This is a genomic window from Streptomyces sp. NPDC003034, from assembly GCF_053591375.1.
In genome coordinates this window covers 1-56,440 of the sequence record NZ_JBSFTS010000008.1, presented here as the reverse complement: position 1 = coordinate 56,440, position 56,440 = coordinate 1, and the positions used below count along the sequence as shown (strand labels likewise).

At 73.8% G+C, this 56,440-nt stretch carries 47 protein-coding genes and 1 pseudogene (1 of these 48 cut by a window edge); 19 read left to right on the top strand and 29 right to left on the bottom strand.

The features are described from left to right. Nucleotides 1-402, bottom strand: partial view of an ATP-binding protein gene (locus ACWDX7_RS11585; RefSeq protein ID WP_451491297.1) — the 5' portion only. 213 nt of this gene lie to the left of the window's left edge; 402 of the gene's 615 nt are visible here — the first part of the coding sequence; its start codon is at nt 400-402; the stop codon falls past the left edge of the window. A gap of 173 nt (nt 403-575) precedes the next feature. On the opposite strand from ACWDX7_RS11585, the gene ACWDX7_RS11580 reads away from it, so the two are divergent. Both ACWDX7_RS11580 and ACWDX7_RS11575 read left to right on the top strand, forming a co-directional pair. Continuing rightward, complete coding sequence (locus ACWDX7_RS11580; protein WP_451491298.1) at nt 576-1,448, top strand: helix-turn-helix domain-containing protein; 873 nt, start codon at nt 576-578, stop codon at nt 1,446-1,448. After that, nucleotides 1,445-1,648: a DUF397 domain-containing protein gene (locus ACWDX7_RS11575; RefSeq protein WP_451491299.1), complete on the top strand. Its 204-nt coding sequence runs from the start codon at nt 1,445-1,447 to the stop codon at nt 1,646-1,648. Before ACWDX7_RS11580 ends, ACWDX7_RS11575 begins: the two co-directional genes overlap by 4 nt. A 4-nt stretch (nt 1,649-1,652) precedes the next feature. Here ACWDX7_RS11575 and ACWDX7_RS11570 read toward each other — a convergent pair whose 3' ends face one another. After that, on the bottom strand, nt 1,653-4,112 hold the full coding sequence (locus ACWDX7_RS11570) for a helicase-associated domain-containing protein (RefSeq protein ID WP_451491300.1): 2,460 nt from the start codon (nt 4,110-4,112) through the stop codon (nt 1,653-1,655). Between the two features lie 232 nt (nt 4,113-4,344). Between ACWDX7_RS11570 and ACWDX7_RS11565 the strand changes: the two genes are divergently transcribed. Then, nucleotides 4,345-5,346 (top strand): XdhC family protein, encoded by a 1,002-nt coding sequence (locus tag ACWDX7_RS11565; RefSeq protein ID WP_451491301.1) that lies wholly within the window; start codon nt 4,345-4,347, stop codon nt 5,344-5,346. A 332-nt stretch (nt 5,347-5,678) separates the two neighbouring features. Continuing rightward, a complete protein-coding gene (locus tag ACWDX7_RS11560) occupies nt 5,679-6,056 on the top strand; it encodes a DUF6479 family protein (protein WP_451491302.1) in 378 nt (125 codons plus the stop codon). Nucleotides 6,057-6,197: 141 nt separating this feature from the next. Here the strand turns inward: ACWDX7_RS11560 and ACWDX7_RS11555 are convergent, their stop codons facing one another. The 4 genes from ACWDX7_RS11555 to ACWDX7_RS11540 form a co-directional block, all read right to left on the bottom strand. Then, nucleotides 6,198-7,118 carry an ATP-dependent DNA ligase gene (locus tag ACWDX7_RS11555; protein ID WP_451491328.1) on the bottom strand — a complete coding sequence of 307 codons (921 nt, stop codon included), beginning with the start codon at nt 7,116-7,118 and terminating at the stop codon, nt 6,198-6,200. Continuing rightward, the gene (ligD, locus tag ACWDX7_RS11550) at nt 7,118-8,023 is read right to left on the bottom strand and encodes a non-homologous end-joining DNA ligase (RefSeq protein ID WP_451491303.1); all 906 of its coding nucleotides are present in this window, start codon (nt 8,021-8,023) and stop codon (nt 7,118-7,120) included. Before ligD ends, ACWDX7_RS11555 begins: the two co-directional genes overlap by 1 nt. A gap of 204 nt (nt 8,024-8,227) precedes the next feature. Further along, nucleotides 8,228-9,334 carry a non-homologous end joining protein Ku gene (gene ku, locus ACWDX7_RS11545; RefSeq protein WP_451491304.1) on the bottom strand — a complete coding sequence of 369 codons (1,107 nt, stop codon included), beginning with the start codon at nt 9,332-9,334 and terminating at the stop codon, nt 8,228-8,230. A gap of 365 nt (nt 9,335-9,699) precedes the next feature. Continuing rightward, a complete protein-coding gene (locus ACWDX7_RS11540) occupies nt 9,700-10,494 on the bottom strand; it encodes a nuclease-related domain-containing protein (protein WP_451491305.1) in 795 nt (264 codons plus the stop codon). 194 nt (nt 10,495-10,688) lie between these two features. Here ACWDX7_RS11540 and ACWDX7_RS11535 point away from each other — a divergent pair, with 194 nt between their 5' ends. After that, nucleotides 10,689-11,357 carry a hypothetical protein gene (locus ACWDX7_RS11535; RefSeq protein WP_451491306.1) on the top strand — a complete coding sequence of 223 codons (669 nt, stop codon included), beginning with the start codon at nt 10,689-10,691 and terminating at the stop codon, nt 11,355-11,357. 94 nt (nt 11,358-11,451) lie between these two features. Here the strand turns inward: ACWDX7_RS11535 and ACWDX7_RS11530 are convergent, their stop codons facing one another. The 3 genes from ACWDX7_RS11530 to ACWDX7_RS11520 form a co-directional block, all read right to left on the bottom strand. Further along, a complete protein-coding gene (locus ACWDX7_RS11530) occupies nt 11,452-11,721 on the bottom strand; it encodes a hypothetical protein (protein WP_451491307.1) in 270 nt (89 codons plus the stop codon). An 18-nt stretch (nt 11,722-11,739) separates the two neighbouring features. Then, entirely contained in the window at nt 11,740-12,453 is a 714-nt protein-coding gene (locus ACWDX7_RS11525) for a TetR/AcrR family transcriptional regulator (RefSeq protein ID WP_451491308.1), read from the bottom strand. A 105-nt stretch (nt 12,454-12,558) separates the two neighbouring features. Beyond that, complete coding sequence (locus ACWDX7_RS11520; RefSeq protein WP_451750271.1) at nt 12,559-13,509, bottom strand: AurF N-oxygenase family protein; 951 nt, start codon at nt 13,507-13,509, stop codon at nt 12,559-12,561. Nucleotides 13,510-13,657: 148 nt separating this feature from the next. Here ACWDX7_RS11520 and ACWDX7_RS11515 point away from each other — a divergent pair, with 148 nt between their 5' ends. Then, nucleotides 13,658-14,785 carry a ferritin-like domain-containing protein gene (locus ACWDX7_RS11515; protein ID WP_451491309.1) on the top strand — a complete coding sequence of 376 codons (1,128 nt, stop codon included), beginning with the start codon at nt 13,658-13,660 and terminating at the stop codon, nt 14,783-14,785. A 309-nt stretch (nt 14,786-15,094) separates the two neighbouring features. On the opposite strand, the gene ACWDX7_RS11510 is transcribed toward ACWDX7_RS11515, so the two are convergent. Both ACWDX7_RS11510 and ACWDX7_RS11505 read right to left on the bottom strand, forming a co-directional pair. Continuing rightward, nucleotides 15,095-16,552 (bottom strand): penicillin-binding transpeptidase domain-containing protein, encoded by a 1,458-nt coding sequence (locus ACWDX7_RS11510; protein WP_451491311.1) that lies wholly within the window; start codon nt 16,550-16,552, stop codon nt 15,095-15,097. After that, on the bottom strand, nt 16,549-17,913 hold the full coding sequence (locus ACWDX7_RS11505; protein ID WP_451491312.1) for an FtsW/RodA/SpoVE family cell cycle protein: 1,365 nt from the start codon (nt 17,911-17,913) through the stop codon (nt 16,549-16,551). The genes ACWDX7_RS11510 and ACWDX7_RS11505 overlap by 4 nt, the downstream gene beginning before the upstream one ends. A gap of 129 nt (nt 17,914-18,042) precedes the next feature. Here ACWDX7_RS11505 and ACWDX7_RS11500 point away from each other — a divergent pair, with 129 nt between their 5' ends. The 3 genes from ACWDX7_RS11500 (at nt 18,043) to ACWDX7_RS11490 (ending at nt 20,184) form a co-directional block, all read left to right on the top strand. Then, nucleotides 18,043-18,447, top strand: coding sequence for a DUF6325 family protein (locus ACWDX7_RS11500; protein ID WP_451491313.1), 405 nt, complete (start codon nt 18,043-18,045; stop codon nt 18,445-18,447). Beyond that, the gene (locus ACWDX7_RS11495; protein ID WP_451491314.1) at nt 18,447-18,824 is read left to right on the top strand and encodes an SHOCT domain-containing protein; all 378 of its coding nucleotides are present in this window, start codon (nt 18,447-18,449) and stop codon (nt 18,822-18,824) included. The genes ACWDX7_RS11500 and ACWDX7_RS11495 overlap by 1 nt, the downstream gene beginning before the upstream one ends. Nucleotides 18,825-18,996: 172 nt before the next feature. Then, nucleotides 18,997-20,184, top strand: a complete 1,188-nt coding sequence (locus ACWDX7_RS11490; protein WP_451491315.1) for an NlpC/P60 family protein — start codon at nt 18,997-18,999, stop codon at nt 20,182-20,184. On the opposite strand, the gene ACWDX7_RS11485 is transcribed toward ACWDX7_RS11490, so the two are convergent. The 5 genes from ACWDX7_RS11485 to ACWDX7_RS11465 form a co-directional block, all read right to left on the bottom strand. Next, a complete protein-coding gene (locus ACWDX7_RS11485) occupies nt 20,181-21,440 on the bottom strand; it encodes a styrene monooxygenase/indole monooxygenase family protein (RefSeq protein WP_451491316.1) in 1,260 nt (419 codons plus the stop codon). The two genes, ACWDX7_RS11490 and ACWDX7_RS11485, sit on opposite strands and share 4 nt — an antisense overlap. 75 nt (nt 21,441-21,515) lie before the next feature. Beyond that, complete coding sequence (locus tag ACWDX7_RS11480) at nt 21,516-22,106, bottom strand: GTP-binding protein (protein WP_451491330.1); 591 nt, start codon at nt 22,104-22,106, stop codon at nt 21,516-21,518. Nucleotides 22,107-22,182: 76 nt separating this feature from the next. Continuing rightward, nucleotides 22,183-22,575, bottom strand: a complete 393-nt coding sequence (locus ACWDX7_RS11475; protein ID WP_451491317.1) for a DUF742 domain-containing protein — start codon at nt 22,573-22,575, stop codon at nt 22,183-22,185. Continuing rightward, complete coding sequence (locus ACWDX7_RS11470; protein ID WP_451491318.1) at nt 22,572-23,057, bottom strand: roadblock/LC7 domain-containing protein; 486 nt, start codon at nt 23,055-23,057, stop codon at nt 22,572-22,574. Before ACWDX7_RS11470 ends, ACWDX7_RS11475 begins: the two co-directional genes overlap by 4 nt. After that, complete coding sequence (locus ACWDX7_RS11465; RefSeq protein WP_451491319.1) at nt 23,054-25,969, bottom strand: sensor histidine kinase; 2,916 nt, start codon at nt 25,967-25,969, stop codon at nt 23,054-23,056. Before ACWDX7_RS11465 ends, ACWDX7_RS11470 begins: the two co-directional genes overlap by 4 nt. 459 nt (nt 25,970-26,428) lie before the next feature. Between ACWDX7_RS11465 and ACWDX7_RS11460 the strand changes: the two genes are divergently transcribed. Further along, a complete protein-coding gene (locus ACWDX7_RS11460; protein ID WP_451491320.1) occupies nt 26,429-27,202 on the top strand; it encodes a hypothetical protein in 774 nt (257 codons plus the stop codon). Between the two features lie 163 nt (nt 27,203-27,365). Here ACWDX7_RS11460 and ACWDX7_RS11455 read toward each other — a convergent pair whose 3' ends face one another. The 4 genes and pseudogenes from ACWDX7_RS11455 to ACWDX7_RS11440 all read right to left on the bottom strand — a co-directional run bounded on the left by ACWDX7_RS11455 (nt 27,366) and on the right by ACWDX7_RS11440 (nt 32,453). Further along, nucleotides 27,366-27,806, bottom strand: coding sequence for a MarR family winged helix-turn-helix transcriptional regulator (locus ACWDX7_RS11455; protein ID WP_451491321.1), 441 nt, complete (start codon nt 27,804-27,806; stop codon nt 27,366-27,368). Between the two features lie 159 nt (nt 27,807-27,965). Then, entirely contained in the window at nt 27,966-30,362 is a 2,397-nt protein-coding gene (gene lon, locus ACWDX7_RS11450; protein WP_451493219.1) for an endopeptidase La, read from the bottom strand. Nucleotides 30,363-30,505: 143 nt separating this feature from the next. Then, nucleotides 30,506-30,826 (bottom strand): annotated as a pseudogene (locus tag ACWDX7_RS11445) (rhodanese-like domain-containing protein); the annotation flags it as partial. A 223-nt stretch (nt 30,827-31,049) separates the two neighbouring features. After that, on the bottom strand, nt 31,050-32,453 hold the full coding sequence (locus ACWDX7_RS11440) for a glycosyltransferase family 39 protein (RefSeq protein WP_451493220.1): 1,404 nt from the start codon (nt 32,451-32,453) through the stop codon (nt 31,050-31,052). A gap of 36 nt (nt 32,454-32,489) precedes the next feature. On the opposite strand from ACWDX7_RS11440, the gene ACWDX7_RS11435 reads away from it, so the two are divergent. The 4 genes from ACWDX7_RS11435 to ACWDX7_RS11420 all read left to right on the top strand — a co-directional run bounded on the left by ACWDX7_RS11435 (nt 32,490) and on the right by ACWDX7_RS11420 (nt 39,371). Continuing rightward, complete coding sequence (locus ACWDX7_RS11435) at nt 32,490-33,092, top strand: hypothetical protein (RefSeq protein WP_451493221.1); 603 nt, start codon at nt 32,490-32,492, stop codon at nt 33,090-33,092. A 192-nt stretch (nt 33,093-33,284) separates the two neighbouring features. Continuing rightward, a complete protein-coding gene (locus tag ACWDX7_RS11430; protein WP_451493222.1) occupies nt 33,285-34,025 on the top strand; it encodes a response regulator transcription factor in 741 nt (246 codons plus the stop codon). Then, nucleotides 34,022-35,185: a HAMP domain-containing sensor histidine kinase gene (locus ACWDX7_RS11425; RefSeq protein ID WP_451493223.1), complete on the top strand. Its 1,164-nt coding sequence runs from the start codon at nt 34,022-34,024 to the stop codon at nt 35,183-35,185. Before ACWDX7_RS11430 ends, ACWDX7_RS11425 begins: the two co-directional genes overlap by 4 nt. Before the next feature lie 271 nt (nt 35,186-35,456). Next, nucleotides 35,457-39,371 carry a multifunctional oxoglutarate decarboxylase/oxoglutarate dehydrogenase thiamine pyrophosphate-binding subunit/dihydrolipoyllysine-residue succinyltransferase subunit gene (locus ACWDX7_RS11420; protein ID WP_451493224.1) on the top strand — a complete coding sequence of 1,305 codons (3,915 nt, stop codon included), beginning with the start codon at nt 35,457-35,459 and terminating at the stop codon, nt 39,369-39,371. A 210-nt stretch (nt 39,372-39,581) separates the two neighbouring features. On the opposite strand, the gene fxsT is transcribed toward ACWDX7_RS11420, so the two are convergent. The 7 genes from fxsT to ACWDX7_RS11385 all read right to left on the bottom strand — a co-directional run bounded on the left by fxsT (nt 39,582) and on the right by ACWDX7_RS11385 (nt 52,789). Further along, nucleotides 39,582-42,581, bottom strand: coding sequence for an FxSxx-COOH system tetratricopeptide repeat protein (fxsT, locus tag ACWDX7_RS11415; RefSeq protein ID WP_451493225.1), 3,000 nt, complete (start codon nt 42,579-42,581; stop codon nt 39,582-39,584). Nucleotides 42,582-42,654: 73 nt separating this feature from the next. Next, nucleotides 42,655-43,911 carry an HEXXH motif domain-containing protein gene (locus ACWDX7_RS11410; RefSeq protein ID WP_451493226.1) on the bottom strand — a complete coding sequence of 419 codons (1,257 nt, stop codon included), beginning with the start codon at nt 43,909-43,911 and terminating at the stop codon, nt 42,655-42,657. Continuing rightward, nucleotides 43,908-45,101, bottom strand: coding sequence for an FxsB family cyclophane-forming radical SAM/SPASM peptide maturase (locus ACWDX7_RS11405; protein WP_451493234.1), 1,194 nt, complete (start codon nt 45,099-45,101; stop codon nt 43,908-43,910). Before ACWDX7_RS11405 ends, ACWDX7_RS11410 begins: the two co-directional genes overlap by 4 nt. 628 nt (nt 45,102-45,729) lie before the next feature. After that, entirely contained in the window at nt 45,730-45,927 is a 198-nt protein-coding gene (gene fxsA / locus ACWDX7_RS11400) for an FxSxx-COOH cyclophane-containing RiPP peptide (RefSeq protein ID WP_451493227.1), read from the bottom strand. A 90-nt stretch (nt 45,928-46,017) separates the two neighbouring features. Beyond that, on the bottom strand, nt 46,018-49,443 hold the full coding sequence (locus ACWDX7_RS11395; RefSeq protein ID WP_451493228.1) for an SAV_2336 N-terminal domain-related protein: 3,426 nt from the start codon (nt 49,441-49,443) through the stop codon (nt 46,018-46,020). Nucleotides 49,444-49,449: 6 nt separating this feature from the next. Continuing rightward, nucleotides 49,450-50,508 carry an AAA family ATPase gene (locus tag ACWDX7_RS11390; protein ID WP_451493229.1) on the bottom strand — a complete coding sequence of 353 codons (1,059 nt, stop codon included), beginning with the start codon at nt 50,506-50,508 and terminating at the stop codon, nt 49,450-49,452. Nucleotides 50,509-50,683: 175 nt separating this feature from the next. Further along, nucleotides 50,684-52,789, bottom strand: a complete 2,106-nt coding sequence (locus ACWDX7_RS11385) for a VMAP-C domain-containing protein (protein ID WP_451493230.1) — start codon at nt 52,787-52,789, stop codon at nt 50,684-50,686. 125 nt (nt 52,790-52,914) lie between these two features. Between ACWDX7_RS11385 and ACWDX7_RS11380 the strand changes: the two genes are divergently transcribed. From ACWDX7_RS11380 to ACWDX7_RS11370, 3 genes are all read left to right on the top strand, one after another. Beyond that, entirely contained in the window at nt 52,915-53,100 is a 186-nt protein-coding gene (locus ACWDX7_RS11380) for a DUF6104 family protein (protein WP_355412347.1), read from the top strand. Between the two features lie 225 nt (nt 53,101-53,325). Continuing rightward, nucleotides 53,326-53,589 carry an SDR family NAD(P)-dependent oxidoreductase gene (locus ACWDX7_RS11375; protein ID WP_451493231.1) on the top strand — a complete coding sequence of 88 codons (264 nt, stop codon included), beginning with the start codon at nt 53,326-53,328 and terminating at the stop codon, nt 53,587-53,589. Then, a complete protein-coding gene (locus ACWDX7_RS11370; RefSeq protein ID WP_451493236.1) occupies nt 53,487-53,810 on the top strand; it encodes a hypothetical protein in 324 nt (107 codons plus the stop codon). Before ACWDX7_RS11375 ends, ACWDX7_RS11370 begins: the two co-directional genes overlap by 103 nt. An 88-nt stretch (nt 53,811-53,898) precedes the next feature. On the opposite strand, the gene sodN is transcribed toward ACWDX7_RS11370, so the two are convergent. Beyond that, nucleotides 53,899-54,294: a superoxide dismutase, Ni gene (gene sodN, locus ACWDX7_RS11365; RefSeq protein ID WP_030036761.1), complete on the bottom strand. Its 396-nt coding sequence runs from the start codon at nt 54,292-54,294 to the stop codon at nt 53,899-53,901. Nucleotides 54,295-54,370: 76 nt separating this feature from the next. Here sodN and sodX point away from each other — a divergent pair, with 76 nt between their 5' ends. Then, complete coding sequence (sodX, locus tag ACWDX7_RS11360; protein WP_451493235.1) at nt 54,371-54,886, top strand: nickel-type superoxide dismutase maturation protease; 516 nt, start codon at nt 54,371-54,373, stop codon at nt 54,884-54,886. Here the strand turns inward: sodX and ACWDX7_RS11355 are convergent. Beyond that, nucleotides 54,790-55,419, bottom strand: coding sequence for a CGNR zinc finger domain-containing protein (locus tag ACWDX7_RS11355; RefSeq protein ID WP_451493232.1), 630 nt, complete (start codon nt 55,417-55,419; stop codon nt 54,790-54,792). The two genes, sodX and ACWDX7_RS11355, sit on opposite strands and share 97 nt — an antisense overlap. Nucleotides 55,420-55,501: 82 nt before the next feature. On the opposite strand from ACWDX7_RS11355, the gene ACWDX7_RS11350 reads away from it, so the two are divergent. Then, entirely contained in the window at nt 55,502-56,311 is an 810-nt protein-coding gene (locus tag ACWDX7_RS11350; RefSeq protein WP_451493233.1) for a methyltransferase domain-containing protein, read from the top strand. Nucleotides 56,312-56,440: the final 129 nt, after the last annotated feature.

The window sequence follows — 56,440 nt, the reverse complement described above, 5'->3', positions numbered from 1 at the left end:
CGGGGCCTTCAGCTCCGACCAGACGGTCTTGCCGATGCCGCCCGCGCGGGGGCTGACGCCCCAGCGGTGGCTGAGGGCGTCCACGAGCTGTAGCCCCCGGCCGTGCTCGGCGTCCGGTTCGGGATGCCTTAGCTCCGGCCGGCCGGCACCCGCGTCGCTCACCTCCAGGCGGAGCAGTCCGTCGGCCGAGGAGTGCGCGATGCGGATACCGACCTGGCGGTCGCTGGGCGCCGGTGCGTGCAGGGCGTTCGTCACGAGCTCGGAGAGGACGAGTTCGGCGGTGTGCAGGAGGTCGTCCCCCGCAGCCCAGTCCCCAAGCACGGCGTGTAGTGCGGCACGAGCTCTGGGCGCACTACGGGGTCGGCGTGGCAGCCGGAAAGAGACGTCGATCAGTGCGGCCATGACAGCTCCCAGGAGGTCGGAACCCCCACACGGGCGGAGGCTCAGGTACCGACACCAAGTAGCGTGCCCGCAGAACGGATAGTGGCGCAACGTTGAATGAGTAGCCCGGTCTTAATTCACCCATACGAGCATTCGGGAGCCATCAAGCCACCCGCTCTGGTAGGGAGTTACCTATGCCAAACGTGATGCCCTCCACCGTCCTTGGTCGCCAACTCGGCGACGAGCTACGTCGGTTCCGAGAGGCCGCAGGTCTCACCACTGCGACCGCCGCCGAGGTGCTGGACTGCACAAAGGGGAAGATCAGCCGCATTGAGAACGGCCACGTCCCAGTCCGCACCCCTGATCTCGTCGCGCTCATGGAGGCGTACGGGGTGACGGATGCGGAGCCGCGGGAGCGCCTGACCTCCCTTGCCCTGAGGGCGAACAGGCGACGGCGTGAAGGGTGGTGGCACGAGTACGCCTCCGTTCTCAGTGACGCTTATCGCGACCAGATCGAGATGGAGTCGATCTGCGACAGCATCCGCACCTACCAGGTGCAGATGATGCCTGGGCTTCTCCAGACTCCGGAGTACGGGCGGGCAGTCACAGTGGCATCGCGCGCCTGGCGGACGGCCGAGGAGATCGACCGGTTCGTCCAAGTGCGGCTTGCCAGGCAGGAGCGGCTGTCCGGTGCGGACCCCATCGAGTTCTGGGCGGTTCTTGCTGAGGGAGTACTGCGCCAGCAAGTCGGCGGGCCGGACATTATGCACGCACAGTTGGAGCACTTGCTGGCCATGGCGGAGCGCCCCAACATCACGGTCCAGGTGCTGCCGTTCGTACGCGGCGCCCACTCGGGCATGTTTGGCCCCTACGTGCTGCTCAGCTTCCCGCAATTGGCGTCGCTCGACCTCGTACTCACCGAGGCCCCCACTGGCAACATCTGGATGGAGCGAGAGCAGGAAGTCGCTTGCTACCGAGGGCTCTTCGATGACGCGCGCATGGCAGCATTGCCGCCAACGGAGTCACTCGCACTGATCCAGCGTGTTGCCAAGGAGCACAGACCATGAAGCAGCCCCACTCCCCCACGCCCGACCTCACCGCAGCGTCATGGCGCGTCAGCAGCTACAGCGGCGGCCAAGGCGACTGCGTCGAGGTTGCCGACGGCGTTCCCGGCATCGTGCCCGTTCGGGACAGCAAGCGTCCGGCCGGGCCCGTGGTCGGGTTCGGGCCCGGCGCATGGCAGGCGTTCGTCACGCACGTGCGCTGACCAGTCAGCGCCCGCCCAGGAGTTGGGCCGCCAGGGCGCGGGAGCTGGAGGGGGATCCCGATCCGGGCTGGCGGTGGGCCTGGTCCAGGGTGGGGAGGAGGCTGCGGGCGCGTTCCGTGGGGGCGCGGTCGAGGACCGTGGTGCCAGTGGCGGCCTCCTGCGTGGGGGCGTAGCCGGCGGTACGGAGAGCGGACAGGGTCTCCTCCGGCGGGGCCGTGGAGATCAGGACCGTGGGGGCGATGCGGCGTAGGCCCAGCTTCGCCAGGCCGCGGGCCTGGGCGACCTCGGCGATCAGGCCTGTGTCGTCCGAGCGGATGCAGCAGGCCGAGCGGACCACGCGCAGTTGCCCGTGCGTACGGGCCGTGTCCTTGATCGTGTAGGCGAGGGGCTGCGGGAGCTCTCCTTCATTGGCTGCTGTCAGGCGGTCCAAGAGCTCGTCCGCGCTCCAGCCCGCGTCCAGGGCGCGACGCAGGGAGGTGGCACTGATCCGCCAGACCACGGCGTGGCCTTCGGATTCGATGTCGCCGACCGCCGAGAGGAGTTCGGCCAGCGCCGGGGCGGGGGCTCCGGTGACCGTCGCCGTCAGGTCCGCCTGGAAACGGGCCGTCGTGCTGGGCGCGGGGAGCATGGCATGCAGGGTGGTGCGGAGCCCCGCAATCGCCCCCGCCAGCGCCGGGCGGGCGGTCAGGTCCTCGCCCAGGGAGTCGGCGCCGAGGGCCGTGGGGTCGGCGCCCGCGCCGGGTACGGCGGGGTAGTGGTGGGCCGCGCCCGCCTCCAGCAGGGCGCTGACCGCGTGTCCGGCCGTGGTGAGGGCGCCGTGGGCCACCAGGCCGAGCAGTTGGGCCTCTTCCAGGGTGGTTCGGAGGCGGCCCGTGAGCTCGTCGTCGCCCAGGAGGAGTCCCGTACCGTCGCTCGCGAGGAGGGCGCGCAGTAGCGGCTGGTACCAGGCCGCCCGCTCCAGCAGTTCGGTGTACGAGTCCGTGGTGCCCGCCAGGCCGTGGCCCGGTGGCAGGGCGGCGAGCGCGCGCAGTACTCCGCGGCGCAGCGGTACGGCGTACTCGTCCTGCGGGCTGATCAGCGCCACCGGGGTCTCCGCCTCGTCCGGCCAGTGGGTGAGGACCTCCGGTACGACCGCCCAGGCCGCCAGCAGGGGCAGGAGCTTGCCTGCGGCCGGCGCCACGGACCACCGGTCGTAGCGGTCGCTCGGGAGCAGCCGGGCCGAGGGCTTGGGTGTGGTCGGGCGTCCACGGCGGCCGCGCGGGTCGGGCTCGTCGGCCTGCGGGGCGGCCAGGCCCGCGTTGACGGCGAGGTCCAGCCACAGGCGGGTGTCCGCCTCGCTCGCGCCGGCCGCCTTGGCCAGGCGCCGGGTCTCGCGTACGGCGATGCCGCCCGCCTTGCGTACCGCGACCGGCTGCGTCGCGAGTGCTCTCAGGATCAGCTCCGCACGCCAGGCCGCCGCTCCGGCGGCGGCGCTCCCCTGACTCTCCCAGCCGCGCGGCAGGGGAACGGTGTGGGTAAGGGGGTCTGGCTCCAGGCGGGGGCAGGGCAAGCCGCGGCCGTCGCGCAGAGCGCGGGCCACCCCGTACGGCATCTCGGCAAGGTCCGGCCCGGCGGGCAGGAGCAGGGCGCGCGCGGCGAGCCAGTCGGTGCCCTCGTCGCCGCTGCCGCCGTCCCGGAACGTGTACTTGGCGTCGGGGCCGGCGTACTCGCCGTACCGGGTGACGAAGCAGTGGGTGCGGATGAGCGGCGGGCCGGAAACGAGGTGGTCCAGCAGTTCGGCCGCCCGGGGCGGGGCCTGGTCCACCAGGGCTCGGACCTGAGCTGGGTCTGTAAGGAGGGCCACGATGCGGGCCTGGGCCTCGGGGCGGGTGGTGCGCGCCGCGCTCTCGCCGAAGAGAACGGTGGCGATCCGCTTGACCTCGGGGGCGTTGTACGCGGTGGACAGCAGCCGGTCCGCCGGGCGGCCGTAGCCGTCGAGACCCGCCGCCTGGACGTGCAGGAGCGGCGGCAGCGCCAACTGGCCCCGGGGGGCGGGCAGGAGCAGTGCGCGTGCGCGCAGCCGGTCGAGTACGGCGGCTGCCTGATCGCGCGGGCCGCCGGCGGCGAACCAGGCCAGTACGTCCTTCTCGGTCACCAGCCGCTCCGACGGCTCTACGGGCGCGGTCGGCGGCGGCGCGGGGCGCCAGGCGTACGAGGGGCGGGGCGCGGCCTCGGCGGCGACGGGGCCGTGCCGTTCGAGGGCGAGTGCCGCGACCGAGGCCAGTAGCTCCATCTCCCCGGCGGTCCCGGCGGTCAGTCCGCGTGCCACCGATTCGTCCGTGAGCAGATGCTCGGCCAGCTGACGGGATGTGGTGATGCGGGTGTAGCCGGCCGCGAGGGGGAGGTCACGTTCCTCCAAGAGGGCCGCCAGCTGGTGTTCGGGCAGTTGGCTGAGCCACTTCTCCAGGGCGTTGCGCGAGTTCACCCGCCCAGCGTAGTGGCGCTTGCTCGACTGCCGGGGAGGAACGGGACGTACAGGACCCGGGAGGGGCGGCGTCAAGGGTGGGGAGGGGGGAACGCGGTTCCGGTGGGTCCGTACGAGGGGGGTGGGGGTGGGTCTGTGGGTTTTGGGGGGTGGGGAGGGCGGTGGGGCGTGCGTAGGGTGGTTCTGAGGCCGCATCGCGCCTGTGACCTGGTGCTTTGCGGGGAGAACTCGTATGGGGATGGGCGGCGCGATGCGTGAGCTGGTGGAGACGGCGCAGCAGTGGGTGGCCGAGGGGCGGGCTGCGTATCTGGCGCGGCCCGTGACCGAGCAGGGGTTCGGGCCGCGGGATCCGGCCGGGGCCGTGCTCGTGGACGCGCGGGGCGAGTGTGTCGGGTCCCTGTACCGAGGGGTCTTCGACGCCGAGCTGGTCGCCGAGGCCGGGGCCATGGCCTCCGGGGATACGGCGCGGGTGTGCGAGGTGTCGGTGCGCGGAGCCGAGGCCGTGGCTGCGAAGCTGACGTGCGGTGGGCAGGCGGAGGTGCTGATCCAGCCGCTGGCGTCGGTGCCGGGTTCGTGGTGGGAGCTGCTCGGCCAGGGCGCCGGGGTGGCGCTGGTGACCCGGCTGAACGAGGCCGCCGACCGGGCGGTGAGTGAGGTCGTACGGGCGGCCGACGCCCCGCGCGACGACGCCGAGCGACGGACCGGCGAGCTGCTGGCTACCCGGCGGCCCGGGCGCGACGCGCTGTACGGGGAATCCGGGCTGGTGCTCGTCGAGGCGTATCCGTCCGCCCCCTTTCTCGTCATCGGCGGCCACGGCGAGCTGGCGGAGATCATCGAGCGGCAGGCCGGCCTCCTGGGGTGGCAGGCCGTCGCCCTGGAGAGCGGCGAGGACGCCGAGAAGCTGATCCGGAGCCGGCGGGACGCGGCGTGCCTCGTCATGCTGAGTCATGAACCCGCGTTCGACGTGCCCGCGCTGCGGGTCGCTCTGGCCGAGGGGATCCCGTACGTCGGTGCGCTGGGCTCGCGGAAGACGACCGCCCGGCGGCGCGACGGCCTGATCGCCGCCGGGGTGAGCGAGGCGGAACTGGCGCGGGTGCACGGCCCGATCGGCCTGGACATCGGCGCGCGGACCCCGGCGGAGACGGCGCTGGCGATCTGCGCGGAGATCATCGCGGTGCTGGGCGGGCGTGAGGCGGGGACGCTGCGCGACTCCGACGGGCCGTTGAGGGGATAGGTCCCGCGTCGGGGATGCGGGGTCCGGCCTCCGGGCCGCGGGCCGCGGCGCTGACCGGGCTCCGGGTCCGACCCCGGGCTCCGGCACTGTGCCCGCTCGGCGGTGGGTCCGGGGCGGGGCGCGGCGGCCGGATGGTGCGGGCGGCCGGGTGGCGCCGGGTGTCCGGGTAGTGACGGGTGGCGCCGGGTGACCGGGCGCGTGGGGCGCGCCCGGCTGGGCACGCTCTACGAGGCAGGCCCGGCGGCGATCGAAGCGGCCCGCTTCCCCCGCTCGGCCGTACCCGCCGGGCCAGGGGCGCGCATACCGCATGAAAGTGCGGGAAAGTGGTCTGTATGGACACGTCCTGGCACATGGGATTCGCGCTCGTCGGGCTGGCTGTGGTCGGCTTCCTGCTCGGTATGTTCTGGTTGGGCAAGCGGATCCGGGCGAAGGAACCCGCACCGCCCGCTCCGGAGACGCAGCCGCACCTGCCGGACGGCGGCCCGGTCTACGAGGTCCGTGAGGAACGGGACTCGGTGGAGATCCCCAAGGGCGGCCTGCGCCCGCACGAGATGCAGGGCTTCGGGAACTTCGGCTCCACCACCTCCAGCCATCCGGACGACGTCCGGAAGGAGCGCGAGTCCGGGTACGAGCACCCCGGTCCGGACGCGACCTATCCGCGGGCGCAGCCCGGCGGTCCCCCGGAAGCGGGACGCGGCGCGCACAGCTGACGCTGCCGCCCCGCCACACTCGGAGACCCCGGCCCCCGCCCTCACGACCACTCCTCTGACCCGCGCCTCCCGCACGGGTCAGAGGTCTGTCGGAGGTCTGTCGGAGGTCGGAGGTCCGCCACCGGTAAGCCGGAGGCCGGGTCACAGGTCAGTGCGCAGCCTGAGCACCTCCGGCGGCGGGTGGCGCGCCGAGGTGTGCCGGACCTCCGCCGTGAGCGGCGGGTCGAGCGGCCGGTACGGCACCTCACCCAGCCCGATCGCATTGATGGTGCCGGTCCCGGCGCCGGTCGCCGTCCCGGTGCCGGTTGCGGTGGCCGGAGCCGCCGCCGTGCGGGCGGCCACCGCCTGCGCCACCTCCGTACGCAGGGCCGACGTCAGCGGGCTCGACAGCAGCGGCGTCTCGTCCCCGACCGGCAGCACCAGCACCAGCGCCGCAGGGCGCCGCGGGGTCCCGGTGTAGCCGACCACCGCCGCGTCCCGTACGTCCGTGTGCCGCAGCTTCTGCCAGCCGCGCCGCCCCGCCGGATAGGCCTGGTCCAGCCGTTTGACGACCAGGCCCTCGATGCCGCTGGCCGGCAGGGTCTCGTACCAGGTCGCGGCCAGTTCCGGGTCGGTGGTCATCGGGACCGGCTGGAGCGGGGGGCCGAGCGGAAGCAGCAGCTCCACAAGGAGCGCCCGCCGCCGTTCGTACGGGCGGCCCCGCACGTCCAGGCCGCCGAGCTCCAGCACGTCGAACGCCGCGTACGAGGCCGGCAGGCTGCGCGCCAGTACGGCGGCCCGTGCCACCGTGGCCGCCGCCCGCCGCTGCACCAGCGCGAATTCCGTACGGCCCTCGTGCCAGACCACGACCTCGCCGTCCAGCACCGTCCCGGCGGGCAACCGCTGCGCGGCGGCGGTGAGGTCGGGGAAGGCGCTCGTCACGATCCGGCCGGAGCGTGCCTGGAGCTCCACGTCGGCCTCCGTACGCACCACCACGACCCGGTGGCCGTCGAACTTCGGCTCGTACGCGAGCCCCGCGCCGCGCGGCAGGGTGCTTACGGAGGCGGCCAGCGCGACGCGGATCACGGTCGGGCTCCTCGCCCCTCGGGGAGTTTCCCGGCGCGGTCCGGGTCGACCAGCGGGGCGAAGAGATCGCCGTCGCGGTCCAGCCGCGGCGCGATGTCGTCGGCGAGGAAGACCAGGTCACCGGGGGCACGGCAGGCCTCGACCTCCTCCCAGGAGACGGGCGCGGACACGGTCGGCCGGGCGCGGGCGCGCAGGGTGTAGGGGGCGGCTGTGGTCTTGGCGGCGGAGTTCTGGCTGTGGTCGACGAAGACCTTGCCGGGCCGCAGTGCCTTAGCCATGCGGTGGACGACGAGGCCGGAGAGCTCGCGCTCGGCCTCCTGCGCGAGGACCTTCGCGTACGCCGACACCCGCTCGGACGGGGTCGGCTCCAGCGGCACCGACAGGTGCATGCCCTTGGAGCCGGAGGTCTTGGCGTACGCGTCGAGGCCGTCGGCGGCGAGGCGCTCGCGCAGCCAGAGCGCGGCCGCGCAGCACTCGACGATGGTGGCGGGCGGGCCGGGGTCGAGGTCGAGGATCAGCCGGTCGGCGACGGCGGGTGCGTCGCACGGCCACTGGGGGGTGTGGAACTCCACGACGAGGTTGGCGGACCACATCAGCGTGGCCAGGTCCGCGACGACCACCTGGCGGGCGGAGGGGTCCTCGGAGTGGGGCACCGGGGCGGTCTTCACCCAGTCGGGGGTGCCGGGCGGCGGATTCTTGGTGAAGAAGAGCTGGCCGTCCGGACCGTCGGGATAGCGCAGGAAGGACACCGGGCGGTCGTGGATGTGGGCGAGGAGGGAACCCGCGACGGTGGCGTAGTAGTGCAGCACCTCGCCCTTGGTGAAGCCGGTCTCCGGGTACAGCACCTTGTCGAGGTTGCTGAGCGCGATGCGACGGCCCTCCACCACTGTGATCGGCGTCATACGATGAGGTTGCCACGAAACGGGAGGAGCCGTGCGGTCCGTCTGGAATCGGGCGATCTCCTTCCGCCAGATCCACCTCACGGACGTCTGCTCTCTGGGGGCAGAGGTTCTCGCGCACTGATCTGCTGGGAGTCGGCGCGGCTCAGAGCCGATCGGGTGAGCGTGCGGTGCGTCGCGGCGGATGTGGCGGCAGTGGGGCCGGATTCAGGCGGAGGCCCGCTTGCTGGTCTTCTTCGCAGCGCTCTTCTTCGCGGCGGCCTTCTTCGTGCTGGTCTCGCCCGTGCTCTTCTTGGCGGCCTTGGCCGTGCTCTTCGTAGGGGCGCCGGCCGTGCTCTTCGTGGCGGAGGTGCTCTTCTTCCCGCCCGCTTCCTTCGGTGTCGCGGCGGACTTCTTCGCCCCGGAGCCCGTTGCCTTCCTGGCGGGTGCCGCCTTTTTCGCCGGGGCCTTCTTCGCGGTCCTGCGGGCAGGCAGCGTCCGGACCTCGGCCTCCGTTTCCTCGGCCTCCGCCTCCCCGGCCGCACCGCGCTCCCCGCGCGACTCCTTGGCCGCGCGGACGCTGTTCTCCAGGGCAGCCATGAGGTCGATGACCTTGCCGCCCTGCGGGGCGGCTTCTTCCTCGTGCGGAATCTCCACACCCTGGAGCCGGGCCTCGATCACTTGCTGGAGGGCTTCCTGGTACTCGTCATGGAGCGCGGACAGGTCGAAGTCCTGGGACAGCATGTCCATGAGGGACCTGGCCATCTGCAGTTCCTGGGGCCGGATGCTGACGTCCCCCTCCGGCGCGACGCCGGCGGCGGGCCGGACCTCGTCGGGCCACAGGCACGTCTGCAGCACCAGCGTGTCCTCGTGCACTCGGAGCACGGCCAGCGACTCCCTCGACCGGATGGCGATCTTCGTGACGGCGATCTGCCCGGCCTCGGTGAGGGCCTGCTTGAGCAGGGCGTAGGGCTTGGCAGCCGCACGATCGGAGGTGCCGACGTAGTAGGCCTTGGAGAACATCAGCGGGTCGATGGTCCCGGCGTCTACGAAGGCCAGCACGTCGATGAGCTTCTTGCTGGGAAGGGGAAGGTCGGCGAGGTCTTCGTCGGACAGCTTGATCATGCTGCCGTCCGGGGCCTCGTAACCCTTGGTGATCTCGTGGTACGGAATCTCCACGTCCTCGGCCTCGCATACCCGCCGCAGCCGCACCCGGGAGCCGTCCTTCTCGTGCACCTGGCGAAGCGGGATGTCGTGCTCCTCCGTGGCCGTGAAGAGCTGGACCGGGATCGTGACCAGCCCGAACGAGATGGCTCCTTTCCAGGTCGCCCTCATGCCGCGCTCCTTATCTCGGGACCCTCAGGCTAAGCCGAGGGCAGGGACCGCGACACTCGGCGAGTGCTGCTGGCTGACGCCGGGCTGCGCGTCAGTGGGGGCGCCCTCGCCGTGACCGAATCCCGCCACCTGGCCAAGGCCCTGAGGGCCGGGAGGCCGGTCGGATCGGTAGGCTCCCCGAGCCGGAACTAAAGATCACCGGGTTGGACATGTCATTCGACGCGGAGTGGTCACGGATCAGGGCCGACCAGGCCAGGATGCGCCTCGACCAGTCCGACGGCGGCGGGGGCGGTAGCGGGGGCGAGCCCGATCTGAAAACTTCGGCAGGTGACAAGAAGGCCGCGGCCGAGGCGATCCGGCAGGAGCTAGGTCCAGGTGCGGGTGTCGCGGGCCAGGGTGAAGAGGGCTTCTATGTCGGACGGGGTGAGCGGCGTGCGGGGCGGGGGGAAGTCGGAGGCGGTGGGCGGGGGTTGGAGGATGAGGATGTCGCGGAGGGAGGGGGCCACGTCGATGCGGGAGGCGTCGGCCAGGGCCAGGGCCGGGGCGACGCGGGCCCCCAGGACGAGGGCCGCGCGGGCCGCTGCGCGGCGGGTCCAGCGGGGGTCCGGGCGGGGTGCGGCGCGGCCGACCGTGAGCAGGAGATCGCCGACCGCCACGCGCTGACGGCGGCCCGGGACCGTACGGACGCAGAAGACCCCGGCGGGGCCGATGAGCAGGTGGTCGATGCGGCCCATGCCCGGGAGCGGGACGCAGTGCAGGGTCCGCCAGCCACCCGCTTCCAGGGCGTCGAAGGCCTCGCCCACCCGCTGCTGCGCCGCGAGGTCCTGGCGCAGGCGGTGGCGGGAGCGCGCGCCCGCCGACCCGTGCTCCAGCTCGCCGCACAGGGCCTCGCCCGGCCGGTTCGGGGCCAGGTCGCAGTCGGGGGGAAGGGCGAGGCGTATCAGGTCCGCCGCCGTAGGGACCGGGGGCGGGCCGATCGAAACGTTCCCGGTGAGGTAGGGACGCAGGGCGGTCAGGATCGCCTCGCGGTGGTCGTCCGCCAGAACGCTGACGCGGTTCGTCTGCCGGTCGTACCAGCCCACCGCCTGTCCGTCGGGCAGGCTGACATACAGTCGGCCGCGGCCGGGCCGGCCCCCCGGGGCCACTCTGAGTCCGCCCATCCGCCTCACCCCCGACGTCCATGGGAGCAGCCGGGGCGGCGTGCGGCAATCCCCCGGTTGTGTAACGACTCCGACGGGACCCTGCGACCTCGCTGTTACAAGATCAGCGCCCGGCCGCAACGGCCGGCGCCTACGTTGGTCCCCCGGGCACGTTGGATGTGCCGGCTCCCGACCAGCAGCACCGAAGGATCGCCGTGAGTACCGTCAGCCGCAGCCGCACTGTCGTCCGCGCCGCCGCCGTGACCGCGTGCGCCGCTGCCGTGCTGGCCCTGCCCACCGCCGCCGCCCTCGCCGAGGGGTTGCCGGCCGCCTCGGCCGCGCACTCGGCGGGCCCGCAGCGGACCTTGGTCAAGACCCTCTCCCTCGCGGACGGCCTCTCCACGGCGAAGGTCTACCGCATCGCCGCCAACGCCCATCGGGCCGACATCCTGACCGCCGACGGCCACAAGGCGGCCACCCTGACCAGCCGTGACGGCGTCACCGCCGTCGGATCGGCCGGCGCCCTGCACGCGGCACTGCGTCCGGACGGGCGGCTGACGTCCTGGGTGGGTGACCCTGCCGCGCAGGGCGGCGGCCACGCCGTCGAGGGCGACGGGTACAAGACGGGCACGCGGAGCGGGCAGCTCGTCCACGCCTCCGCTGAGCGTACGAGTGGCAGTACGGGTACCGGGGCGGGTACGGGCAGCGGCGCCGCCCGCAGCGGTTCCCTGGCCGGCGGCCCCGCCGACGCGCCGCACCCGATCACGCTGGCCGGCGGGCCGGGCGAGGGCGGGCTGCTGCTGGCCGCGGGCGGCGGTATCGCGGCGCTCGGCGCCGCCGGGCTCGGCTACGCGATGCTGCGCCGCGGGCGTACGGAAGGCTGACCCCGCCCGACCCGCACGCGGCCGCACGACCCACACGAGGCCGCCCGACCCGCACGGGACCGCCGACCCGCACGAGGCCGCCGGCCACAGCGCCTCAGGCGCGTGGGGGTTTCGACCACGGCCAGCGGATCTTCGGCTTCTCGGCCGACGGGGCGTAGGTGTACTTCCAGCCCCTCTGGAGCCCCAGCCGCTTGGTGTAGCCCGACGGAACGCGTTCGTAGAGGAGCACCGTCGGGGGGCCGCCGTCGGGCGCCGGCACGGGGATCTCGTACCACTTCGGCGGATGACCGGTCAGGCCGAGGAGGACGGGGAGGACCCGGCCGTCCATCGGGCCGCCCTCGAAGGGGGTCGGTTGGCTTCTCACCGCACCAGTGTCCCAGTGTCACAGCAGGTGGGCCGCCGCGGAGACCACCGGGATCACGCGCCGGGCCAGCACGCCGACCGGGCCGTCCGCCGGTTCCAGGGCCAGCGCCGCCCGCGCGGCGGCCGCCGTCTGCGCGTCCGTCGCCGCCGTCGCGGCGAGGAGGGCGATGAACTGGTCCACCAGCCAGTCCCGGAGTTCGTCCACGCCCGGCTGCTTGCCCTCGTCGATCCAGATGAGGGAGGCGCCCTCGACCGCCGTGATCCAGGTCCGGACCATCATGCGCAGCCGCGGCCCCGGCGCCGGGACTGCCAGGTGGACGAGGATCTGCTGCGCGGCCGCCCGGCGGATGCCGTCCACGGTCGCCGTCGTGCGGGAGGTTTCTACGACGCTGCCGCCCTGGAGGAGGGCCGCGAAACCGGCGTCGTGTTCGTCGACGAAGGCGAGGTAGCGGTCCAGGGCCCGGGAAAGCCGCCTGGTGAGGGGGCCTTCCTGGGGCTCGGCGAAGCACAGTTCGAGGACGTCCGCCGCGGAGCGCAGGGCCGCCTCGTACAGCTGCTGCTTGCCGCCGGGGAAGTAGCGGTAGACGAGCGGACGCGAGACCCCGGCGGCCTCCGCGACATCGTCCAGGGAGATCTCCTCCGGCGCCCGGTGCGCGAACAGCGAGAGGGCGGCGTCGAGGAGTTGGGCTCGCCGCTCCTCGACGCTCAGCCTTCGGTAGGCGCGTACGGTCATGCCCGCAGGGTAACCGCAGGCAGCCGCCGGGAGCCCCGGAAGGGGACGGACGGGACGGGACAGGAACGGACGGGAGGGGACGGGGAAGGCCGGAACGGCCCGGGCTCAGGCCAGGAGTCCGGAGCTCTTCCACAGCCTGCGGCCGACCCCGCGCAGAACGCCGATGTCATCGAGGAAGTCGGTGAGCCGCTTGGCGCCCGTCTGCATGACCTCGCGCCGGTGACCGCTCGCCTTGACCTGGGCGAGGGCTTCGCGCCGGTCGAGGCCCATGTTCTCGTAGACCTGCGGGTTGACGAAGGCGAGCGAGAAGACACGGGCCGCCTCACCGCAGCTGACGCGGGTCAGTTCCTGCTCCCAGCGCGGGGCGGTGAGCATCTGGCGGCGCAGTTCCTCCCGGGCGTACCGGACGTGCCGGGCCTCTTCTATGACGTGGATCCGGGTGACTCCGCGGACCAGCGGCTGGACCCGCTCGTCCGGGAAGGTCAGGCGCTGCATCCAGTCGAGGATCTCCTCGCCGAGGAGCGTGCAGGCGAAGGAGCCGGGGGTGGTGGAGACGGTCTTCAGGACCCGCGCGAGGTTGTGGTTGACGCGGGAGACCGGGTACGCGGGCGCGCCGGCCTTTTGGATCATGCGGGCGAACATCATGGAGTGGCGGCACTCGTCGGCGATCTCTGTGAGGGCGTAACGGACGTGATTGCTGGTCAGGGACTTGTCGTAGATGTGCCGGACCAGCAGCTGCATGAGGATGATCTCGAACCAGATGCCGAGCGAGCCGAGCGCCGCCGCCTCGTGCCGGGAGAGGTCGATGCGCTGCTCCTCGCCCATCTTCTTCCACAGCGGCGTGTCGTAGAGGGAGAGCAGCTCGGGTGGCCAGTAGTACTTGCCCTCGGCCATCGGGGCGTCCCAGTCCAGCTCCTTGTCGGGGTCGAAGGAGTGCTTTGCCGAGGATTCGAGCAGTCGCGCGGCGATCTGCTCGCGGTCCTTGAGCGGACCGAGGGCGTCCCCGGGCACTGCTCGATCGGTCACCGTCGTCATGACTTCGGACACCTCGCTCATTGTGTTACCGGCGGTCACTCCTTATGAGACTGCGCGTCAGCAAGACCGTCAATCCCCCGCGCGGCACTTGTTGACCAGCCGTCTACCAACGTGTGACCCTGCCAACTGTCCGGTCCCGCAGGGCAGTACGTGGCACGAGGGGGCGTCAGTGTCGACGCAGGAGCTCTACACCAACGACCCGGGCGAGCGTGTCTGGCAGGTCCCCGCCTCGGGCTCGGCGCGTTTCAGCTGGGAGTACGACGAAGGCCGCGAACGGCTCCTCGCCCTCTACCAGAAGGGCAAGGACAAGCAGTGGGACGGCGCCAAGCGCATCGACTGGGCCGTCGAGGTGGACCCGTACGATCCGCTGGGCACCCCGGACGAGGTCCTCACCCTGTACGGGACGCGGCACTGGGCCAAGCTCAGCGAGAAGGACAAGGGCGAGCTGCGCCGGCATTACTCCTCCTGGCAGTTCAGCCAGTTCCTGCACGGCGAGCAGGGCGCGATGGTGTGCGCCGCACGCATAGTGGAGTCGGTGCCGGACCTGGACGCGAAGTTCTACTCCGCCACGCAGACCATGGACGAGGCCCGGCACGCCGAGATCTTCGGGCGTTTCCTGCACGAGAAGATCGGGATGCTCTACCCGATCAACGAGAGCCTGCGGGGGCTGCTGGGTGACACCCTGCGCGACTCCCGCTGGGACATGCCGTACCTGGGCATGCAGGTGCTCATCGAAGGCCTGGCGCTGGCCGCCTTCGGCATGATCCGCGATACGACGGACAAGCCGCTGCCGAAGCAGATCCTGGCGTACGTGATGCAGGACGAGGCCCGGCACGTGGCCTTCGGCCGGATGGCGCTACGGGACTACTACAAGCAGCTGACGGACGCGGAGCGGCGCGAGCGCGAGGAGTTCGTGATCGAGGGCTGCTACCTGATGCGGGACCGGCTGCGCGGGGTGGAGGTGCTGGAGAACTTCGGCGTGCCGCGGAAGGAGGCGGAGCTCTACAGCGAGCAGTCGGAGTTCCTGCACCTGTTCCGCAAGCTGCTCTTCAGCCGGATCGTGCCCTGTGTGAAGGACATCGGGCTGTGGGGGGAGCGCTTGCAGCGGGCGTATCTGGACATGGGGGTCTTCGAGATGGGTGACTCCAATCTGGACCAGCTGATGCGGCAGGACGAGGAGATCGCCGAGGCGCTGGACCGCGAGCGGTTCGCGGCCGAGGAGGCGGAGCGGGTGGCGGAGGTGGCGGCGGCCATCGACCAGGGCTCGACCGACCGGGGCCGGGGCTTTGCCGAGTAGGGCGGGGCCCCGGGGACCGGGGCCGGGGCTCCGCCGGCTAGGACGGGCGCGGGCTGACCGGCCCGCGGCACCGGCCCGCGCCACCGGCAGCGGCCGGACGGCACCGGCCGGGCATTGGTCGGCGCGGCGTGGTCAGGCCGGGCGTGGTCGGGGCGGGCGTGGTCAGGCCGGGCATGGTGAGGCCGGGCGCGGTCAGGCCGGGCATGGTGAGGCCGGGCGCGGTCAGGCCGGGCATGGTGAGGCCGGGCGCGGTCAGGCCGGGCATGATGGGCCGGGCGTCGTCGGCCCTGGTGTCAGTCGGCCCTGGTGTCAGTCGGCGAGGGCGGCCTTCATCACCGACCGGGCGATCGGCGCCGCCGCGCTGTTGCCGCTGATGTCGCCCCGCACCCCCGACGCGTCCTCCACCACCACCGCCACCGCCACCGCCGGCTCGGCCGCTCCCTCCGCCTTGGCCCAGGCGATGAACCAGGCGTACGGGGTCCCCGCGTTGCCCACGCCGTGCTGCGCCGTACCCGTCTTCCCGCCGACCGTCGCGCCCGGGATCGCCGCGTTCTTCCCGCTGCCGTCCTCCACCACCTCCACCATCAGCTCCTGCAGCCGCAGGGCGGTGACCGGGTTCATGGCCCGGCCGAGGCTGCGCTGGTCGCCGCGGCGGACGTGGTCGCCGTCGCTCTGCGTCGTGCGCTCCACGAGGTACGGGGACTTCAGCTCACCGCCGTTCGCGACCGCCGCCGCCACCATCGCCATCTGCAACGGCGTGGCCTTGGTGTTGAACTGCCCGATCGAGGACAGGGCCAGCTGGTCCCGGCTCATGTCGGTGTCGAAGTTGGACCGGGACACCCACGACGGCACCCGCAGCCCCCCGTCGTTGAAGCCGAACCGCTCCGCCGCCGCGACCATGGCCCGCAGCCCGACCCGTACGCCGATCTTCGCCATCACCGTGTTGCACGACCATCGCACCGCCTCCGCCATCGAGGCGTCCTCGCAGCCCGTGCCCGCGTTCGGCAGCAGGGTGCTGGTCCCGGGCAGCGGGTAGGGGTCGGGGGTGTCGGTCGGCGCGTGCGCGTCGGTGACCACCCCGGTGTCGAGGGCGGCCGCCGCCGTCACGATCTTGAAGGTGGAGCCGGGCGGGTACGTCTCGCGCAGCGCCCGGTTGAGCATCGGCCTGGCGGGGTCCGCGTTCAGCCGCGCCCAGGCCTCCTTGACCCGTGTCCCCGTACCGGAGAGCACCGACGGATCGTAGGAGGGGCTGCTGACGAGCGCGAGGATCCTCCCGGTGGCCGGCTCCACGGCGGCGACCGCGCCGCGCTTGCCCGCGAGGCCGGTGTAGGCGGCGCGCTGCATTGCGGCGCGGATGGTGGTGGCGGCGTTCCCACCGTCCGGGCGGCCGCGGGCCAGGTCGTACCAGAGCGGGAAGGCCGAGAGCCCCGGGTGGGCGCCCGACAGGATCCCGTCCTCGGCGCGTTCGACGAAGCTGGTCCCGTACGTCTGGGAGGAGAAGCCGGTGACGGGCGCGTAGAGCGGCCCGTGCCCGTACGTCCGCTCGTAGCGCAGCAGTTGGCGACTGTCGCGGGAGCCGGTGACGGGCCGCCCGTCGACCAGGATGTCGCCGCGCGGTTGCGCGTACCGCTCGATGACCGGGCGCTTGTTGGCCGGGTTGGCTCCGTAGGCGGCGGATTCCCAGACCTGTACACGCGCGATGTTGACCAGCAGGGCGGCGAGCAGCATCGCGCAGAAGTACGCGCACCAGCGGATGTAACGGATCACGGGGCGGCCTTCCGGGGTTCGGGCCTGCGCGCGCTGTCGCTGAGCCGGACCAGCAGGGCGACGATGATCCAGTTGGTGACGACGGAGGAGCCGCCCTGGGCCAGGAAGGGCATGGCCATGCCGGTGAGCGGGATCAGGCCGGTGACGCCGCCGGCGATGACGAACACCTGGAGGGCGACGATCGAGGCGAGGCCGGTGGCGAGCAGTCGGCCGAAGGGGTCGCGCAGGGCCAGCCCGGCGCGGAAGCCGCGGGAGACGAGCAGCCCGTAGAGGAGCAGGATCGCGCAGAGGCCGACGAGACCGAGCTCCTCACCGGCGGTGGCGAGGATGAAGTCCGACTTGGCGGCGAAGCCGATGAGGAAGGACTGGCCGTGGCCGAGCCCGGCGCCGAGGAGGCCGCCGGCGCCGAAGGCGAAGAGGGACTGGGCGAGCTGGCCGGGTCCTTCGCCCCGCTCGATGGAGGCGAAAGGGTTCAGCCAGTCCTCGACGCGGCTGTGCACATGGGGTTCGAAGGTCCCGACGGCGTACGCGCCCACCCCGGCCAGGATCAGGCCGATCGCGATCCAGCCGATCCGGCCGGTGGCGGTGAACAGCATGATGACGAAGAGGCCGAAGAAGAGGAGCGAGGTGCCGAGGTCGCGCTCCAGGACGAGCACGCCGACGCTGAGCAGCCAGATCGCGAGGATCGGACCGAGGACGCGGCCGGGCAGGAGGCGCAGCTTCCAGAAGAGCCGGCGGCCGGTGAGGGCGAGGGCGGTGCGGTTCGCGGCGAGGTAGGAGGCGAAGAAGACGGCGAGCAGGATCTTGGCGAACTCACCCGGCTGGAAGGAGAGTCCGGCGAACCGGATCCAGATGTGCGCGCCGTTGACCGCCGGGAAGAAGACGGGGACCAGCATCAGCGCGAGGGCGGCGGCGACGCAGAGGTACGCGTAGCCCTGGAGCACCCGGTGATCGCGCAGCAGGGCGACGACGAGGACGAAGAGCGCCATCCCGAGGGCGGACCAGCGGAGTTGGTCCCCGGCGGTGAGGTGGGCGGGGGTGGTCGCGTCGAGGCGCTGGATGAGGACGAGGCCGAGGCCGTTGAGCAGGACGGCGATCGGGAGCACGAGGGGATCGGCGTACGGGGCCCTGAGGCGGACGGCGAGGTGCGCGAGGAGGGCGGCGGCGGCGAGGCCGCCGGCGTACCGGGCGGCGGCGGCCGGGACGTGGCCGGTGGTTCCCAGACCCACGTGGACGTAGCCGAGGACGGAGATCAGGACGGCGCCGGCCAGAAGCGTCAGCTCGGTACCGCGGCGCTTGGCGGCGCGGGCGTCCGGGGGTGGGGGCGCGGGCTCCACCACCTTTGCCGTCAGAGCGGTCATGCGGGAAACGTAGCAAGCGAGGGGATGGTATGTCCGTTTATGTCATAGTGAGCCGAAGAGTAGTCAGAATCAGTCGGCGGGGTGGGCGCCGACCACGGGGGCACGGCCCGGAACGAGGAGCGTCGGCGCATGGGACCTGTGGAGTTCATCGTCCTCGCCTTTCCGGAGGAGCAGCTGCGGGTACCGGCGGTCGAGGCGGTGATGGGCCTGCGGAAGACCGGGGTCGTACGCCTGATCGACGGGCTCGTGGCGACGAGGACGGCGGCGGGTGAGGTGCTGGCGGCGGAGTTCGACGAGTTCGTGGAGCTGCGGGGCCTGCTGACGGGGCGGGACGCGGCCCGGCTGATCGGGCCGGAGGACGTGCGGGAGGCGGGGGAGCTGCTGGAGCGCGGGAGCTGCGCGCTGCTGCTGGTGGTCGAACACGTATGGGCCGAGGACGCGGCCATCGCCGTACGGGCGGCGGGCGGCCGGATCGTGGGATCGGTCCGGATCCCGGCGGAGTGGGTGCCGGCGGACCGGCCGGGGGTGGCGTGATGTTCATCCGGCCGGTCGGAGCGACGGTACGGGCGGCGAACCGGCCCGCGGGGCGGCCGCTCCTGCGGGGGCTGCTGAGGCGGGCGGTCGACGCGGAGGCCCTGGCGGGCGGCCCGATCCCGGCTCGGGCCGGCGCGGGCACCCACGCCGACCCGGACGCGGGCAACGACGCCGGCTCCGGCGCGGCGGCGGCGCCCGGCCCGGCCGACGCTCCGGCGGACGCGGCCGGCCGGGCAGCGCCCGCCGTCCCCACGGGTGCTCCGGTGGCGCCGGGCGGCCTGGTGGCCGAGCTGACGCAGCTGGCCGGCCTGGCCCGGGCGGGCCTGCTGACACCGGAGGAGTTCACCACGGCCAAGGCCCGCCTGCTGCGCGGCTGAGGCGGCGGGGCCCCCACCGCACCGCACCGCACCGTCCCGGAACCACACCGTCCTTCCGCTCCCCCGGCGAGGCGGGGAATCGGCCGGACGGGTGGGGGTTCGGAGGTGGGGCGGCCCGGGAGGGGGATTTGTCATACCGGGCGTGGCAGCATCGGGGGCCGGAGGTGATCACATGTCACGTCGGCTGCTCCATGCCGCCTGCATCGCCGCGGTGTTCGCCCTCGCCGGGCCGGCCGTGGCCACCCGCGCCGAGCCGTTGCCCGCGGACCAGCCCGTCGGGGTCCTGCTCACCCGCCTGCAGGGCCTGTACCAGAAGGCCGAGGAGGCCACCGAGGCGTACAACGCCACCGAGGTGGCGCTCGCCGCACGGCAGGCCGAGGAGCGGCGGCTCAGTGCCGAACTCGGCCGGGCCCGCAACGACCTCGGCTCCGAGAAGGCCGCCGTGGGGCGCCTGGCCCGGGAGCAGTACCAGCGCGCCCGGGGCCTGTCCCCCTACGCCCGGATGCTGCTCGCCGGTGACCCACGGGCCGCCCTGGAACAGCGCCGGCTCGCCGCCCGCGAGGCCGCCCGCCGGGCCGCCGTACTGGAGCGCCTCGCCCGCGGCGAGAAGCACGCCGGAACCCTCGCCACCGCGGCCCGCAAGGCCCTGGACGCGCAGCAGACCCTGACAGCGCAGCGCAAGCGGCACAAGGAAGAGGTGGAGGCGCAGCTCAAGGAGGTGCAGCGGATGCTGGCCTCCCTGACTCCGGCTCAGATCGCCCAGATCGACGCTCGGGAGGCCGCCGACACGGCCACCGCGCAACGGGACCTGGTGCATTCGGGCCGGCTCGGAAGCCCCGGCTCCGCGCCCACCCGTACGCCCACGGCCGCGGGCGGCGCCGCCCTGCGGTACGCGGCGGCCCAGATCGGCAAGCCGTACCTCTGGGGCGCCGAGGGGCCCGGGTCCTTCGACTGCTCCGGGCTGACCTCCCGGGCCTGGTCCCACGCGGGACGCTCGATTCCCCGGACCAGCCAGGAGCAGTGGGCGCGGCTGCCGAAGGTCGCGCTGGATCAGCTGCGGCCCGGGGATCTGGTGGTCTACTTCCCCAAGGCCACGCACGTCGGCCTGTACCTGGGCGGCGGCAAGGTGATCCAGGCGCCCCGGCCGGGGGCCCGGGTCAAGGTCTCGCCCCTCGCCGCCAATCCGCTCCTGGGCGCCGTACGGCCGGACCCGGACGGCACTCCCCTCGACCGGTACGTCCCCCCGCCCCTGCCGGAGGCGGTTCCGGGAACCGGTGGCGGGGACGACCACACCGGCTACTCCGCCGAGGAGGGCCCCGGATCGCCCGGGCCGCCCGGCGAAGAGGCGGAAGGGGCCTAAGACGCCGAAGAGGCGGAGCCGGCCGCGGCCACCTCGGACAGGTAGTCCGCCGCGTCCTCGGGGTCGTAGAAGTACGCGTCGAAGTCGGCCGGGTGGTCGAAGCCGTTGGCGATCCGGTCCGCCACCGGCTGGAGCCGCCCGGCCGCGTCGATCAGGTTCAGGACGTGCTCCGGCGGGACGTCCAGCATCGCGTTCGTCCACTGGGTCGCCGGCTTGCCCGCGGTGAACCAGAACTTGTCGAAGGTCGCCTTCATCCAGGCCTCGTCGAACGGGTTGTCCCCGTGCATCAGGATCGAGGACAGGTACGAGGCCGCGCACTTGGCGGCGGAGTTCGAGCCCTGGCTGGTGACCGGGTCGTTGGTGACGACCACGTCCGCGACGCCGAGGACCAGTCCCCCGCCCGGCAGGCGCCCGATGGGCTTGCGCACCACCGGCGCGTAACGGCCCGCCAGGGTGGCGCCGGCGTCCGTCAGCTCCACCTCGGTCGCCCGCGCGTACTCCCACGGCGTGAACTTCTCCATCAGCTCCAGCGTCAGCGCGAGGTGCTCCCCCGGGTCCTGGATGCCCTTGAAGACGTCCACCGGACCGCCGGGAACGCCCTCCCAGAAGAGGATGTCCGCCCGGCCCGAGAGGGTGAGGGCCGGCATCACGAAGAGCTCGCCGACGCCCGGCACCAGGTTGCAGCGGACCGCCTCGGTGTCCGGGTGCTCCGGGCGGGGTCCGAGCCCGTGCACGTAGCTGACCGCGAGCGAACGCCTCGGGGTGTCGTACGGGGAACGCGCCGCGTCCCGCCCGAACAGCGACACGAGCTCGCCCTTGCCGGCGGCCACCAGCACCAGGTCGTAGGTACGGGAGAAGAAGTCGAGATCGGCGACGGAGGCACCGTGGATGACCACCTGCCCGCCGCGCTGCGCGAAGGTGTCGAGCCAGCCGGCCATCTTCAGGCGCTGGTCGACGGATTGCGCGTGGCCCTTGAGGCGGCCGAGCCAGTCGACGGCGCGGTCGGCGTCGGGGGCGGCGACGGAGACGCCGACGCCCTGGATCCGGGGGGCCTGCCGCTCCCAGAAGCCGAGCTGGAGGTCCCGCTCGTGCTGGAGCGCCGTGTCGAACATGACCTGCGTGGACATGACCCGGCCGCCGCGGATCTCGTCCGGCGTCCGGCTGGACATGAGGGTGACCTCGTACCCCTTCGACTGGAGGCCGAGGGCGAGCTGAAGACCGGACTGGCCGGCTCCGACGACGAGTATCCTGCGCATCTCACGTTCTCGATTCGGGTCTTTCGGTACGGCTCCGCCAGGTACGGATACGCCTGTACGGCACGCCGGTACGGGCTAGGCGGGCGTGGTGTCGAGGGCGTGGTCCACCAGGGCGAGCAGGGACTCCACGACCGTGACCCGGCTCCGCGCGTCCATGATCACGACCGGTACCCGGGCCGGGACGGAGAGCGCCTCGCGCACGTCCTCGGGCTCGTACGGGGCGGAACCCTCGAAGTGGTTGACGGCCACGGCGTACGGGAGCCCGCAGCTCTCGAAGTAATCGAGTGCGGGGAAGCAGTCGCGCAGCCGTCGCGTGTCGGCCAGGACGATGCCCCCGACGGCTCCGCGCGCCAGGTCGTCCCACATGAACCAGAACCGCTCCTGGCCCGGGGTCCCGTACACGTAGAGGACGAGGTCGTCGGCGAGCGTGACACGGCCGAAGTCCATCGCGACGGTGGTGGTGTTCTTGTCCGGCGTGCCGGACAGGTCGTCGGTCGGGAGGCTGGCCTGGGTCATCACCGCCTCGGTACGCAGCGGCGTGATCTCCGAGACGGAGGTGACGAAGGTCGTCTTGCCGACCCCGAAGCCGCCCGCGACCAGCACCTTGACGGCGACGGGCGCCCGGGAGCGGTCGTACTGCCACGGCTGGACGGGCTCGTCCTCGATCCCGGCGACGGCGGATGCAAAGACGGCGGATCCGGAGAAGCCGGACCCGGAGACGGCGGATCCGGAGAGGCCGGATTCAGAGACGGCGGAGCCCACTGAGCACCCTTTCGAGCAGCGCGCGTTCGGGGCGGCCGGCGCCGTGCCCCGTCCCGTAGACGCGAATCCTTCCCTGGTCCGCGAGGTCGCTGACGAGGACGCGCACCACACCGAGCGGCAGCTTCAGCAGTGCGGCGATCTCGGCGATCGTGCGCATGCGGCGGCAGACCTCCACGATCGCCGGCATCTCGGGCATGCGGTCGGGCTTCGGCCCCTGCGGCCCGGGGCCGCCGTCCAGGGCGGCGACGAAGGTCTCCACCAGCAGGACCTGCGTGAAGCGGGTCCGGCCACCCGTGAGGGAGTACGGGCGCACGCGGGCGGGGCGGCGGTCGGCGCCGCGTATCGGCAGCTGGTCGCCGGCCGTACTCCTCACGGGGTCTTCTCCATCGACTGGCGCAGCTCGCTGCGGACTTCGGGGGTCAGGACGTGGCCGGCGCGGCCGACGAACAGAGCCATGTGGTAAGCCACGACGCTCATGTCGCAGTCGGGGGTGGCGTGCACGCCCAGCAGCGAACCGTCGCTGATCACCATGACGAAGACGGAGCCGTGCTCCATCGCCACCATGGTCTGCTTGACGGAGCCGCCGTCCATGAGGGCGGCGGCGCCGGTGGTGAGGCTGGCGAGGCCGGAGACGATGGTGGCGAGGTCGGCCGAGGCTCCGCGGGGGCCCGTGGCCGGCCGCTGCGCGGCCTGCGTCGCACGTTCCGTCGCCGGTTCGGAGGACAGCAGCAGGAGCCCGTCCGAGGACACGACGGCGACGGAGTTGACGCCGGGGACCTCCTCGACCAGGTCGGTCAGAAGCCACTGAAGGTTTCGGGCCTGGGTGCTCAGTCCGTACGTACTGGGCGCGGTCATGTGCGTGCCTCCTGTGCGGTGTCCCCCCGGTCGGTCTGCCCCTGGCCCGGGGCCTCGCCCTGTGCCCGGCCGCGGCTCCGGCTCCCGGCCTGGCCCTGCGCGAGCTCGGCGGCGACGACGCGCCGGCCGTCCTGGGCTCCCTGGTAGAAGCCGCCGAGGCGGCGCCGCAACTCGTCGGCGTCCACCCGGCGCGGCGGCTCGGGCCGTACGTCGTCCCCGCCTCCGGCGGCCACCGTGCGCGGAGTGCGCTTGGGCAGGCCCTTGTCCGTGAGGACCTCGGCGTGGTCGGCGTCGTCGGGGTCGGCGGGGTGGCCGCCCTGGCGGGGAAGCCAGGCCTCCTCGGCCGGGGCCTGGCCGTGCGGGTCGGCCTCCTGCGCGGTTTCCCGTACGTCGACCGGTTCCCCGGCATCCGGCGCCGGGGCCGTGGCCGCGCGGGCGGGGTCGGACGCCGCGAAGGCCTCCGGTTCCGCGTCGGGGACGACCCGCGCGAGCAACTGCTCCTCGGGGCCGGGCCCGGCCAAAGCCTCCGCCGCGGGGGCCGGGACGGTGACGCCCTCCTCGGCCGGCGGCAGCGGCGCGTCCGGGACCACCCGGGCCAGCAGTTCCTCGGCCGCGGCGGGCTCCGGCAGCAGCTCGGCGTCGTGCTCGGACGGATGCCCGGGCACGGACTCGGTCACGGCCTCGGGCAGCGGCTCCGGCAGGACCTCCGGCAGCGGATCCGCCCCGGCGGCCGGGACCGCCGGCTGTTCCGGCAGCGCCGGCGCCAGCGGCTGCGGCGCGGCGTCCGCATCGTCCGCGGCTTCGCGGCCGCCGGGGGCATCGGCGAGCTCAGCCGCGTCCGCCTCCGGTGCCTCGAGGGCCGCCGCCCCGCGGCTGCGGGCCGGCAGGGTGTTCTCGTTCGCCTCCGCCATCACACCCGGCAGCCGCAGCACGGGCGCGCCGGGCGCGGCCAGCGTGTGGACGGGGGACGTGGGCGAGGTGGCCGGGAGCAGCGCCGCCGGGACGACCACCAGGGCTTCGGTCCCGCCGTGCCGGGGGGCGCGCAGCTCGGCGGTGATCCCGTGCCGCGCCGCGAGCCGTCCGGCCACGTACAGGCCGAGGCCCAGGCCGTGTTGCTCCTCGGGCTCCTCGTCGTACGCCTCGGGCGTGGACAGCCGCGCGTTCAGCGATGCGAGGCGGTCCTCGGTGATCCCGATGCCCTCGTCCACGACGGACAGCACCACGGCACCGGAGTCCAGCAGCCGTCCGGACACCTTCACCTTGGCCTCGGGCGCCGAGAACGTCGTCGCGTTCTCCAGCAGCTCGGCCAGGACGTGCGAGAGGTCGTCGGCGGCGTGCCCCGCGACGTGGGTACAGGAGGGCACCGCCGCGAGGTCGACCCGCTCGTAGCGCTCGATCTCGCTCACCGCGGCCCGCAGGACGTCGACCAGCGGTACCGCCGCGCCCTGCCCGGGGCCGTGCTCCTGCCCGGCGAGTACCAGCAGGTTCTCGTTGTGGCGGCGCATCACGGTCGCGAGGTGGTCGAGCTTGAAGAGGGTCGCGAGCCGGTCCGGGTCCTGCTCCTTGGACTCCATCTCCTCGATGACGGTGAGCTGGCGCTCGACCAGCCCCAGGGTCCGCAGCGACAGGGAGACGGAGGTCGTCGACATGGTGCGGCGGTGTTCCTCCAGGCTGGCACGCAGCTTGGTCAGCTCCGCCTCGGCCGCCTCCCGGCCGGCGGTCAGGGCCTCGTTGCGGCCGATGATCCGGCGGCGGTCGGCGTCGAGCCCGGCGATCCGGGTGTGCAGGGACACCGTCTGGTCCCGCACCGCGTTCAGGTGGCGTACGACCTCGGCGAACTCGTCGTTGCGGCCGGTGAACCGCACCGGCTCCACCGAGCCCTCCGGCGTGGCCAGGCGGGCCGCGCCGCGGCGCAGGACCGACAGCGGCCGGGTCAGCGACCGGGCCACGGCGGTCGAAACGCCGACGACGACCAGGAAGAGCACGCCCAGCAGCGCGACCGTCAGCTCCAGCCGGGTCACGTCATCGTCGCGCAGGGCCGCGAGCGCGCTCGCCCGCTGGCCCGCGAGGGTGGACTCCACGGACCGCATGCGGTCGACGCGGGCGGTGAGCGCGGGGCTGATGGTCTCCCCGTCGGTCTTGCGGTCGGCCGCCGACAGGGTGGGCCGGTCGGTGAGCCGCTTGAGGTGCTCGTCGGCCGCCTTGACCTCGGGGCCGGTGACGGTGACGGCGAGGGTCTGGCGCACCTCCGGCCGGGCGACCCGCGCGAAGTCGTCCAGGGCGGCCTGCTCCCGTACGCGCGCACGCTGGGCGGCGGCGGTGAGTTCGTCCACCACGGCCGCGTTGGGGGGCTGCTCGCCGCGGGGGACGGCCAGCGCGGCGAGCAGCAGTCCACGGGTGGCCGAGGCCTGTTCCACGGCCTGGCCCAGCGGGGCCAGCGGGCGGGTGGTGGCGAGGGCGGCCCCGGCGCGCGGCGGGGTCAGCTCGGCGAGCCGGTCACCGGGCGCGAGCAGGGCCGCTATGACACCGGCGTAGGCCTGGTGGGCGGCGAGGGCGGTGCCCTTGCCGTCGACGGTCTCGGTGCGGACGGCCTGGACACGGCCGAGGGCCAGGGCGAGTTCCTCGTCGGCCTCCGCCCGTACCTCGGCCAGCTGCCGGTCGGTGCGCGTGGTGCGCTCCTGGAGGGGCTCCTTGGCGGAGCCGGGGCGGCCCTTGGCGATGTACTCGATGACGGCGTCGCGCTCATCGCCGAGGAGGTGCGCGAGAGTGAGGGTGTGCCGGGTCTGTTCCGCGAGGGTGACCAGGCGCTGGGAGTCGTTCAGTTCCGTCGTGGCGGTGAGGACGGCGGGGGCCCCCGCCGCGAGGACGGTGAGGCCGGCGACGGCCACGCCCACGACCAGCCTGCGGCGCACGCGGACGCGGCGTCCTGCGGGGGCCGGGCCGTCTGTGGCGGTGCCGTTCTTCCGAGACCGCTTCTTCTGCACCGGTACTCGCAATCCTGTACGTGGGCTCTTGCTCGTCTACTCGTGTGGCCGAGGTAACGGCCGGTCAACAAGTAAACGCTCCCTGCCCCCTCGTACCGCCTCAGACCATCGCAGTGTGTTGGGGAGAGAGCCGCCCATCGCCCACCCGGCCACTCGAACGAGTGAACATCAAGGATGAGTTGGCGGCCAACTCGGACACCGCGTGCCAGAGCGCCTCCGTGGACCGGCGGTTGAAAGATCGCCGGGGGCTTTGGCAGTATGCCCCGCCCACGTCGCCGGAGGCCGGCGGACACGGCCCCCGCACCGCCCCGTTCCCTTTGGTACGGACTTTTCCGCCGCCGCCCCCGGGGTCCGGGCGGGGCCCGGGCGGGCGGGCAGGATGTCAGCATGCGCATCGACCTCGCCACCGCACCCGGAAACCCGGAACGCCCCAACGAGGACTGGGCGTCGGCGGCGGTGCCCGCGGCGGGCGGCGGCGTACTGGTCGCCCTGGACGGGGTCACCCCGCCGCGCGGCGAGGACGGCTGCGTGCACGGAGTGCCGTGGTTCGCGGCCCGCCTCGGCGGCCGATTGACCGAACTGTCCGGATCGCGGCGGGACATGCCGCTCGACCGGATCCTGGCCGAGTCCGTCCGCGCCACCGCCGAGGCCCACGTCGGCACCTGTGACCTTTCTCACAGGCGCACCCCGCAGGCGACGGTCGTCGTGGTCCGCTGGGACGAGGCGTACGTGGAGCATCTCGTGCTCTCGGATTCCGTACTGCTGCTCCAGTCGCCCGGGGGCGGGGTGACGGCGGTGCGCGACGACCGGCTGGACCGGGTCCCCCGGGAGGTGCTGCGGTCGGTGGCCGCGACCGACGCGCTGCGCAACGCGGCGGGCGGCTTCTTCACGGCCGCCGCGGACCCGGCGGTGGCGGCCCGGGCGGTGACCGGACGCACCCCGCGCGGGGAGGTCCGGGCGGTGGCTGCGCTCACCGACGGGGCGAGCCGGTGGACGGACACGTTCGGGGAGGGCGACTGGGCCGAATGCATGCGGGTGCTGCGCAAGGAGGGCGCGCAGGGGCTCATCGGCCGGGTCCGCGCCATCGAGTCCGACCCGGCCCGCCGTGTGCCTCGCGGCAAGCGGCACGACGACGCGTCGGCGGTGTACGCGGAGCTGTAGGCCGGCTGCGACGGACAGCGCCCGAGCCGACGGGCAGCCGGCACCCGGCACCCGAGCCCACCTGTGCTTCGCACGCGGCACCACCGGCGCCCGGGGCCCGAGCCACCGGCGCCCGGGGCCCGAGCCACCGGCGCCCGAGCCCACCGGCGCCCGCCGACAGGGGCTAATCCGCGCCGGCGTTCAACTGGTTCAGCAGGCGGGCCAGTTCCGCCACCTCGCCGCGGTCCCAGTCGGCCAGTTTGCGCATGTACTGCTCGCGCCGCGCGTTCCGTACCCGCAGGAACCGCTCCCGGCCCTCCTCCGTGAGGCCGACCAGGAAGGCCCGGCCGTCCGCCGGGTCCGGCTCGCGGGCCACCAGGCCCAGTACCTCCAGGGCCCGCAGCTGCCGGCTCATGGTCGCCTTGCCGACCCCGAAGTAGGCGGCCAGCTCGGTGGCCCGCTGCCGCCCGGCGGCCTCCAGGCGTACGAGGAGCCCGTACGCCGCCGGCTCCAGCTCGGGGTGAAGTGCGCGCGCCATCTCCCCGGAAGAGGCGCGGGCGCGCCGGAGGAAGACGGACAGCTCCCGCTCCAGGGCAAGGAACTCCTGGTCTTCGCTCCCGTGCACGTACCGCTCCGATCGTGTTGTGTGTGGCGCCCCGGTGGGGGGAGCGCCCAGTATTTCGCAGCGGGTGCGGCGACGGCCCGGTACCCCGCCGGAGCTGGGTACCGGGCCGTCGCCCGTCTTGCCTCGGGATGCCGTCGGCCGGCCGCGGCGAGTGCGGCGTCAGGCGGCGGCGGTGACCGGCACCTCCGCCGGGGCCAGGGCGAGCTCCAGGACCTGGCGTACGTCCGTCACCGGGTGCACCTCCAGTCCCTCCATCACCTCGGCGGGAACATCGTCCAAGTCGGCCTCGTTCCGCTTGGGGATGATCACGGTGGTCAGTCCCGCCCGGTGCGCGGCCAGCAGCTTCTGCTTGACCCCGCCGATCGGCAGCACCCGCCCGGTCAGTGAGACCTCACCGGTCATGGCCACGTCCGTGCGGACCTGGCGCCCGGAGAGCAGCGACGCGAGCGCCGTCGTCATGGTGATGCCCGCGCTCGGGCCGTCCTTCGGCACCGCGCCCGCCGGGAAGTGGATGTGCACGCCCCGGTCCTTCAGGTCCGCGACCGGCAGCTCCAGTTCCGCGCCGTGGGAGCGCAGGAAGCTCAGCGCGATCTGCGCCGACTCCTTCATGACGTCGCCGAGCTGGCCGGTCAGGGTGAGGCCGGCCGCGCCCGTCTCCGGATCGGCCAGCGAGGCCTCGACGAACAGCACGTCGCCGCCCGCGCCGGTCACCGCGAGCCCGGTGGCCACACCGGGGACGGCGGTGCGCCGCTCGGCCGGGTCCTGCGCGGACTCCGGCACGTGGTGCGGGCGCCCGATCAGTTCGCGCAGGTCCCCGGCGCCGATGCGCAGGGGCAGCTCCCGCTCGCCGAGCTCGTGCTGCGAAGCCACCTTGCGCAGCAGCCGAGCGAGGGACCGCTCCAGGGTGCGGACGCCCGCCTCCCGGGTGTACTCCCCCGCCAGCTTGCGCAGGGCGTCCTCCTCCAGCAGCACCTCGTCGGGGCCGAGGCCGGCGCGCTCCAGCTGACGCGGCAGCAGGTGGTCGCGGGCGATCACCACCTTCTCGTCCTCCGTGTACCCGTCGAGGCGGACGAGCTCCATCCGGTCGGCCAGCGCCTCCGGGATGGCCTCCAGGACGTTCGCGGTGGCTAGGAAGACCACGTCGCTCAGGTCGAGCTCGACCTCCAGGTAGTGGTCGCGGAAGGTGTGGTTCTGCGCCGGGTCGAGGACTTCGAGCAGCGCGGCCGCCGGGTCGCCGCGGAAGTCGGAGCCCACCTTGTCGATCTCGTCCAGCAGGACCACCGGGTTCATCGAACCGGCCTCCTTGATGGCCCGGACGATCCGGCCGGGCAGCGCGCCGACGTAGGTCCGCCGGTGGCCCCGCACCTCGGCCTCGTCCCGTACGCCGCCCAGCGCGACCCGGACGAACTTGCGCCCCATGGCGTGGGCCACCGATTCGCCGAGGGAGGTCTTTCCGACGCCGGGAGGCCCGACCAGTGCGAGTACGGCGCCCCCGCGCCGCCCGCCGATGACGCCCATCCCGCGCTCGGAACGGCGCTTGCGCACGGCGAGGTACTCGGTGATGCGGTCCTTCACGTCGGCGAGCCCGGCGTGCTCGGCGTCGAGGACGGCCCGGGCGCCGCGGATGTCGTAGCGGTCCTCGGTCCGCTCGTTCCAGGGCAGTTCCAGGACGGTGTCCAGCCAGGTCCGGATCCAGGCGCCCTCGGGCGACTGGTCGCTGGCCCGCTCCAGCTTCTCGACTTCCTTGAGCGCGGACTCCCGTACCTTCTCGGGGAGGTCGGCGGCCTCCACGCGGGCGCGGTAGTCGTCCGACTCCTCGCCCTCCTTCTCCCCGTTGAGCTCGCGCAGCTCCTTGCGTACGGCCTCCAGCTGGCGGCGGAGCAGGAACTCCCGCTGCTGCTTGTCGACGCCGTCCTGGACGTCCTTGGCGATGGCTTCGGCGACGTCCTGCTCGGCGAGGTGGTCGGCGAGCGCCTTCACGGCCAGCTTGAGGCGGGCGACCGGATCGGCGGTCTCCAGCAGCTCGACCTTCTGACCGACCGTCAGGAAGGGTGAGTAGCCGGAATTGTCGGCGAGGGCGGAGACGCCCTCGATCTGCTGGACGCGGTCCACGACCTGCCAGGCCCCGCGCTTCTTGAGCCAGCTGGTGGCGAGCGCCTTGTACTCCTTGACCAGCTCGGTCACCGCACCCGGCAGCGGGTCCGGGACCTCCTCCTCCACGCTCTCGCCCTCGACCCAGAGCGCGGCGCCGGGCCCGGTGGTCCCGGCCCCGATCCGGACCCGCCCGTGACCGCGGATGAGCGCTCCGGGATCCCCGTCGGAGAGCCGCCCGACCTGCTCGACCGTCCCGAGCACCCCGGTCCCGGCGTACTTCCCGTCGACCCGCGGCACGAGCAGCACCTGGGGCTTCCCGCTGCCCGCCGCCGCCTGGGCCGCCTCCACGGCGCCCCGCACCTCGGCGTCGGACAGGTCCAGCGGGACGACCATCCCGGGCAGCACGACCTCGTCGTCGAGCGGTAGCACGGGCAGGGTGAGCGTTACGGACGTCGAAGCCATGATCTTCCCTCCGGCAGTGAAGTTGAGCTATGCCGACTCAATGCATCTGCGCCGCCCAGTGTTCCCCAACCGCCGTTCGCCAGCGGCGAACAGGGGGCGCCGGAGTCCGTGCCCGGCCTTGCGGGTCCGCCCGGAAGGAGCCGCTACGGCGTGCCCGTGGTCACCGGGAGGTGCGACGGCAGGCCCCACTCGCTCCAGGAGCCGTCGTACACCGCGACGTTCCGGTAACCGGCGAGCTCGGCGCCGAGGGCCAGTACGCAGGCCGTCACCCCGGATCCGCAGCTGAAGTACAGCCGCTCCCGCCCTGCCGCCAACGCCTCGAAGGCGGCGCGCAGTTCTCCGGGCGGACGCATCAGGCCGCCGTCCCGCTGGAGTTCGCCGGACGGGAGGCTGACCGCGCCGGGCATGTGGCCGCCGCGCAGGCCCGGGCGTGGTTCGGGCGCGGTGCCGGCGAAACGTGTACGTCGTGGGTCGCCTCATCGTGCCAGGGCCCATGGCATAGGGCGGGCCTTTCGGATCTGGTCGGCCGAGCCCGCGTCGTCCGGTGCCGTGCATCGCGAGGCGGAGCAGCTTGCCTCGTACTGGACGTACTGGGCGTACAGGGAAGCCCCGACAAAGCAAGCAGCCAGGGGCGGTGCCGGGCAGCGCGGGCCCGGCAAGACCCGAAAGCCCACCCTGGGGCGGGCTTCAGGGGCAGCCGCCCGGCCGGGCGTAGAGCGCGACCCGGGCGCCGCGCACCCCGGTGACCGCGCACAGCTCGAAGTCGGCGGCCAGCGCCTCCCGCTTGGCCGCCTCGTGCGGGTACGGGTCCAGGGGCTGCCCGGCCGGGTCCATCAGGGCGATCACCCGCGGGGACCCGGCCAGCGCCTTCCGGATCCCCGCCGCCGGCAGCTCCGTGCCCTGGAGGCTGCGCGAAGCCGCCGGGGAGCCGTCCAGGGCCACGTCGCGCAGGCCCTCGTAGACCCGCGGTGAGGACAGCAGCCACTCGCGCCGCCGCGACGGCAGGAACAGCACCGCGTCCCCGGGCCGGGCCCGTTCCCGGACCGCGGCGGCCACCGCCAGGGTGTCGTCCTTGCGGCTCTCGGGCGTCCGCAGCCAGGCCGACCAGAGCCCGAGGGGCACCAGCAGCGCCCCCGCGAGCAGCCACGGCCACGCCCGCAGGCCGCGGACCGCCGCCCGGCGCACCGCCGCCAGCCTCGCCCCGGCCAGCAGGGCGAGCCCCGCCAGCGCGTAGAGCACGTACCGGTCGACGTACCAGGGATGGACCAGGGACACCGTCATCAGCAGCCCCGGCGGGAGCAGCGCCAGCGGCAGGGCCACCCGTACGACCTCCCGGCCGGCCCCCCGCGCGAGCAGCAGCGCGGCGGCCGCGACCACCCCGTACGCGGCCCAGTCCTGCCAGCTCGGCCGCCCCAGCCAGCCGAGCTGCTGCTGCGCCTGCCGCGCGCTGACCAGGGCCAGCGGCGCCAGCCCGGCCACCACGGCCCCCGCGCTCCACCGCCAGCCGCGCGAGCGCCCGGCGACGAAGGCGTGCGCGAGCAGCGCCAGCCCGGCGAACTCGTGCAGCCAGCAGCCGAGCAGCAGCACCACCGCGTAGGCGGCCCAGCGCTCGCGCAGCATCAGGTACGTGCTCCACACCACCGCGGCGGCCACCAGGGCGTACGAGCGCCCCTCCTGGGCGTACATCTGCACGGGCGGCAGCACGGCGTAGGCGAGGCCGGAGATCAGGGCGGCGCGCTCCCCCGCCAGCCGGTGGCCGACCGCGGCCACCCCGGCGGCGGCCAGGGCGGTGGCGGCGACGGACGGCAGCCGCAGCGCCCACAGGCCGCCGTCCCAGCCGAGGAACACCGCGTGCATGAGCAGGTAGTACAGCCCGTGCACGGCGTCGACCTGGCCGAGCAGTTCCCACAGCCCGGCCAGCGGCCGGTGGGCCACCTGCCAGGTGACGGACTCGTCGCGCCACATGCTGCCGCCGCGCTCCAGGCCCCAGAGGCCCAGGACGACGGCGAGCAGCGGGGGCAGCACGCGCCAGGGGGCGATGCGGCGGATGGCGGCCTCCGGGTGCTGTCCGTACGGGTGTGGGCACTCCATACTCGGGGTTCGGTCCCGATGCCTGCGGAGGTGGGTGTGCGAGCGTCCCGAAGGGCGGCGGCCGTACTGCTGGGCGCGGTGGTGCTGGGCGGGTGCGGCGCGGACGGCGCGGACGGGTCCGCGGGCCCGCCGGCGCCTCCCGACGACGGCCGCGGCGGCGGTACGACGGCCACGGCGCCCGCCTCCCCCGGACCGGCCGCCACGGCGGGCACCGACCCCGCCGCGAGCCAGGCCCCGGGCAGCACCCCCGCCGCCGGCCCGGCCCCCGTGCCGCCCCCGGACGCCGCCGGCGAGAGCCTCTTCCGGGTGAGCCGCGGCGGCGGCTTCGCCGGCCGGACCCACACGGTGCAGGTGATGGGCGACGGCTCCTGGACCCGACTGGACGGCCGGGCCCGGCCCGAGGGCGCCGGAAAGCTGTCGCGGGCCGAGCTGGACGCCCTGCGCACCGCGCTGCGGGAAGCGGACTTCGCCCGCCTGCCCCGGACCGTCCTCGGCGATTCCCCGGTCTACGACGGTTTCACCTACGCCTTCGTCCACGGCGGCCGTGAGGTGGTCACCGAGACCGGATCGGTGCCGGCGGCCCTGGCGAGGGTGCTGGAGGCGCTGCCCCCCTTCGAACCGGACGGGGCCCCGGAGTAAGTACCGAGCCCCGGAGCAACTCCCGTACGCCGCCCGGGGTCCGGCCCGCGGCCACCCGGCGCGGGGCCGATTCCCGGCACTTCCTCCAACCGGGCAGGGGCCGAGCGCTGTCCGAACCCCGCATAGCCGCAGGCGGGTGCCTCCTCTACGCTGCACCCCATCACGCGGGATCTTCACGGGGCGGGGCCGGACATGGAACAGACACACACCAGCCACAACGGCGCCTCGGCGACCCCCGGCGCCCAGCGGCGCGTGCTCGTCGTCGAGGACGACCACACCATCGCCGAAGCCATCGCGGCCCGGCTGCGGGCCGAGGGCTTCCAGGTGCAGACGGCCGCCGACGGCCCGGCCGCGGTCGCCGCGGCCGAGAGCTGGCTGCCCGAGCTGCTGGTCCTGGACGTCATGCTGCCCGGCTTCGACGGGCTGGAGGTCTGCCGCCGGGTCCAGGCCCAGCGGCCGGTGCCCGTCCTCATGCTCACCGCCCGGGACGACGAGACCGACCTGCTGGTCGGGCTCGGCGTCGGCGCGGACGACTACATGACCAAGCCGTTCTCGATGCGCGAGCTGGCCGCGCGGGTCCACGTACTGCTGCGGCGCGTCGAGCGGGCCACGCTGGCCGCCCACACCCCGCGCGCGGCCACCCTGCGCCTGGGCGATCTGGAGATCGACCACGCGCAGCGCCGGGTCCGGGTCCACTCGGAGGACGTGCACCTGACGCCGACCGAGTTCGACCTGCTGCTGTGCCTGGCCGGGACGCCGCGCGCGGTGCTCTCGCGGGAGCAGCTGCTGGCCGAGGTGTGGGACTGGGCCGACGCGTCGGGGACCCGTACGGTCGACAGCCACATCAAGGCGTTGCGCCGCAAGATCGGCGCGGAGCGGATCCGTACGGTCCACGGCGTCGGGTACGCCCTGGAGACCCCGGCCCAGGCATGAGCGCCCGGCCCGGACAGCGGTCCCCCGCACAGCGGCCCCCCGCACAGCGCTCCGCCGGCGGCAGGCCGGCCGCGTGCGGGTCCCACGGCAGGCCGGCCGGCGGGCGGCACCCCGGAAGCCTGCGGCCCTTCTCGCCCTTCTCCATCAAGACCAAGCTGGGCACGCTCGTCGTCGTCTCGGTCTTCATCACGACCGGCCTGCTGCTGGTGGCCCTGCGCACCGACACCGAACTGCGCTTCATCACGGTCTTCTCGGTGATCGCCTCGATGCTGATCACCCAGTTCGTGGCGCACAGCCTGACGGCGCCGCTGGACGATATGACGACGGTCGCCCGCGCGATCTCCCACGGCGACTACACCCGCCGGGTGCGCGGCGCCGGGCGCCGCGACGAGCTGGGCGACCTGGCCTCGACGATCAATCTGATGGCGGACGACCTGGAGGCCGTGGACCGGCACCGCAAGGAGCTGGTCGCCAATGTCTCGCACGAGCTGCGCACGCCGATCGCGGCGCTGCGGGCGGTGCTGGAGAACGTCGTGGACGGGGTCTCGGCCGCCGACCCGGAGACGATGCGTACCGCGCTGAAGCAGACGGAACGCCTCGGCCGTCTGGTCGACACCCTGCTGGACCTGTCCCGGGTGGACAACGGGGTGGTCCCGCTGCGCGCCCGCCGCTTCGAGGTGTGGCCGTACCTGTCGGGCGTCCTGAAGGAGGCCGGGCTGGCGGCGGCCGGGCGGCCGGGGCTGTCCACCGGCTCGGGCGGACACACCCGCAACGACGTGCACCTGCGCCTGGACGTCTTCCCGCCCGACCTGACGGCCTACGCGGACGCCGAGCGGCTCCACCAGGTGGTGGCGAACCTGATCGACAACGCCGTCAAGCACAGCCCCCCGCACGGCCGGGTCACGGTCAGCGCCCGGGCCGGTGACAGCCCCGGGAGTCTGGCGCTGGAGGTACGGGACGAGGGGCCGGGCATCCCGGAGGCGGAGCGGCACCGCGTCTTCGAGCGGTTCAACCGGGGCAGCGCGCGCGGCGGCGACGGCGGCACGGGCCTCGGCCTGGCGATCGCCCGCTGGGCCGTGGGACTGCACGGAGGGCACATCAGGGTGGCCGAATCGTCACGGGGCTGCCGCATGCTCGTCACGCTTCCGGGCAGTTCATGAGCGCCGTGTTGACGTAGGGTTCGAGTGGGAAGGACATGATCTCGGCCACACGTGCCCGGGGTCCGTCAGGGGTGCGAAGCCAAGGGGGCCGCAACCACGCTGCCCCCTACCCGAACCGCACTTGTTTCCCGCCATTCCGCCTCCCGAAACCCGCCGTTCGATGTGACCTACATGACGGATGTCCCGCCCGGTCTGCATCCGACCGCCGGGGAGGCGTAGCCTTTATTCCCGCTGTCCATACCTTGTGAAGCGGAAGAGGGCGGTTGCCGCCGTGTCGCCACAGTCCCCCAGTAACCCGAGCACCACGACCGAAGCAGCAGAGGGCGGGAAGAACCCCGCCTCGGGCTTCGGTGCCAACGAGTGGCTCGTCGACGAGATCTATCAGCAGTACCTCCAGGACCCGAACTCGGTCGACCGGGCCTGGTGGGACTTCTTCGCCGACTACAAGCCGGGGGGCGCTCCCGCCCCCGTGAAGGCCGACGAGCCGAAGAAGTCCCAGCCGACGACGGATGGCGCCTCCGCACAGGCCGCCACCTCCGCCGCCCCGGCGCCGCAGGTCTCCGACGCCGCCGCCACGGGGGCGGCGCGCGCCACGCTCAGCCCGTCCCCCGGTGCCGGCACCAAGGGCACTGGAGCGGCCGACGCCGCGCCGGCCCCTTCGCCCGTGTCAGCTCCTGCCCCTGCTCCTGCCACCCCCTCTGGTGCCCCTGCTGTGACTGCCACCTCCCAGGCCCCGGCCGCGGCTCCCGCCGCCGCCCCCGTAGCTCCCGTAGCCGCCCAGAAGGCCGCGCCCGCGACCGAGGCCCCCGCCGGCCCCGAGCTCGTGACGCTCCGCGGCCCCGCCGCCGCGGTAGCGAAGAACATGAACGCCTCCCTCGACGTCCCGACGGCCACGTCCGTCCGCGCCGTCCCGGTGAAGCTGCTGTTCGACAACCGCATCGTCATCAACAACCACCTGAAGCGGGCCCGGGGCGGGAAGATCTCCTTCACGCACCTCATCGGTTACGCGATGGTCCAGGCCATCAAGGCCATGCCGGCCATGAACTACTCCTTCGCGGAGAAGGACGGCAAGCCGACGCTGGTCAAGCCGGAGCACATCAACTTCGGCCTCGCGATCGACCTGGTGAAGCCCAACGGCGACCGCCAGCTCGTCGTCGCCGGCATCAAGAAGGCCGAAACGCTCAACTTCTTCGAGTTCTGGCAGGCGTACGAGGACATCGTCCGCCGCGCCCGGAACAACAAGCTGACGATGGACGACTTCACCGGCGTCACCGTCTCCCTGACCAACCCCGGCGGCCTGGGCACCGTGCACTCCGTGCCCCGCCTGATGCCCGGTCAGTCGGTCATCATGGGCGTCGGCTCCATGGACTACCCCGCCGAGTTCCAGGGCACCTCCCAGGACACCCTGAACAAGCTGGGCATCTCCAAGGTCATGACCCTGACCTCGACCTACGACCACCGGGTCATCCAGGGCGCGGCCTCCGGCGAGTTCCTGCGCATCGTCGCCAACCTGCTGCTCGGCGAGAGCGGCTTCTACGACGACGTGTTCGAGGCGCTGCGCATCCCGTACGAGCCGGTCCGCTGGAACCGGGACATCGACGCCTCGCACGACGACGACGTCACGAAGGCCGCCCGCGTCTTCGAGCTGATCCACTCCTACCGGGTCCGCGGCCACGTCATGGCCGACACCGACCCGCTGGAGTACAAGCAGCGCAAGCACCCCGACCTCGACATCACCGAGCACGGGCTCACCCTGTGGGACCTGGAGCGCGAGTTCGCGGTCGGCGGCTTCTCCGGCAAGTCGATGATGAAGCTCCGCGACATCCTCGGCGTGCTGCGCGACTCGTACTGCCGCACCACCGGCGTCGAGTTCATGCACATCCAGGACCCGAAGCAGCGCCGCTGGATCCAGGACCGCATCGAGCGCCCGCACACCAAGCCGGAGCGCGAGGAGCAGCTGCGCATCCTGCGCCGGCTGAACGCGGCGGAGGCCTTCGAGACCTTCCTGCAGACCAAGTACGTCGGGCAGAAGCGCTTCTCCCTGGAGGGCGGCGAGTCCGTCATCCCGCTGCTCGACGCGGTCATCGACTCCGCCGCCGAGGCCCGCCTCGAAGAGGTCGTCATCGGCATGGCCCACCGCGGCCGCCTGAACGTCCTGGCGAACATCGTCGGCAAGTCGTACGCGCAGATCTTCCGCGAGTTCGAGGGCAACCTCGACCCGAAGTCGATGCACGGCTCCGGTGACGTCAAGTACCACCTGGGCGCCGAGGGCACCTTCACGGGCCTGGACGGCGAGCAGATCAAGGTCTCGCTGGTCGCCAACCCCTCGCACCTGGAGGCCGTCGACCCGGTCCTGGAGGGTGTGGCCCGCGCCAAGCAGGACGTCATCAACAAGGGCGGTACGGACTTCACGGTCCTGCCGCTGGCCCTGCACGGCGACGCGGCCTTCGCCGGCCAGGGTGTCGTCGCCGAGACGCTCAACATGTCGCAGCTGCGCGGCTACCGCACCGGCGGCACCGTCCACGTCGTCATCAACAACCAGGTCGGCTTCACCGCCGCCCCGGAGTCCTCGCGCTCCTCGATGTACGCGACCGACGTGGCCCGCATGATCGAGGCGCCGATCTTCCACGTGAACGGCGACGACCCGGAGGCCGTGGTCCGCATCGCGCGGCTCGCCTTCGAGTTCCGCCAGGCGTTCAACAAGGACGTGGTCATCGACCTCATCTGCTACCGCCGCCGCGGCCACAACGAGTCCGACAACCCGGCCTTCACGCAGCCGCTGATGTACGACCTGATCGACAAGAAGCGCTCGGTGCGCAAGCTGTACACCGAGTCCCTCATCGGTCGCGGCGACATCACGCTGGAAGAGGCCGAGCAGGCGCTCCAGGACTTCCAGGGCCAGCTGGAGAAGGTCTTCGCGGAGGTCCGCGAGGCCTCCACGCAGCCCGCGGCCGGCGCTCCCGTGCCGCCCGCCCAGGTCGCGCAGCAGTTCCCGGTGGCCGTGGACACCGCGATCTCCCAGGAGGTCGTCAAGCGGATCGCCGAGGCCCAGGTCAACATCCCGGACACGGTCACCGTCCACCCGCGTCTGCTGCCGCAGCTCCAGCGCCGCGCGGCGATGATCGACGAGGGCACCATCGACTGGGGCATGGGCGAGACCCTGGCCTTCGGTTCGCTGCTGATGGAGGGCACCCCGGTCCGGCTGTCCGGCCAGGACTCGCGCCGCGGTACGTTCGGCCAGCGCCACGCGGTCCTCATCGACCGGGAGACGGGCGAGGACTACACCCCGCTGCTCTACCTGTCGGAGGACCAGGCCCGCTACAACGTCTACGACTCGCTGCTCTCCGAGTACGCGGCCATGGGCTTCGAGTACGGCTACTCGCTGGCCCGTCCGGACGCGCTGGTCCTCTGGGAGGCCCAGTTCGGTGACTTCGTCAACGGCGCGCAGACCGTCGTGGACGAGTTCATCTCCTCGGCCGAGCAGAAGTGGGGCCAGACCTCCGGCGTCACGCTGCTGCTGCCGCACGGCTACGAGGGCCAGGGCCCGGACCACTCGTCCGCGCGTCCCGAGCGCTTCCTCCAGATGTGCGCGCAGGACAACATGACGGTCGCGATGCCGACCCTCCCGTCGAACTACTTCCACCTGCTGCGCTGGCAGGTCCACAACCCGCACCACAAGCCGCTCATCGTCTTCACCCCGAAGTCGATGCTGCGTCTGAAGGCGGCGGCGTCGAAGGCGGAGGAGTTCACGAGCGGTTCCTTCCGTCCGGTCATCGGCGACGCCGCCGTGGACCCGAACGCGGTCCGCAAGGTCGTCTTCTGCGCCGGCAAGGTCTACTACGACCTGGAGGCCGAGCGCGAGAAGCGCGGCATCACGGACACGGCGATCATCCGCATCGAGCGGCTGTACCCGCTGCCGGGCGCGGAGCTCCAGGCGGAGATCGCCAAGTTCCCGAACGCGGCGAAGTACATCTGGGCGCAGGAGGAGCCGGCGAACCAGGGTGCCTGGCCGTTCATCGCGCTCAACCTGATCGACCACCTCGACCTGGCGGTCGGTGCGGACATCCCGGCGGGCGAACGCCTGCGGCGCATCTCCCGCCCGCACGGCTCGTCCCCGGCGGTGGGCTCCGCGAAGCGCCACCAGGCGGAGCAGCAGCTCCTGCTGAACGAGGTCTTCGAGGCGTAACCCTCGCCCTCGTACGGCCCGGAAGGCCCGGCCCCCCTTGGGGTGCCGGGCCTTCCGGCTAGGTGGGGGCAGGGTGGTCAGCGCAGGCCGAGCAGCATCACGTCGTGCGGGTCGGCGCCGGCCCAGGGGCACGCGTCGCCGACTTTCCGGTACCCCCACGCCCGGCTCCAGATGGTCGTGCACCGCCGTCAGCGAGGAGCGCGTAGTCCACTACGGCTGGGGTTCGAAGTCCCAGTACGGGCGGGTTTGCTGGCGGGCTGAGACCGTGTGGACGTGTTGGGGGCCCAGGGTGCGGATGAGGGCCTTGATGCCCGCCTCCTCGTGCTTGCCCGCCTCCACGTCCTCCCGTACCGCCCGCAGGTCCGCGGCGAGCGCGATCTGGGCGCTGAGCGTCATCGGGTGGTCCGGGCCCAGGACCCGCTCCGCGGTGCGCAGGGTCTCCCGGCTCAGGTCGAGCGCGTCCTCCAGGCGGCCGGTGATGTTGCGGTGGCCGGTGGCGTTCAGGGCGCAGCCCAGCGTCCAGGGGTGCCGGTCGCCCAGCGCGCCGCGCATGCCGGCCAGGGCCTGTTCGGCGAGGTTGAGGGCTTCCGCGCGCTCGCCCTGGGCGCGCAGGACCAGGCCGAGGTTGCCGACGGTACCGATGCTGTACGGGTGGGCGAGGCCGAGCTGCGACTGGTAGCCGCGGACCACGTACTCGGAGATCCGGCGGGCCTCGCCGATGTCCCCGTACTCCCGCAGGTACGTCGCGTAGTCGGAGGCGACCATCAAGGTCCACGGGTAGTCGACGCCGAAGACCCTCGTCGCCCGCTCCCACACGGTCCGCAGCCGCAGCCCGGCGCCGGGGATGTCGCCGGAGCGGCGCAGGCACAGACCGAGGTTGTGCTCGGCGCGCAGGGTCTGCGGGTGGCCGATGCCGAGTACCTGGGTGTTGAGTTTGACGCCCTGTTCCTGGCGGGTCTGGGCCTCGCGGTAGCGGCCCATCAGGCGCAGGCCCATGGCGCAGGCGATGCCGGAGGAGAGGGTGGAGATGTGCTGGGCGCGCAGGACCCTTTCGCGGCGGCGCAGGGTGTCCAGGTCGAGGTCGTAGGCGTCCTGGTAGCGGCCCAGCAGCCGGTAGGTGGCGGCGAGGTTGTTCTGGGCGTCGAGGGTGGTGGCGTCGTCCTCGCCGAGCAGCTCGCGGTAGGTGGCCAGGCAGTGTTCGAAGATCTCGCGGGCCGGCTCGAACTTGGCGATGCAGAGCAGGACGCCGCCGTACGCGCTGCGCGCCCGCAGCGTCTCCAGGTCGCGTTCGCCCCGTTCCGCGGTCAGCTGGTCGGAGACGGCCTTGGTGAGGGCTTCGGCCCGGCGGAAGAGGCCGAGATTGCGCAGGGCGCCGCCGTACTGGTAGCTGAGCTCGCGCACCTTGGGGTGGTCCTCGCCGAGCTGGGCGCGCCAGGCCCGGTCGGTCTCCTCGCACAGCCGCAGGCAGGTGCGGTACTCCCCGGCGAGGATCAGGTAGCGCAGGCAGTGCAGCAGGAAGTTCTGGATGCGCGGGTTGCTGCTGGCCAGCACCCCGGAGGTGGTCAGGTGCGGGATGAGCTCGGCGTACCGGGGCCACAGGCGGGAGTCGGAGGGCCGGCCGGGGTCGGCGGCGGCTAGCACCTGGCGGACGGCGCGGGCCAGCGGCTCGGCCTCGTCCTCGGAGAGGTTGTCGCGGACGATGCCGTGGACCATGCGGTGCAGCTGTACGGTCTCCAGCCCGCCGCCGCCCTCTTCCACGGGCAGGTCCGAGTACTCCAGGCGGACGACGGAGAACTGGACGAGCTTGTTGAGGGCGGCGTTCCAGCGGATCTGGTCGTTGATCAGCCCGGCGAGCTGTTCGGGCACGTCCTCGGCGGGGAATTCGCGCAGCAGGCGCAGCGGTACCGGGCCGGGCGCGAAGAAGACGAACAGCCGCAGCAGGGCGAGGGCGTCGGGGAAGTTCTCCCGGACGTTGTTGAGCAGTATCGCGAGCGCGGTGGGGAAGGGCAGCGGGTAGTCGTCGGAGACGGTGACCGCCTCGTGCGAGTCCAGCCTGCGCCGCAGCAGGGCGAGGTAGTCGCCGACGGTGAGCGGGGAGTCCGCGAGCCAGCCGGCGGTCTGGTCGAGGGCGAGGGGGTAGTCCTCCAGGGCCTCGGCGAGCTGGTCGGCCTCGGCGGCGGTGAGCCGCAGCGCCCGGCGGCGGATGAAGGTGATGGACTCGGGCCGGGCGTAGAGGGGGACCTCGACGAGGCTGGTGTGCCGGGAGGCCCATTCGCGGTTGCGGGAGGTGATGATCACGTCGCCCGCCCCGGAGGGCAGCAGGTCGGTGAGGTCGTCGGGGTTGTCGCAGCCGTCGAAGACCAGCAGCCAGCGGTGGTACGGGGCGCCGCGCCGCAGGGATTCCAGGACGGCCCGGATCTGCTCGCCGTAACTGCCGGCGCCGCGCGGCAGGCCGAGGGCGGGGGCCAGGTCGGCGAGCCGCTCGCGCAGGGTGGGCCGGTCCTCGGCGGGGATCCACCAGACGACGTCGTACTCGGAGGCGAACCGGTAGGCGTATTCGGTGGCGACCTGCGTCTTGCCGACCCCGGACAGGCCGAGCAGGGTGACGGTGGAGGCGCCGGGCGGAGCGTCGGCGAGGGCGGCGCGCAGCGTGCCGATGACGTCGTTGCGGCCGGTGAAGCGGGGGTTGCGGCGCGGGACCCGGCCCCAGATCTCCGGCGGGTCGTTGGGGAAGCGGGGACCGCGGCGCCCGGTCTCGGTGCCGATCCGGTCGGTGGGCAGTTCCAGCCGGCGCAGTACGCGGTACTCCGCCTCGTACGCGTCCAGGCCCCACAGGTCGGTCTTCTCCAGCACGGCGACGGCGCTGGGCAGCGGGGCGTCGGTGAGGCAGACGGCGGCGAAGCGGTCGGGGTGGTCGTCGGTGACGGTGCGCAGGGCGGTGTTCCACTCCTCGTCGGTGTGGGTGCCGGCGGAGAAGTAGCGCTCGCTGAGGACGAGCAGGACCCGGCTGCCGGAGCGGGCGAGGTCGTCGAGGGCCTGGTTGAGGCCCGGGCTGTTCTGCGGATCCCAGCGCTGGAGGGCGACGCGGTGGCCGTGCTCCTCCAGGCGGTGGGCGATCCAGACGGCCCAGGGGCGGTTGAATCCCGCGAAGCTGATGACGAAGCGCTGCGGCTGCGCGCCCGTGACCTGGTCCTGCCGACTACCGGTCATGCTGCCGTCTCCCTGAGCTCCGGGCAGTGGACGGGGTTGAAAAGGTACCGCAGCGGGCTCGGTCGACGACCCGTCAGACGCGGGTGAATCGGGCGAGTTCGGGGTGCGCCGCGCACCAGTGGCGGCGGTCGTGTTCGACGGCCCGGCGGGCGGTGGCGTGCTGGTCGCCGGGGGGTGGCAGTTCATCCATGGCCCGTTCGGCTTCGGCCATGGCGTCGGCGAACTGGCGGCCCGCGGAGGTGAGTTGGGGCTGCGTGCGGATGACGGGGAGGACGGCGGCCACCTGGGCGCGGATCCGGGCGTGCTGGGCCCAGGCGCCCCGCGCCCCGTAGAGGGCGGCGCGCTGCCAGTACCCGGCCAGGGCCAGGTGGGCGTACGCGCCGTGCAGGAGGCCCTCCAGCGGGCGCGGGTCCTCCCGCCAGGGGGCCCAGTAGCGGGGCGTGCGGTCGGCGGTGTGCAGGGTCAGGACGTCGGTGAGCGCGGTCAGTTTGCCGTGCTGGACCTCGTGGACGAGGGTGGCCGCCAGGGCGGGCGGGGCCTGCGTCCGGGCCAGTACGGAGCCGGCGGCCGCGGGCAGCGTGGCGCCGCTGGAGCGGCAGGCCCCGGCCAGCGGCACGAGAGAGCGCAGCAGTTGGACGGTCTCCTGGGCGCGGGTGCTGTCGTACCGCTGGAGCAGGGTGAGGGCGCCGGACCACTGGACGTCCCAGCGCTTGTGCCCCTTGGGGGTGAGCCGGCGGGCGGGGCGCACGGGGGCGGGGTGTGCGGCGCCGGGGGCCCGGTAGGGGTCGAGGTCGTCGAGGGCGGTGCGGCCTCCGGGCAGGTTGTGCAGGGGCAGCGCGGCGGGGTCCTCGGGGTCCCAGGAGCGTTCGGTGAGCGGGAGCGGGCCCAGGCGGTCGGGGCGCAGCAGTCCCAGGGTGGGCAGGAAGATCCGGCCGTGCTGCGGCCGCAGGGTGCAGGTGAAGGCGATGCCCGCCCGCAGGGCGGCGGCCACGGCCAGGGCGCCGAGGTGGGCGAGGTCGGGCGGCGGCCCGTACGAGGCGTGCAGCCGGCGCAGGGTCTCCTCGGCCCACACCCCGGTGGCCGGGTAGTGCAGTACGTCGCGCACCGCGCCGGGGGCGTGCCGTTCGGCCTCCTCCAGCAGGGCCCAGTGGTCGGCGCTCTCCCCGGACCGGCCGCCGGGGGCGGCGTCGAGGACCCCGCGCAGGAGGACCAGGCGCTTGGAGCGGCGTACGTCGCGGACCAGGCGGGTGCCTTCCGCGGAGGGCTCCGTGGAGGCGAGGGCGCGCAGGGTGTGGGAGGTGACGGCGAAGGCGGCCAGGGAGGTGGTCATGAGGCGGCCGCCCGGGGGGCGGGGGCCAGGGGGGTCGCGGTCCGCGGGGCGGCGGTGGCCTGCTGGACGGCGGCCGCTATGTGCCGGATCAGGACCTGGAGGTCGGCGCAGTACACGGACGGCTGCCGGTAGCCCTCGCCGTCGCGGAAGCGGTGCGGGTAGTGCCCGCCGCCGCAGACCCGCACCAGCTCGCAGGTGCGGCAGCCGGCCGCGAGCGCGTCCCGCCCGAGCTGGCGGGCGGCGAGCCCGGGGTGGTCGAGGAACCGGTCGAAGCTGTGGGTGTCCAGGGTCATTCCGGTGGCGGCGGCGCCCTCGTAGGCGGATTTCAGCGAATCGGCCTGTTCGAGCGAGCCGTCGGTCTCGATCACGGCAGTGGTCGCGGGCGCCAGCCCGAGCGTCTCCGTGGCGGCGGGCAGGCCGAGCAGCAGGGCGATGATCTCCTCGAAGAGGCGGATCCGGGTGCGCCGCACCCCGTCGTGCCACCACCGTTCGAAGACGGCGAGGAGCCAGTCCGCGTACGGGGTCCCGCCGGGGCGCCGACCGGGCGGCGGGGAGCTCCAGTTGGCGAGCGGCAGCAGCAGCCCGACACTGGGCGGGGCGAAGGAGAGCAGGGACTCGTACGTCTCCACCGGGTCCTGGTCGAGATCGACGACGCACAGCAGCCCGGCGTAGCTGTCCGGATGCCGGGCCAGGAGCCGCAGGCCCCGGGCGGCGGCGGCGAAGCCGGGCCGGCCGGCGTGGTCCACGCGCCGGGCGTTGTGCGCGGGCAGGCCCCCGTCGAGGCTGACGCCGACCCGGATCTGGGCGGCGGCCAGCGCGGCGAGCCGGCCGCGGGTGAGGAGGGTGGCGTTGGTCTGGACGGAGGCGGTGACCCGGGTGCGCGGGGCGGCCTCGGCCACGGCGGCCCGTACGGCCTCCACGGGCGCGGCCAGGGCGGCGGAGGGGGTGAGCAGCGGCTCGCCGCCGTGCAGGACGAGGTCGACGCGGGCGAGGCCGTGGGCGGCCGCGTGCTCGGCGATGCGCTCGGCCGCGCGGGCGATGGTGGCGGGGGCCATGACGGCGGGCTGGGTGCGCCAGCCCTGGTCGGCCATTTCGTAGACGTAGCAGTAGGTGCAGGCGAGGTTGCAGCGGCTGCGGGTCTTGAGCACGAACTGCCGTACGGGGTGGGGCCGGTGCCCGGCGGCGCGCAGCGCGGGGACGTCGAGGCGGGCATAGGGCCAGGGCGCATGCCGCAGGTGCCGGGTCGGCTGCGCGCCGAGCGGACCACCCGGACTACCCGGACCGCCGGGGCGTGCCGGGGCGGTGGGGGCAGCGGAGTCTGCCGGATCGCCGGCGGCCGGGCGTACCGGGGCGGCCGGGGTTGTGGAGCCGCCGGGGGGCGGTGGGGCGGCGGGCCGGTGTACGGGATCGGCGGCGGCCGGGCGTACCGGGACGGCGGCCGGGACGGCGGCCGGGACGGCGGTGGTCGGACCGGGCGGGCCGGGCGGGGGCAGCGGTGCGGCGCGGGTGGCCGGAGCGGCCCGGTGCGCCGGAACGGCGGCGTAGGCGGCGTCGGCAGAGGTCACGGCGTCGGCGGAGGTAGCCGCAGGGGTGGGGAAGGGCTGGGGCCGGCGGGCGGGCAGCGCGGCATCGCTCGTGGTCGCTTGCCTCATCGCCTGAACCTCCCGCCCCCAGCTACCGCCGGGAGGTGTCCCCCGCGGACGGTCCATCCCTGCCCTTCGGATGCTCCCCGCTAACGGCGGAAAGTGGTCAACTCCCGGTCATCTCCGTCAGGTCGGACGGGATAGGGGGCGCCGCCGGAGCGCCCGGGCGGCCGGGTCAGGCGACTCCGGAGTCGAAGGCGTTGAGGATCTCCGCCGGGTGGGTGACCCGCTCCACCATGCCCTCGATCACCTGCGCCAGTACGGGATGCTCGATTCCGCGCAGCGCGGCCAGATCGAGTCCGGAGAGGTCGGGTAACCGCCCGGGGCACGCGCGGGCCGCCTCCTGCGCCACTTCCTGATGTCCGGTCACCATGGGCTGCTTGCTCCCTGTCGCGTCGGGTGTGCGATGGTCCACTGCCCTTTCCCCTCGTCCTGGCTGCGGAAACTGCCCCGGCGGGGGGCGTCAGAGGCCCGCCTCCAGGGCGCGCACGCGGGCGCGCAGCGCCTCGCGCCGCTCAACACCGGACGCCTCCGCAACCGCCTCCGCGACCTCCGCCGAACCCTCCGCCGAACCCTCCGTTCCGGCCGCGCGGGCTTCCCGGCCGGCCTCCTCGCCGATCCGCCGCCACAGTTCCAGGGCCCCCCGGTAGGCGTCCAGGGCCGCCCTGGGCCGCTCCAGCCGCTCCAGCACCTCCCCGCGCAGCTCCTGCACACGGGCCGCCAGTCGCAGGGCGGCCGCCTCGTCCTGGTCGCGGTCCGCCTCCAGCGTCGCCCGCCAGGCCCGGCGGTAGGAGTCCGCCGCCCGGTCGAGGCGGTCCGCCGTCCCCGTGTGACCGTGGATCTCCTGCTGGACGTCGCCGTGGTCCCGCCAGGCGCGGGCCTGCTCCAGCGGGTCGCGGCTCTGCCGGACGGCCAACTCCAGCAGGTATTCCGCCTCCCGCAGGTCCACCAGGTCCCGCTCGTAGGCGTGCCGCAGCCGCAGCCCGCCGGCGAGCCGCAGCAGCCGGCGCGCCGCCCGGGGGTCGGACTGCGGCACCGCCGCCCGGCTCTCGCGCAGCACGCGTACGGCCGCCCCGGTGAACGGCCGCCCGTCCGCGGCGCGCGCCCGCTCCAGGAGTACGTCGCCCCACTCGGGCAGCAGCTCCCCGAAGGCTTCCCCGTCCCGGGGGATGAGCCGCCGGGCCCGGCCGTACGCCTCGGCCGCGTCCTCCAGAGCCCCCGGGTCGCCGTCACGTGCGTGCCGCGCCCGGTGCACGCGCGCCAGGCACACCAGGGCGGCCACCCGCAGCTCCGGATCCCCGACGGCCTCCTCCAGGGCCGCGGCCAGGTGGTCGGCCGCCTCCGCCAGCCGCCCGGGGAGATGACGCAGCGCGGTGGCCAGTTCCACCCTGACCCGCGCGATGCCCGCCGTCGCCCGGCGCGGGCCGGCGCCGGGGTGGCGGGCGGGGACCACCTGGTCCGCCAAGTCCCTGGGCGCGACCACGTGTCCGGAAGCGGGGTCGGCGTCCCGCCGCGGCGGCTCGGTGTCCAGCAGCGCGGCGAGCACCGATTCCAGGCGGGCCGCGGCCTCTTCGGCGAGATCGGTGCGCTCCGCCGGATCCTCGGTGTGGGGCAGGAGGGCCAGCAGCACCCGGCCCAGGGCGAGTTGCAGCTCCGGATACGGCTCGGCCGCGCGGGGGCCGGTGGCGGGGCCCGTCGTCGGCACGGGCGCGCGGCCGGCCAGGGGCTCCAGCGCGGCCCGCGCCTCCCGCAGCACACCGGGGTCGCTCCGCAGCTCCCCCAGCCGGATCAGGGTCTCGGCCCGCCGCACCGCGCAGTCCCGCCGCAGCCGCGCCTCCCGGACGGGGTCCGCCGCGGCCGCCGCCGCCGCGAACTCCCGTTCCGCGGCAGCCAGCAGCTCCGCGTCGCTCCCCGCCACGAGCGCCCGCTCGGACAGCACCCGGCCCAGCACCGCCCGGGCCCCCGCCGTACGGAGCCCGGTGAGGGCCCGCTCCGCCTCGGCGAGCAGTTCCCGGTCGCGCTGCGCCGACCACAGCCGCAGCAGCGCCCCCGCGAGCACGGTCTCCGCTTCCTCCGGCGGATCGGCGGGCCCCGCCGGGGCCGCCACGGCGCGCCGCAGCACCGCCACGGCCTCGTACAGGGCGCGGGCGTCACCGTCCTCGTCGCCGTGCGGGTCCTGCTCCGCGAGCCGCTCCCGCGCCGTGCGCACGGCCCAGGCCCTGCCCCGCCCTCCGTCCGGGAGCGCCCGGCGCGCCGGGGCGGGCGCCGGTGCCGGGCCGGGCAGCGCCGCGCCCGCGCCCTCTTCCGGCAGCCCCGGCAGGTAGCGCCGTACGACCTTGGCCGAAACCTGGGCGAAGGCCTGCGGGAGCCGCTCGGCGGGCACCCGCTCGGTGTCGTCGGCGAGTGGGCCGGCGAGGGGCGCCCCGGTCAGCTGTGAGACGGCGAGCGCGGGGAAGTTGCGTACGCCCCGCCCGAAGTGCGCCAGGACGTACTCCGAGCAGTGCTTCAGCACGAGCGCCGCCTCGTCCCGCCCCAGTGGCCCCAGCAGCACGTCCTGCACCCCGGGTACGAACTCGTACCACTGCCCCGGCGCCGGTCCACTGCGCCGCAGCAGCCCGCTCAGCAGCACTTCCGCCAAGTCCGAAGGTTCCGAATCGGGCAGCATGGTGCGCTGCACCAGCCGCATCACGGGCAGCGTCAGCGGGGCCGCCGACAGGTACACGGCGAGCTGTACGGCCCGGGGCGCGGCCGAGGACCTGAAGCGCTGCACCAGTTCGCGCGGCGGCCGCACGGCTCGCGGCAGCGGCACGGAGGCGGCGGGGTGGCGGGGCAGGACCCGGCCCACCTCGGCGGGCACCGGTCCGGTGCCGAGCCCGGCGACCAGGCGGGCCCACGCCCCGAGGGCGGTCGCGCCCGGCGGCAGCACGGGTACGGTCAGCCCACCGGTGGGCCGCCCGGCCGGCGGCGGCCGGTCCGGCCTGAACCGCAGTTTGCCGCCGCCGCCCTCGACCCGGGACAGGGTGCCCCGCTCGGTCGGCAGCCAGCTGCGCCCCCACAACCGCTGCGGCAGCGGCTGGACGACGACGCACGGCGTGCACTCGGCCCACCGGTGCAGCAGCCGCTGCGCCTCGCCCTCCCGCCACAGCGGCCCGGTGCAGTCGGACACCACCATGGTCAGCGCCCGCCCGGTCGGGTCGCGCAGCTGGTCCGCGGAGCGCAGTCCGGCGCCGGGTACGGGGCCGCGCCCGAGGGCGGCCGTACCGTCCGCGAGCCGGTGCAGGTGGTGCACCTGGACGTCCCGGAAGGCTCCCAACCGCTCGCACACGGAGCGCAGTTCCTCGAACATGTCCTGCCACACCGCCATCGAGGGCGACGCGTCCATGACCAGGCGTACGGTCGCCTCGCGCCGGCTCTCCGGCCGGAGCACCGGGATGACCAGCCCCAGGGCCCGCGCGCTGGCCTCGGCGGTGGCGGGTTCGTCGAGCACCATGCGGGTGGGCGGCACGGGCGGCCGGTGCCGCTGGAGGGCGCGCAGGGCCCGCTGGATGTCGAGGATGCGCGGCAGCGCGGCGGCCCCGGGCACCCGTACGGGCACCCCGGACGGGGCCGGCACCTCCACTTCCGGGTCGGCGCTGCGGCGCGCACCGGGGGCGTAGAGCCTGACCGGATCCTCGATCTCCACCTCCACCCGTACGGGCTGCGCGGGCGGTCCGGCCGGCTCGTCGGGCTCGGGTTCGCGGGCCGGCGCCTGCCCGCCCGGGCCGGTGCGGCCGGGCTCGCTGATCTGCCCGGCCAGCCACAGGGCGTCGGCGAGTTCCTCGGCGGTGGGGTCGAGCCCGGCGGCCCGCAGCAGCGCGGCCAGTTCACGGATGGGACCGGAGGGTGGCACGGCCGGTCACCTCGGGCGGTCGAGGCGCTGGATGAGCAGGTCGGCGAGGTCCTCCCGGCTGGGCGGGGCGGCGTAGTGGGTCAGGTAGACGGCGTTCAGGAGCTGGTCGGCGGCGACCAGCTCGGACTGGGAGCGGCTGAGGAACTCCCGGATCAGGTCGGCGCCGAGCTGGGCGGCCTCCTCGCCGAGGTGGGCGCGGACCATGGTGGCGAGCCGCTTCTCGCCGGGCTGGCCGAGCTTCAGCTGGATGCAGCGGCGCAGCAGGGCGGCCGGGAAGTCCCGCTCCCCGTTGCTGGTCAGGATGATGAAGGGGAAGGCGCGGCAGCGGATCCGGCCGCCGCGGACGGTGACCTTGGTGCCGTCGTCGGTGAGCACCTGCACCTCGGGCTCGCTGTCGGCGACCCGTTCCAGCTCGGGCAGCGCGAACTCCCCTTCCTCCAGCACGTTCAGCAGGTCGTTGGGGAGGTCTATGTCGCTCTTGTCGAGTTCGTCGATGAGCAGTACGCGGGGGCGGGCGGTGGGCAGCAGCGCGGTGCCCAACGGCCCGAGCCGGATGTACTTCCCGATGCCGGGTGCCGCCGCGGCACCGGTGCCGCGACCCGTACCGGCCCGGCGCGCCGTACCGGTGCCCGCCGCGCCGCCGCTCGCCGCGATCTGGACGTCCTGGAGCCGGGCGATGGCGTCGTACCGGTACAGCCCGTCCTGGAGCACCGTCCGCGAGACCACGGGCCAGCGCAGCACCCGGCCCAGCTTCAACTCGTGGGCGACGGCATGCGCGAGGGTGGACTTGCCCGTGCCGGGAAAGCCGGTCACCAGCAGTGGCCGCCGCAGGTACAGGGCGGCGTTGATGGCCTCCAGCTCCTCGGGCTCGGGCCGGTGCAGTTCGGCGGCCTGCCGGTGGGCGCCCAGCCGCCGGGCCACGTTCCCGTCGGGCAGCGCGGCCGGGCCGGCGGCGTCCCCCACGGGCCCTCCGTCGAAATCCCGCCACGGCGGCGGATCGGGCAGCGCGTCGATCCCGTCATGGGGCTCACCGACACCGCGGTATATGAGCCATTCCTCATTCATGGACGCCCCTCCCCTTCATGGACGTTGCCGGCCTTCCCTGCCTTCGTGGGACGTCGCTGACCTTCATGGACGCCGCTCCCCCTCATGGGACGCCGCTGACCTTCATGGACGCCGCTCCCTCGCTCGAATCCGTCCACGGAGGCCGTTGATGAGTCCGCGGACCGTGCCCCCGCCGTCACAGGTCCCCCTGCAACGGCTCCTCCTCCGGCAGCGGCCGCCCCGGGTCCTCCCACACCAGCCCCGCCCCGGCCGCCCAGTACGCGTCCGGGTCCGCCCCGTACGCCCGCGCCCGCAGCGCCTGCATCCGCAGCGGCAGCACGTCCGCCCGGCCGGCCTCGGCCAGTTCCTCCCGCAGCCCGCGGTGGAACGGCGCGCAGGTCGCCCCGGGGGCCGCCGGGGGCCGCCGGTACACCACCACCCCGTACCCCGCTTGCCGTACCGCGTGCAGCGAGCCGAGCGTGGGTTCCAGCGCGGGCGGCCGGCAGTGCACCGGGACGGTGTTGTCCGCCAGCCCCGCCAGCCAGTCCGGGGAGGGGCTGCGCGGGCGGCCCCGCGCGCAGTCGGCCCGCTCGTCCAGCAGGGGCCCCGCCTGCACCCGCGCCCAGCGGCCGGCGGCCGTCTCCCTGCCGCTCCCGTCCACGGTCACGCTCCCGGCCACCGGATGGCGGAACACGACCGGGCGCTGCACCCCGACGGGTGCCCCGCCGACCAGCGTCCATTCGTCCACCGCCAGCCCGAACAGCTCCGGCGCGACCGCGACTTCGAGCAGGGCCGCCCGCTCGTGCGTGTCGCACCGCCGGAAGGCCTCCGCGAGCGGGGCCCGTAACGCCTCGGGCAGACCCGCCAGGGTCGCCCGTACGCCCGAGTCCACCGGCGTCACCCGCCCCGGATGCGCCGGGCCCGCCAGCACCGAGACCCGCCAGTCGTACACGTCCTCCCAGCCGTGCGCCCACGCCTCCAGCAGCACCGAAGCCCCCGGCGGGAGCCCGCCGGCGGCCCGCGCGGGCCCGTACACCACCCGCCCGGCCGTGGCCCGGCGCCGCTGTTCGCGTTCGGCCAGGCCGCGCTCCCGGCGGTCGGCGAGCTCCCTTCGCAGCGGCCGCCACAGCCGCTCGGCCGTGGCCCGTACCCAGTCCCACAGCTCCTCGTCCGCGCCCGGGGCCGGCGGCTCGCGGTGGTCGGCCACGCTCACGTCCGTCGCGTACCGGAGCATCGCCGCCGCCTCGCCCGCCCCTCCCGGCGGGTCGTGCAGCAGCCCCAGCCCGTCGCGCCAGCTCAGCGGGGCCGGCGGATGCGGATCCGGCTCCTCCCCGCGCGCCGCCTCGACCAGTTCCCGTACGACCTCCGAGGAGCCGGGCGCGGGCAGTTCGGCGAGCAGCCCGCACAGGGTGGTGCGCTCGCCGGGGGTGAGCCGGCCGCGGCCGCCGTACGGGTCGCCGTCCCGCGCGGTCAGCTCGTCGTGCACGTCCGTCCAGGTCGGGCGGGTGTTCAGATCGCTGAGGTGTTCGTCGTAGTGGTGCAGGTCGTGCGCCTGCATGATCCGCCGGTACAGCCCGATCCGGCCGCGCGGGGCCATGGGCAGCGTGCGCAGCTGGACGACCGACACGGCGAGCCCGCCGCCGCCCGACTGGCGGCGCGCCTTGACGACGCCGACGACCTCCCCGCGGACCAGGTCCACGACGGGCCCGCCCGACATGCCCGGCTCGATCTCGTCGTCGTCGCCGAGCCGGATGGCCGCGCCGTTCCCGGCGGTGCCGCGCAGGCGGGTGGTGCGGCCGGTGATCTCCGGTGTGCCGAGGTCCTCGGTGCAGCCGAAGTACGCCACCTCGTCGAAGCGGGGCCGGGAGCGGTCGGTCAGCCAGACGCAGGCGTGCGAGACGGGTGCGAGGACCCGGACCAGCGCGAGGTCGGGCAGGTCCCACAGGGCCCGCCGCCCGGGGCGCCGCTCCTCCAGCCGCTCGGGCAGTACGCATTCCACGCGCCCGGCGACGCTCCCCGTGGCGCCGTCGCCTCCGGAGGAGAAGGTGATCCCGACCTCGCGCCCCGTCAAACGCACCGCAGCACCCCCCTCGCCCACCACGTGCGCACACGTCAGGACCCAGCCGGGGGCGATGAAGAACCCGCTCCCCCAGGTGGGACCGGTCCCAGGGGTTCCATACCCGTCCGGCGGCGCGTGGACGCGTACGGTCGCGGCCTGGACGAGGGGCTCCAGAAGCTCAAGGGCGCGCGCCGAGCTGCCCGTGCGCCCTTCCGTCATCCGCGCCCCCCGCTGGTCGGACATCCAGGCTAGCGGCGGGGGCGGTACGGCGGGAGGCTCGCGCGCCCCGGCGGATTATCCTGGCGGGAAACACTCCCTGGGCCCGGAAGAGGAAGCCCAGGACACCCGATCACGGCACGGAGCCCGACTTGTACTTCACCGATCGCGGCATCGAGGAGCTGGAGAAGCGGCGCGGCGAGGAGGAGGTCACCTTCGAGTGGCTCGCCGAGCAGCTGCGCACCTTCGTCGACCTCAACCCGGACTTCGAGGTCCCGGTGGAACGCCTGGCCACGTGGCTGGCCCGGCTGGACGACGAGGACGACACCGAGGACTGACCCCGCCTCCCGCAAGCACGCGAACGGCCCGGCCGCCTGAAGCGGTCGGGCCGTTCGCGTCCCGGCACGCCCGCTCGCCGTACCGGCGGGGTGGACGCGGAGCGTCGGGCAGCCGGCGCAGGCCGAAGGGCCCGGTGCGAGCGGGGCTCTGGCCGGAGGCGGCGCGGGCGGCCGGACTCCTAGGTCGTGGGCATCTGGTCCGAGGGATGAAGGCAGGGTGCGGTCATGGCGGTGGCGTTGGTGACGGGGGCTTCACGGGGACTTGGCCGGGCACTGGCCGGGGGGCTGGCGGCGCACGGCTGGGATCTGGTGGTGAGCGCCCGGGGCTCGGAGCCCCTGGCGAGGACGACGCCGAGCTGGCGGCGGCGGGATCGCGGGTCACGGCGGTGGCCGGGGACGTGTCCTCGGCGGAGCACCGGGCGGAGCTCGTGGCGGCGGCGCGGCGGCTGGGCGGACTGGATCTGCTGGCGAAGGCCGCCGGGGACCTGATGTCGGCCGTCCTGGCGGTGGAGGAGCCGGCGCTGCGGGTGTGGTGGGTGGACCCGGGCTCGATGGGGACGCGCATGGTGGCGGCGGCGGGGCCGGCCGGGGACCTGGCGGGGCTGCCGACGCCGCAGGAGGTGGCTCCGCTGCTGCTGCGGCTGGTGACCGAGGCGCTGCCGAGCGGGCGCTACACGGCGCGGGGGCTGTCCGTACCGGACGTCGCGTGAGCCAGAACGGCCCGGCCGCACGAGGCGGTCGGGCCGTTCTGGTGTGCACTCTGAGCGCAGTGCGGGAAGGTGCCGAGGGGCCCGGAGGTCAGGCGGCCTTGGTCTCCCAGAAGATGCGGTCGATCTCGGCGATGAGGTCGAGCGCCTTCTGGCCGGTCGCCGGGTCGTTCGACGCCTTGGCGGCCGAGAGGGCCTTCAGGGTGTCGTTGACCAGGGTGTGCAGCTGCGGGTACTTCTCGAAGTGCGGCGGCTTGAAGTAGTCGCTCCACAGCACCGAGACGTGGTGCTTGGCCAGCTCGGCGCGCTGCTCCTTGATGGTGATGGCGCGCGCGCGGAAGTCGGCGTCGTCGTTGGCCTGGTACTTCTCCTGGACGGCCTTGACGGACTCGGCCTCGATGCGGGCCTGGGCAGGGTCGTACACGCCACACGGCAGATCGCAGTGGGCGGAGACCTTCGCCTTGGGGGCGAAGAGGCGGGAAAGCATGGAGTTTGTCCTCCTCGTGATCGTCTTCTCAAGGGCGAGATTACTCGCAGCCGAACCGGATTTCGCGGCCGCCCCCATGGGCTTGGGACAAAAGTCCAGAGCCGCGGCGGGACCGGTGAGCGAATGTACGGAAGGGATACGGCAGCATGCGGGAGTGACGAGGAGGTCGCGCATGGTGGAGGACAGGCGCAGGAGGACGCCGTTCGAGGTGGTGGAGGTGGCGGGGCCGTCCATGGTTCCGACGCTGCTCCACGGGGACCGGCTGGTGGTCCGGTACGGGGCCCCGGTGCGCCCGGGCGACGTGGTGGTGCTGCGGCACCCCTTCCAGCAGGACCTGCTGGTGGTCAAGCGGGCGGCGGAGCGGCGGCCGGGCGGCTGGTGGGTGCTCGGCGACAACCCGTACAACGAGACCGGCGACAGCACCGTCTACGGGCCGGTGCCCGACGAGCTGGTGCTGGCGACGGCGGTGCTGCGCTTCCGGCCGCGTGCGGCGGATCAGCGTTCGCTGAGGGCCCGGCTGTCCTGGGCGGCCTCGGCGCTGCGCCCGCTGCGGGCCGACGCCTCGGCCTCCAGCCGCTTGCGGGCGCGGTAGGCGGCGACGTTGGCGCGGGTGGCGCAGCGGTCGGAGCAGTAGCGCCGGGAGCGGTTGGTGGAGGTGTCGAGGTAGGCGTTGCGGCAGGGCGGCGCCTGGCACAGGCCGAGGCGGTCGGGTCCGTGCTCGGTGAGGTGGAAGGCCAGGCCCATGGAGGCGATGGCGGCGTAGCCGGCCGAGGCGTTCGAGGGGTGGTCGGCCAGGTGGAGGTGCCAGTGAGGGCCGCCGGTCTCGCCGATGGTCTCGTGGCCGGAGACCTGGGGGCTGACGGGGAACTCCATGAGCAGCGAGTTCAGCAGGTCGACGGCGAGGACGTGGTCGCCGCCGTCGGCGGCCTCGAAGACGGCGCGCAGCCGGCCGCGGACGTTGCGGAAGCGGGTGACGTCCGTGTCGGTGACCCGGCGGGCCATCTGCACGCTGGGGCCGAACAGGGCGCGGACCGCGTCCACCGAGGTGAGCAAGTCCTTGTTGCGGGCCGGCTCCTCGGTGTTGACCAGGCGCACGGCATAGTCCGAGTAATGGGCCAGTTCCACTTGTAGTCCTTACGGCTGCGGGTTAACGTCACCAGTAACGGCTGAGACACGTTCGAGGGTATTACGAATGGAGGGGTTCGTGATGGCGGATTCGAGGACGGAAGCGAAGACCGGTGCGGCGGCGGCTTCGAGGCCGGCCGCCGGGACCGGGACCGACTGGCAGGCCTGGCAGGACAGCTGGGACCGGCAGCAGGAGTGGTACATGCCCGACCGCGAGGAGCGGTTCCGGGTGATGCTGGACATGGTCGAGGCGCTCGTCGGTCCCACCCCCCGGGTACTGGATCTCGCCTGCGGTACGGGAAGTATCACGGACCGCCTCCTCAAACGGTTCCCGGGAGCCACCAGCACCGGGCTCGATCTCGACCCCGCCCTCCTGACCATCGCCCGGGGCCACTTCGCGGGCGACGAGCGCGTCACCTTCGTCACCGCGGACCTCAAGGATCCCGACTGGCCGGCCGCGCTGCCCCACGGCTCCTACGACGCGATCCTGACGGCCACGGCGCTGCACTGGCTGCCCAGCGCGGACCTCACCGTGCTCTACGGGCAGCTCGCACCCCTGGTCCGGCCCGGCGGCGTGTTCATGAACGCCGACCACATGCCCGACCCGGCCACCCCGCGGATCAACGCCGCCGAGCACGCCCACCGCCACACCGGCATGGAACGGGCCCGGGCGGCCGGCGTACCCGATTGGCGCGACTGGTGGGCCCTGGCTGCCGCCGACCCGGTACTGGCCGAGCCGACGAGGCAGCGCTTCGAGATCTACGGGGAGCACGCCGATGGGGACACCCCCTCCGAGGCCTGGCACGCCCGCACCCTGCTCGAAGCGGGCTTCGCGGAGGCGCGTACGGTCTGGCGCTCCCCCTCGGACGGACTGGTGCTGGCCCTGAAGTAGCACGCCGGGCACGCGGGAGGGGCGGCACGGAGATGGCGGTTTCTAGCGGTCGTCGCAACACGTGGTTGGTTTGATCAAGCTGCGAGTAGTTTATGCAGGCGCTCGGCTGGGGTTTCCCAGCCGAGCGTT

Coding starts and splice junctions, on each gene's coding strand:
- ACWDX7_RS11580 (WP_451491298.1), top strand. CDS start 576: ATGCCAAACGTGATGCCCTCCACCGTCCTTGGTCGCCAACTCGGCGAC.
- ACWDX7_RS11575 (WP_451491299.1), top strand. CDS start 1,445: ATGAAGCAGCCCCACTCCCCCACGCCCGACCTCACCGCAGCGTCATGG.
- ACWDX7_RS11565 (WP_451491301.1), top strand. CDS start 4,345: ATGGGGATGGGCGGCGCGATGCGTGAGCTGGTGGAGACGGCGCAGCAG.
- ACWDX7_RS11560 (WP_451491302.1), top strand. CDS start 5,679: ATGGACACGTCCTGGCACATGGGATTCGCGCTCGTCGGGCTGGCTGTG.
- ligD (WP_451491303.1), bottom strand. CDS start 8,023: ATGACGCCGATCACAGTGGTGGAGGGCCGTCGCATCGCGCTCAGCAAC.
- ku (WP_451491304.1), bottom strand. CDS start 9,334: ATGAGGGCGACCTGGAAAGGAGCCATCTCGTTCGGGCTGGTCACGATC.
- ACWDX7_RS11540 (WP_451491305.1), bottom strand. CDS start 10,494: ATGGGCGGACTCAGAGTGGCCCCGGGGGGCCGGCCCGGCCGCGGCCGA.
- ACWDX7_RS11525 (WP_451491308.1), bottom strand. CDS start 12,453: ATGACCGTACGCGCCTACCGAAGGCTGAGCGTCGAGGAGCGGCGAGCC.
- ACWDX7_RS11520 (WP_451750271.1), bottom strand. CDS start 13,509: ATGAGCGAGGTGTCCGAAGTCATGACGACGGTGACCGATCGAGCAGTG.
- ACWDX7_RS11505 (WP_451491312.1), bottom strand. CDS start 17,913: ATGACCGCTCTGACGGCAAAGGTGGTGGAGCCCGCGCCCCCACCCCCG.
- ACWDX7_RS11500 (WP_451491313.1), top strand. CDS start 18,043: ATGGGACCTGTGGAGTTCATCGTCCTCGCCTTTCCGGAGGAGCAGCTG.
- ACWDX7_RS11495 (WP_451491314.1), top strand. CDS start 18,447: ATGTTCATCCGGCCGGTCGGAGCGACGGTACGGGCGGCGAACCGGCCC.
- ACWDX7_RS11490 (WP_451491315.1), top strand. CDS start 18,997: ATGTCACGTCGGCTGCTCCATGCCGCCTGCATCGCCGCGGTGTTCGCC.
- ACWDX7_RS11485 (WP_451491316.1), bottom strand. CDS start 21,440: ATGCGCAGGATACTCGTCGTCGGAGCCGGCCAGTCCGGTCTTCAGCTC.
- ACWDX7_RS11470 (WP_451491318.1), bottom strand. CDS start 23,057: ATGACCGCGCCCAGTACGTACGGACTGAGCACCCAGGCCCGAAACCTT.
- ACWDX7_RS11460 (WP_451491320.1), top strand. CDS start 26,429: ATGCGCATCGACCTCGCCACCGCACCCGGAAACCCGGAACGCCCCAAC.
- lon (WP_451493219.1), bottom strand. CDS start 30,362: ATGGCTTCGACGTCCGTAACGCTCACCCTGCCCGTGCTACCGCTCGAC.
- ACWDX7_RS11440 (WP_451493220.1), bottom strand. CDS start 32,453: ATGGAGTGCCCACACCCGTACGGACAGCACCCGGAGGCCGCCATCCGC.
- ACWDX7_RS11430 (WP_451493222.1), top strand. CDS start 33,285: ATGGAACAGACACACACCAGCCACAACGGCGCCTCGGCGACCCCCGGC.
- ACWDX7_RS11425 (WP_451493223.1), top strand. CDS start 34,022: ATGAGCGCCCGGCCCGGACAGCGGTCCCCCGCACAGCGGCCCCCCGCA.
- fxsT (WP_451493225.1), bottom strand. CDS start 42,581: ATGACCGGTAGTCGGCAGGACCAGGTCACGGGCGCGCAGCCGCAGCGC.
- ACWDX7_RS11410 (WP_451493226.1), bottom strand. CDS start 43,911: ATGACCACCTCCCTGGCCGCCTTCGCCGTCACCTCCCACACCCTGCGC.
- fxsA (WP_451493227.1), bottom strand. CDS start 45,927: ATGGTGACCGGACATCAGGAAGTGGCGCAGGAGGCGGCCCGCGCGTGC.
- ACWDX7_RS11390 (WP_451493229.1), bottom strand. CDS start 50,508: ATGAATGAGGAATGGCTCATATACCGCGGTGTCGGTGAGCCCCATGAC.
- ACWDX7_RS11385 (WP_451493230.1), bottom strand. CDS start 52,789: ATGTCCGACCAGCGGGGGGCGCGGATGACGGAAGGGCGCACGGGCAGC.
- ACWDX7_RS11375 (WP_451493231.1), top strand. CDS start 53,326: ATGGCGGTGGCGTTGGTGACGGGGGCTTCACGGGGACTTGGCCGGGCA.
- sodN (WP_030036761.1), bottom strand. CDS start 54,294: ATGCTTTCCCGCCTCTTCGCCCCCAAGGCGAAGGTCTCCGCCCACTGC.
- sodX (WP_451493235.1), top strand. CDS start 54,371: ATGGGCTTGGGACAAAAGTCCAGAGCCGCGGCGGGACCGGTGAGCGAA.
- ACWDX7_RS11350 (WP_451493233.1), top strand. CDS start 55,502: ATGGCGGATTCGAGGACGGAAGCGAAGACCGGTGCGGCGGCGGCTTCG.